Genomic DNA, 57,671 nt, shown 5'->3' on the forward strand with positions numbered 1-57,671 from the left:
GCTAAATTATGATAGCCATTTTTATTTTTTGCAATGATTACAATTTGATAACCATTATCTTTTCTAGACTTATCTAAATGATTTTCACACACAAAAAACTCGCAACCAATAATAGGTTTCATTTCTTTTGCTGTTACTGTTGCTCCAGTAACTTCGGCTTCTTTTATTTTATTTTTTACACCACTATTATGTTTATTTATAGCGTTTACAAAGTGAAAAGCTCCCATCATATTAGCATGATCGGTAAGAGCTACGGCACCCATATTATATTCCGCTGCAGCGGAAACAATATCGGCAACCCCCATAGTAGATTGCAATACCGAAAACTGGGAATGATTATGCAAATGAGCAAAATCGACATCGGCTAAGTCGGAAACATTTTGCTTGATATCTTCGGCAGATATACCGACATCTTCACTTTTCCTGATACGCTCAAGAATTTTTGCACTTTCGCGTTTTAAATTAATGTGTTTTAACCCAATAAGCTCAATGGTTCCTGGGTTAGCCTCATTAAAATTCTTAAAATATTCTGGGGCAACGTCTAATTGTTCTTTGGTATATTCCCCCAAACGCACCAACTCAAAAAAGCAACGTGTAGTAGCTTCAACATCAGCAGTCGCGTTGTGCGCTTCGGAGAAGCCTACTTGAAATAAATGCTCGTGTAATTCTGATAAAGTTGGCAGTTTAAACTTACCATAGCGTCCACCAGGAATTTGGCATAAACTGGCGGTATGCTCGGTACAAGTATCTAAAACCGGAAGTTCTTGTAAAGGGTTTTCAACAGCACCACGCACAAACTCGGCGCCCATAATATTTAAATCGAACTTTACATTTTGTCCGACAACAAATTTAGTTTTCCCTAAGGCTGCATTAAATTTTTCTAAAACTTCAGCTAATGGAATCCCTTGTTCCTCTGCCAATTCGGTAGAAATACCGTGAATTTTTTCGGCATCATAAGGAATATTAAATCCTTCAGGTTTTACCAAATAATCTTGATGCTCAATACAGTTCCCCATCTCATCGTGCAACTGCCATGCAATTTGAATACACCTTGGCCAATTGTCCGTATCGGTTATGGGCGCATCCCAACGCTTTGGTAATCCAGTAGTTTCAGTATCGAAAATTAAGTACATGCTGTATTTTAGTCTTTGAGGTTAAGCTAATTAACTTTTAAAATTCTCTTTATTTTTAAAAAGAAAATTTCAGTAGAAAAAGTTTATAAAAATACAGAGAATTTTTTCTTTTTTTAGCCGAAAGTAATATGAGTTTTCAACAATGTAAATAAAAAAGCAAGTGTGTTTTATTAAACTTCGTTTTAATTATTATATTTTTGAATACTACAACATTTACAACCTATGAAATTTAAAATAATAATTCCCACACTTATATTGTCTTTTTTTAATATTTACGCCCAAAACATTCCTCTATACGTTGGCACTTTTACCACTGAAGACAGTGAAGGTATTTACCAATATCAATTTAACACAAACACAGGAGAATTAACCAATAAAAAGTTATCTGTAAAAACAACAAGCCCTTCTTTTATCACGTATTCTTCAAACAAATCATATGTTTATGCAGTAAATAGAACTACGGACAACACAAAACCAGATTATGTAACGGCATTTAAAATAGAAGCTGATGGTTCGCTCTTCGCAATAAACAAAGTGAACAGCCAAGGAAAAGGATCTTGCCATATTTCGGTAAACCAAGCAGGGACTAAAGCTGTTGTTTCTAGTTATAATAGCGGTACAGTTTCTCTTTACGACATAAATAAAGATGGAAGTTTAAACGAGGCATCGCAAGTTTTTGATCATAATTCGGACACCGAAAAATCTCATGCGCATTCTGCTAAATTTAGTAAAAATAATTTATTTGTTTCAGATTTGGGACGAAACGGACTTTATCAATACCAACTAGATGGCGATACTTATAAATTAAAATCGACCGCTGTCGTTGAAATGAAAGGCAATCCTGGGCCTCGCCATTTTTCAATTAGTAAAAACAATAAATTTATTTATATAATAAGTGAGTATGGCAACTCCATAACTTCGGTTAAACATACCAAAAAAGGCTTTAAACAAATTGATTTCGATTCTACTTTAGATGAAAACTTTACTGGAAAAAGTTTCTGTGCCGATATTCATTTATCCAAAGACGAACGTTTTATTTACGGTTCCAATCGTGGCGAAAATTCTATTGCTGTTTTTAAAAGAAACAGAAGAAAAGGAACGATAGATAAAATTCAGAATATAAGCGTTCATGGCGATTGGCCAAGAAATTTCACCTTAGATCCAACAGGAAAATTTGTATTAGTAGCCAATAGACGAAGTAATAACATCGCTGTTTTTAGTAGAGACACAACCTCTGGAAAACTCGTGTTTTTAAAAGATTATGCCGTACCAACACCGGTTTGTCTATTATTTTAACAAACCTCTATCTTTTTAAATAATTTCAAAAAAATAATAAGCTGATAATTAAATTTTTATAGTATCTTTGCGCCCTCATTAATAACCGAGGTCGAGAACCTCAAATAATTAATTATTATGGCAGTAAAAATTAGATTACAAAGACACGGTAAAAAAGGAAAACCTTTTTACTGGATCGTTGCAGCCGATGCAAGATCAAAAAGAGATGGTAAATACTTAGAAAAATTAGGTATCTACAATCCAAACACAAACCCAGCAACTGTTGAATTAAACGTTGATGGTGCTGTAACATGGTTACAAAACGGTGCACAACCAACCGATACGGCTAAAACTTTATTGTCTTACAAAGGAGCTTTACTAAAAAATCACCTTGCAGGTGGTGTTAGAAAAGGCGCTTTAACTGAAGAGCAAGCAGAAGCAAAATTCAATGCTTGGTTAGAAGAAAAAACAGGAAAAGTTCAAGCTAAAGCAGATGGTTTATCTGAAGCTCAAGCAAAAGCTAAAGCTGAGGCATTAGCTGCAGAAAAAGCAGTTAACGAAGCAAGAATTGCTGCAGCAACTCCTGTTGTTGAAGAAGAAGCTGCTCCAGAAGTTGAAGCAGAAGCATCAAACGAAGAAGAATAAAAAACACAAATTTTTTATACTTTTAAACTCCGATAGCAATATCGGAGTTTTTTATGCAAAATATTTTTTGCATATTCCCTTGAAGCAGGGAATTTTTAAACTAAAACGATTATATTGTATAGAATTCCGCCTTCGCGGAAATAAAAAAACATAGCATTCAATGAAAAAAGAAGATTGTTTTTACTTAGGTAAAATTGTAAAAAAGTATAGTTTTAAAGGTGAAGTTTTAGCTAAATTAGATACCGACGAGCCGGATATTTACGAAAATTTAGATGCTATATTTTTAGAACTTCGAAATAATTTGGTGCCTTTTTTTATTGAAAGTTCGCAGTTACATAAATCGGAATTACTTCGAATTAAATTTGAAGATGTTGATGAAGAAGCCGATGCCGATGCTATTATGAAAAGCGGACTCTACCTCCCGTTAGATTTGTTACCAAAATTAGAAGGCAATAAATTCTATTTTCATGAAGTTATGGGCTTTACTGTGGAAGATGTTAACTTTGGAACGGTTGGTATTATTAAGGCTATTAACGATTCTACAGCACAATCTATTTTTGAAATCGATAGAGATGGTATTGAAATTTTAATACCCATGAACGATGAGTTTATCACTAAAGTAGATCGTGAAAACAAAACTATTATAGTAGAAACCCCAGAAGGATTAATCGATTTATATTTGGAATAAACCTATTTTAAAACCCTCATTACTTTCCAGAATGTCTTTTCTCTAATTTGAAATTTATACCTCTATTTTGAAACCATTTAAATTCAAACAATTTAGCGTTAATCAAGATCAATGTGCCATGAAAATTGGTACCGATGGCGTTTTACTTGGCGCATGGGCAAGCTTAGAACAAAATCCTTTTGCTATTTTAGATATTGGCGCTGGAACGGGTATTTTAGGCTTAATGTTAGCACAACGCAGCCACGCCAAAGTTATTGATGCTATTGAAATTGACGACAATGCTTACGAGCAGTGTGTGGATAATTTTGAACAATCGCCCTGGGCAGATCGTCTATTTTGTTACCATGCCACATTAGAAGAATTTGCGGAAGAAATAGATGATGAATACGATTTAATAATTTGTAATCCACCTTTTTATGCCGAAGATTATAAAACTGAAAATGAATCGCGCGATTTAGCGCGTTTTCAAGATGCGATGCCTTTTGAACATTTACTGCAAAGTGTTTCAGTTTTATTAGCTCCCGAAGGGACTTTCAATGTTATTATTCCTTTTAATGAAGAAGAAAAATTTATCGCATTAGCGAGCCACTTCCAATTGTTTCCTAATAAAATATGTCATGTAAAAGGGAATCCTGAAACCGACATAAAACGAAGTCTGTTAACGCTCTCCTTCAGCGAAAGCGACACCATAACCGAAACTCTTATTATTGAAACGGAAAGACATATTTACACCAAAGATTACAAAAACCTAACCAAAGATTTCTACCTAAAAATGTAATCTTTCTACTGATTATTCTTTAAAAACATATTATATAACTCGTTTTTTTTTGATAAAACAGAACTAATTATACGTCAAACTAAAAAATCTAAAAAACGCTATTTTCCACAAACGTACCTGTTAATCATCCCTTTAGATATCACAAGATTTATTCCTTTTTAATAAATGCCAAAATATGTATTTATTAAACCATTAGTTCGTCATTTTTTTATTTACTAACATTTGACAGTTTTTTTAAACTATTTCCTTTTTATCTTTACATAGAAAAGAATCCTTTACAAGGTTTAAAAGCTCAAAACAGTATTATGGAAGAATCAAGAAAAGACATCATTCAATTTATTAATCTTCAATTAGCCTCACTAGGGCAGCCTATTTACAGAGATCAGGAAGATAGTTTAGAAAAGTTTTGCGATCCAAAATTTGAAGAATTAACAAGTGGTTTAATAAAAAGTATTCGCGAAAAATCGAGACTTTTGGCTAACCATCACTCTCCTGTAGACACGAGAATTCAAAATTTTTTAAACGACTATTTAAAAGATGTTTCTATTGATAAACCGTACATATTACCAAACGACACCTTAATTTTATCGAAAAAAGGACATGCTCGAGAGGTGAGTTTACCGCCAAACGGCAATTCATTTAAAAGCGACAATGTCACCTCGCATAGAATAAAACAGGGGATTTTAAATAATCCTTTACATGATAAAAGAACAACAAAAGGCACCTTTCATATTGTTGAAGGTGATTTACCCGTTCCTTTAGATAAAAAAGAAGTACCAAAAATTGCTTTTGCTCACTTCTTACATGCTGCTTTTAATCCTTCCGACGAATTAAAAACATTACCCTTTACTTCCAATCAAAAAGACCAAGCCAAAACAATTGTTTCTATGTTACTTCGCCCCATGGTTTGCCCAGAAGTACCCAACGTGATTTCGAAAAAATCTTTAGAAGTTCGTTTCTTTGCGCCAGGAAGTTTAGTAAGTAATTTAGATTTTGTTGAATCTATTTTCGGAAATGCAGGAAACCCTAATTTAGCTCAAAATGATGCTGGACTAGACACCGAGCACTGGACAGGACATACGGGCTGTGTTATTTTGGCTCCTCAATTAAGAACGTTAAAAAAGAAAGATGTCGGATTACCACATTTTGATGATGCTACAGATCGTCAGAAAAGTGAAGGCATGTGCTGGAAAAACGAAGACGAACTCTATAACGATGGTAGTGCTTTTAAAATTACTTGCAGAGACGATAGAGGTGTTGTTGTAACTATTATAGCAGATAATTACTACGGTTATTCTAAAAAAGAAATTAAAACTCAAATAAGCTATTCTGCTAATCTGTTTGGCTTAGTAGAAGAAGAACACTCGGGCGGTGCAATTGCATACCCTAGAGGTGTTATGGGCGCTATTGTAGACGGCGTTGCCTTCTCGGGAAAACATGGTAATAAGTTTACATTTGAAGATGTTAAACATTTATTAGGAGACCGTATTGAGGTACAACCCGAAAACTACGCTATCGATAAAAAATACCCAGATATTATTTATATTCCGGAATCGGCATACATCAATACAAATACCAATAGTATCACTTGGACATATAATGGCGAACCGCAAAAACTCAAGTTATCTCCAAAAAAGAAATATGTACACCCTACTGGGAATAAATTCACTTTAGAAAAACACCCCGCTATTCCGCTATGGCGTATTGTTAATACTATGGCCGAAGGCATCTTTTGCCACAAACCCTGCACGGTTTCTGGAGGAGGAAAGTCTGAAATTTCAAAATCCATGCTAAATGCCATTACTTATAGCACGTTTAACATTATAGATATTGATGAAGATTTTAAGAAAGCCGACGAAATTATAGAATACGATTATTCAAAACGTTGGAAAGATTACGATCCTACTTTACCGCCTTCGAGAAGTTTTTTAAGTAAAGGACGAACCTTGGGATCTGCGGTAAAATTATTAACACCATCAGATAAATGTACCGATGAATATAACAAGTTTGTAGAGAATATCCCCGTACATATTCGTTCTTTAGTCTTGTTTGTTAAGCGATTGTATCGCCAAGATTTCGAAAATTTAAGTTGGAAGGATTGCATGTCTGTTGAATTTATCAACGGAAAAAAAGGCACGGGATTACTGTACAACAACACCCCTGTAGTTGGTAGTTATGTTCGCATTGGTTTCAATCAAAACAGTAATTGGCTTTTAAACAAATTACGTTCCGATTTTTCAGCAAGTATAAAAATTCAAACCGAAGATGATATTTCTGCGTCCATCACCATTCCTCGTGAACGCTTTAAGCATCTAAGTCCAAAGTTTCAAAATAAAAGTTTGAAGGTTGTAGCAAATTGCGAGTCGTATCTATTTCAAAGACCCGACGAAGCCATTGTTCGTGGTTATGATAAAAATGCGGAAAGAGATATTGTATCACCCAACACGTATTTAACCAATTACGAATTACTAAATAAAAAAGATGCTATTGAAATTTATGAGGATACCATTAATTTTGACAAGTACACCCAGCCTGTAAAAGACTTAATTACAAGTGTAATTAATAGTCCGAAAGAAGAAGAGTATTTTGCTTTACCATCGCATACAAGAATTGTAAATGGCGAGCCCACAAAAAACCCACGTTACCTAGAACGTAATGTAAATATAGAAGAGACAAAAGAGAGTTATTTAGGTGAAATAGGTATTCGTTTATTTAGAAAAATTCCTTCGGAAGACCCTGTAATTCAAGTTGTAAATGCCGTTTTACCAGGACGAAGAAACAACCCCGCAGACAGAGAGGCAGGCATACGCCCATTAGCGGTTTATAACCCGATACACTACCAAGAAACCCCAGAATTATTCATGGATTTTATTTGTAGCTTAACAGGTAAATCGCCATCAACAACGGGTGCAGGCTCAGAAGGTGCTTTAACCAAAGGCCCTTTCAATATGTTAACCCCAACAACCGATTTAAACAACGCCTTATTATCGCATATTTTAACAGAATCTGATGCATTTAGTACCGCTGCTGGATATGTTGGTGGCGACAATAAAGTAGATCACGATATTAGTTTATTAATTCCAGAAATCTGGGCACGTTTAACACCTGAAGATAGAGATCCAAAACAATTAATAAAACATGGTGCTTTAGAAAAACTTGAGGATTTTGAATACGAAGGAAAAACCGTTTTGGCTAGCCGATTAGGGTATAGAATAACCAAAACATTTTCTTTAAGATGTTTAAATCGTTTATTCGATGAACCAACCGCTGTTTTTAATGAAAAAATGTTAAAACCAGAATTACAAGGACTAGAAGATTATGTAGACGGTATTAATAATATTGTTGAAGCCCAAGAAAAAGTTGCTTTAAGATATTTTGAAGATGGCAGTATAACATCGGCTATTCCACCTTTAAAAATATTGTTACATATTATGGCTTATGGCCACTATGAAGGTAAAAACATTAGCCACCCTGAATTGCGCCAATATTTTAATAGAGACTATGTGCTAAATAGCGATTGGTACAAAGAACGCTTACTTTTAAAACAAGAGAAAGACCTTGGTTTTTATGCGGCGCAAATAGAATATTTAGAAGATTTTATAAAAAATCCTAACAATGATATTCTTGTACACGAAATGAATATTGAAGATCGCTTGCATGCGGCTAAAGAACACTATAGCCATGTAAAATCTGAAACCTATTTAAAAGAACTTGAAGGCACCATTGGTGCAGATCCTTTGTATAGAAAATAATTTTTTGTTTTTATTTATATACTAATTTTTAAATCATTAAAAAGCGTTTCAAATTGAAACGCTTTTTTGTTTACTTTTACTTTATGTTTTCAGCAAAAAAAAGATTAGATAACGCCTATAAAAATGCTAAAGTCCTAGATTTTGACGACGATAGCAAGTTTATACTTTTTAGTGATTGCCACCGCGGAGATAACAGCTTTGCAGACGATTTTGCGAATAACAGAAACATCTATTTCCACGCCTTAAAATATTATTACGACAATAATTTTCAGTATTGTGAAATTGGAGATGGCGACGAACTTTGGGAAAACCTATCTTTTGATTCCATTTTAAATGCGCATAAAAATGTATATATGCTTATGAAAGCATTTCATGAGGAACGTAGATTACACATGATTTGGGGAAATCACGATATGGTTTATAGAAATCCCGATTATGTTGAAAAACATTTATCGACTTATTTTGACCCCAAAACAGGTAAAGACGAAGAGTTATTTAAAGATATAACATACCACGAAGGCATTATTTTAAAACACTGCGCTACAAAACAAGAAGTATTTTTAACCCACGGACATCAAGCCGATTGGTGGAATTACGATTTTTGGAAATGGAGCCGATTTTTAGTCCGTATCCTTTGGAAACCATTAAACGTAATGGGTATTGCCGACCCAACCACACCTGCTAAAAACTATACTGAACTTATAAAAGTAGAACGACGTACAAAAACTTGGATTGCTGAAAACAACAATTTAATAACCGTTGTTGGACATACCCATAGACCCCGATTCCCAAAACCTGGAGATATTGCTTTTTTTAACGACGGAAGTTGCGTACACCCAAGAAGCATAACCGGTATTGAAATTGAACATGGAGAAATTTCACTTATAAAATGGAGCATCTCAACCAAAGACGATGGTACTTTACAAATTGTAAAAGACGTTTTAGAAGGACCAATTGCGTTACAACATTATAAAACAGAATAACATCAAAAACATATTTGATAACAGATTATTCTAAAGCTAATTTAAAAGCAGCCTGCGCATGAATTGTGGTTGTATCAAAAACAGGAACCTCAACATCGCTTTGTTCTATAAGTAAAGGAATTTCGGTACATCCTAAAATAATACCTTCTGCCCCATCTGCTATTAATTTGTTTATAATTTTAAGATAAATAACTTTAGACGCTGCTGTTAATAGGCCTTTAGACAATTCACTATAAATAATTCGGTGGATTTCATTTCTATCTTCAAATTCAGGAATAATAGTTTCAATACCAAAACCTTTTAAAACATCGGTATAAAATGTTTTTTCCATGGTATATTTTGTTCCTAAAAGAGCTACTTTTTTTAAGCCTTTGGCAAGAATTTCTTTCGAAGTCGCTTCAGCAATATGAATTACCGGAATATTTACACCCTTTTTAACGGCTTCAATGGTTAAATGCATGGTATTGGCACAAATTAGAATACAAGATGCACCAGCCTGTTCTAAACTTACTGCGGCCTGCTTCATGATATCATCTAATACATCCCAACGATTTTCTTTTTGAAGTTGAACAATTTGTCCAAAATCAACAGAATTAATAATCAGTTTTGCTGAATGCGGTTCGCCATAAGTAGATTGCGCTAAATGATTCAATATTCTATAATATAGCACTGTAGATTCTGGGGTAATCCCTCCTATTAAGCCAATGGTTTTCATAACATGTTTTATTTTAATTAAAAGTATTACAAATACATCTGCCTACAAAACAAAAAAGCCAGAACGTGAGTTCTGACTTTTAATATATTTATAAAGTTTAAAACTGAATTACTTCAATTTTTTCTTAACCTCTACTTCATGGAATGCTTCTATCACATCACCTTCCTTAATATCGTTGTAGTTTTTAATTTGCATACCACAATCGTAACCTTTTGTTACTTCTTTAGCATCATCTTTAAATCGTTTTAACGACGTTAATTCACCTGTGTAAACAACCACACCATCACGTATTAAACGAATACCTGCATTACGCGTTATTTTACCATTAGTTACCATACAACCTGCAATAGTACCAATTTTAGAAACTTTAAAGATTTCTCTAATTTCTGCTGTACCTAAAATTTCCTCTTTCAATTCTGGAGATAACATACCTTCCATAGCATCTTTAAGATCATTTATGGCATCATAGATAATTGAGTATGTACGGATATCGATTTCTTCTTTATCAGCAATAGATCTTGCATTTCCAACTGGACGTACGTTAAAACCAACAATAATAGCATCGGAAGCCGAAGCTAACAATACATCACTTTCGGTAATAGCACCAACGCCTTTATGAAGAATATTAACTTGAATTTCTTCAGTTGAAAGTTTTTGGAACGAATCTGTTAAAGCTTCCACAGAACCATCCACATCCCCTTTAAGGATAATGTTTAATTCTTGGAAATCACCAAGTGCAATACGACGACCAATTTCGTCTAACGTAATATGACGTTGTGTTCTAACCGATTGTTCACGCTGTAATTGAGCACGTTTAGAAGCAATTTGTTTGGCTTCACGTTCATCTTCAAATACATTAAATTTATCACCTGCTTGTGGCGCACCATCTAAACCTAATATAGAAACTGGTGTTGACGGCCCAGCCGCTGTAACATTATTTCCACGTTCATCCTGCATGGCTTTAACTTTACCACTATTTCTACCTGCTAAAACATAATCGCCAACGCGAAGAGTTCCGGCTTGTACTAAAATAGTTGATACATAACCACGACCTTTATCTAAAAAGGCTTCGACTACAGTACCTACAGCTGGTTTATCTGGATTTGCTTTAAGTTCTAACAACTCTGCTTCAAGCAATACTTTTTCTAATAATTCTTTAACACCTGTACCTACTTTTGCAGAGATATCATGCGATTGAATTTTACCACCCCAATCTTCAACTAAAAGATTCATTTGAGCTAAACCTTCTTTAATTCTTTCTGGGTTAGCATCGGGTTTATCTATTTTATTAATAGCAAAAACAATAGGAACTCCCGCCGCTTGCGCATGCGAAATAGCCTCCTTTGTTTGTGGCATAATAGCATCATCTGCAGCGGCTACAATAATAGCAATATCGGTAACTTGAGCACCACGTGCACGCATGGCGGTAAAGGCCTCGTGACCTGGTGTATCTAAGAAGGCTATTTTTTGTCCATTCTCCAATTCTACGCCGTAAGCTCCAATATGTTGTGTAATTCCACCAGATTCTCCTGCGATAACATTTTCTTTACGAATATAATCTAGAAGCGATGTTTTACCGTGATCAACGTGACCCATTACCGTTACTATTGGCGCACGTAATTTTAAATCTTCTGGTTTATCCTCTACTTCTTCAATAGATTCTTCAATATCTGCAGTTACAAATTCTACTTGGTAACCAAACTCATCTGCAACAATAGATAAGGTTTCAGCATCCAAACGTTGATTCATAGTAACCATCATTCCTAAGGACATACATGCCGAAATAATTTGAGTTACCCCAACATCCATCATAGTTGCCATTTCGCTTGCCGTAACAAACTCGGTAACTTTAAGAATTTTACTTTCTGCAGCTTCTATTTGTTGATCAATTTCAGTCTGCTCTCTATGCTTATCTCTTTTATCTCTTCTATTTTTAGCCCCTCTACCTTTGTTAGATTTCCCTTGAAGTTTTTCAAGTGTTTCGCGCACTTGTTTTTTAACATCTTCTTCACTAGGTTCTTCTTTTACAATGTTTCGGCGTCCTTGTCCTGGTTTGCCTCTAAAGCGATCGTTTCCACCTGTTCTTGGTGTACCTGGTCTAGCAGTACTTGGTCTATTATCTCCAGGACCTCCTGCTTTACTAATACGACGACGTTTTTTCTTATTTGCCGCTGCACCTGCTGCAGGTTTCTTTTCTACTGGTTTTTTCTTAGGTTTATTAAATTGAGATAAATCAATTTTTTCTCCTGCAATTTTAGGCCCAGAAAGTTTTTGATATTGCGTTTTTACACGCTCTTCAGGGATAACAACTTCGCCATCAACAATAATGCTTTCTTGCTTCGTTATTTTTTCAGTAGGTACTTGTTTTTCTTCCGCTTTTACAGGGGTTTCTTTTGCTTTTTCTACTGGTTTTTCCTGAACTTTAGGTTTCTTATCTTCAACTTTAGCAGGCTCCTTTTTAACCTCTTCAACAGGTTTTACTACTTCAGGAACTACTTCTTTTTCAACAACCTCCTCTTTTACAACTTCATTAGGAACTTCCTTAACCACAGGAGCCTTTTCAACCTTAGGTTCAACCACTACTGGTGGTTTATCCTCTACTACAGGTTTTGGGTCTGCTTTTTTAGGTTCTAAATCAATTTTACCAACTTTTTTAGGACCAGTAAGGGGCTTAGTTGCTTTTATAATTTCCTCTCTTTTGGCAGCTGCTTTTTGCTTTTCTTCAAGCTCACGCTCGCGTTGCTCACGCAACACTTCTTTTTCTTTAAGCTTTGCCTCACTAACTTCTAGGGATGCTACTTTTTTGTTCGCATCCGTTTGAAATTCACCAGAAAGAATTTTATAAGTTTCCTCTGAAATTTTCGTAGTCGGGCGCTTCTCTATTTCGACACCTTTAGAATCCAAAAATTCTACGGCACGATCTAGAGAGATATTAAGCTCGCGTAATACTTTATTTAATCTAATTGTTTCAGCCATAATTGCCTTTAAAATACTCAAATATATATATTATACCAATTCTATCATAAAATTAAGAAACATCTAACGATAATTACTTATAATTTTTATGAAATTGATATTATTCTTCGAATTCTTCTCTTAAAATCCTAAGAACATCGTTAATGGTTTCCTCCTCTAAGTCTGTTCTTTTCACTAAATCTTTCACTTCTTGCTCTAAAATACTCTTAGCAGTGTCTAATCCAGCTTTACTAAATTCTTCAATAATCCATGATTCGATTTCGTCAGAGAATTCACGTAATTCTACATCTTCCTCTGCGCCTTCTCTAAATACATCGATTTCAAAACCGGTAAGTTGCCCTGCTAAACGGATGTTATGACCGCCTCTACCAATAGCTTTACTTACTTCTTCTGGTTTTAATATCACCTCAGCACGTTTTGTTTCTTCGTTTAATTTAACCGAAGTTACACGAGCTGGGCTTAATGCTCTAGTAACAAACAATGGTAAGTTACTAGTATAATTTATTACATCGATATTTTCGTTTCCTAATTCACGAACAATACCGTGAATACGAGACCCTTTCATACCAACACAAGCACCAACGGGGTCTATTCTATCATCATAAGAATCTACAGCCACTTTTGCCTTTTCGCCTGGGATTCTTACGACTTTTTTAATGGTAATTAATCCATCAAAAACTTCTGGAATTTCTTGTTCGAATAATTTCTCCAAAAATACAGGGGAACTTCTCGACATGATAATCGTTGGTTTTGCACCTTTAAGCTCTACACTATCAATAACACCACGCACATTATCTCCTTTTCTAAAAAAGTCCGATGGAATTTGTTTGTCTTTTGGAAGCACGATTTCGTTTCCTTCATCGTCCAACAAAATAACGGCTCTATGACGGATATGGTGTACTTCTGCGGTATAAATTTCACCAACTAAATCTTTAAAATGTTTAAAGATGATTGTATTATCATGTTCATGAATTTTAGAAATCAAATTTTGACGTAATGCTAAAATAGCACGACGACCTAAATCGATAAGTTTCACTTCTTCCGATACATCTTCACCTACTTCAAAATCGGGTTCTATTTTACGTGCTTCAGTTATTGAGATTTCCTGATTAGGATCTTCCACTTCACCATCGGCAACAACAACTCTATTTCTCCAAATTTCTAAATCCCCTTTATCTGGATTTACAATAATATCAAAATTATCATCATCTCCAAATTTTCGTTTTAAGGCACTTCTAAAAACGTCTTCTAAAATGGCCATTAACGTAACTCTGTCAATAAGCTTATCGTCTTTGAATTCTGAAAAAGATTCAATTAACGCAATATTTTCCATAATTGGTTTTGATTTAAAATTTTATCACAACTTTTGCTTCGATAATATCTTCGTAAGCTATATTTGCTTGCTTTTTTACCGTAACTTTTCCTTTACCTAATGGTTTAGGCTCTCTCGTTTTCCATTCTAGGAAAATATCATTTTCGGTAGCGTTTGTTAAAACCCCTTCTATATCTTCGGTTTTTGTACGCACACTAAGCGTTCTACTTATATTTTTAACATATTGGCGTTGATGAACAAGAGGTGCGGTTGCTCCTGCCGACATCACTTCTATAGAATAATCGTGTTCTTCTCTATCTAAATTATTCTCAATTGTTCTACTTATATATATACAATCGTCAACCAAAACACCATTATCACCATCGATAACAATATTAATATGACTGTCCCCATTAATAGATAAACTAATAAGAAATAAATCTTGTCGCTCTATTAACGCTTCTTCGAGTAAATTTTTTACGGTAGTTTTAAACATTTTCTAGTATAAAAAGAGGGGACTTTCCGTCCCCTCATTTCCTTAATTCGCCTTTCAACGGTGCAAATATATAAAATATTATTGATTTTTAAAGTAATTTTCCATAAATTTAGATACCAGATTCCCTTTACAACAACTAAATAAACTCAATAAACAACCAACTATCCTATGAAAAAAATTCTTGTACCCACAGACTTTTCCGAACAAGCAGAAAACGCTTTAAAAGTTGCTGCCCAACTAGCACGTACTCATAACTGCGAAATTCATTTATTACACGTTATTGAACTTCCCTTGAATGAAGTTGACGCTTTAACATCGCATAGCGAATTTCCGGAAGCTATTTTTTTTATGAAATTAGCTCATAAAAAATTCAACAAACTAAAAAATGAAGATTACCTTGAAGGTATAAATATTTACGAAAGTGTTGGGTTTCAAGAAATTTTTAAAGGTGTATTTCACGCTAGCAAAAAACATGATATCGATTTAATTATTATGGGCTCTAATGGTGCAAGCGGACTTAAAGAAATGATTATTGGAAGTAATACTGAAAAAATTGTTAGAACATCCGAAACGCCTGTTTTAGTTATTAAAAATGAACACCAATCTTTTAAGGTTACCAACTTTGTTTTTGCATCGGATTTTAAAAAAGAAAACAAACCAAGCTACCAAAAAGCACTTCATTTTGCTAAAATTTTTAACGCCAACATGCATTTATTAATAGTTAACACGCCTAATAATTTTAAAACTTCAGGCGAATCTTTGTTAGCGATGCAAACTTTTGCTGATGATTTTGACTACCCTCATCAATCGATTAACATTTACAACGATATAAATATTGAAACTGGCATTATGAATTTTTCCGAATCCATTTCAGCAGAACTAATTGGCATGAGCACGCATGGCCGACAAGGTATTTCGCATTTTTTTAACGGTAGTATTAGTGAAGATCTCGTAAACCACGCCAAACGACCAGTGATTACTTTTAAAATTTAGACATGAAAAAACCCTAACTATTTTCATAATTAGGGTTGCTTTCAGAGTTGGCCCACTAGGGCTCGAACCTAGACTCTTTGGTACCAAAAACCAACGTGTTGCCAGTTACACCATGGGCCATTCTTTATTCGAGACGGCAAATTTAGAACTTTTTTTCCTTTGTGCAAACTTTTTTAATTTTTTTTTGAAATATTTTTTTTCATTACTTAACGTTTCCTTAAAAACAATCGGGATTAAGTATTTATTATTAAATTCGCCGAAGCAATTAATGTATAGATTTTTATGACAAATTTTAACTTTAAAAAATGGAATACCATTTTAGGTTGGTTCTCTTTTTTAATAGCTCTTATTACTTATAGCCTAACTGTTGAGCCTACAGTGAGTTTCTGGGATGCAGGGGAATATATTTTAACCTCTTCAAAACTGCAAGTTGGTCACCCACCTGGAGCACCATTATTTCAAATGCTCGGTGCCTTCTTCTCCATTTTTACCTTTGGAAATAATGCCTTAATAGGTTGGATGATGAATATGATGAGTGCCGTTTCTAGTGCTTTCACTATTCTTTTTATGTTTTGGACCATTACTATTTTATTAAAAAAATTAGTTGCTAATAATACTGAGATAAACAAAAACCAAGCATTTGCTATTTTAGGTAGTGGTTTAGTTGGAAGTTTAGCATTTTCTTTTACCGACTCGTTTTGGTTTAATGCTGTTGAAACTGAAGTGTATGCCATGGCCACATTAATTATGTCGGCGTTATTTTGGCTAGCACTGCGTTGGGAACAAGATATGGATACCCCAAGAGGAAACCGCTGGCTTGTTTTAATTGCGTTTGTTATCGGACTTTCTTTTGGAGTTCACTTTATGGGATTATTAACCATCCCAGCCATAGGGTTAATTTACTTTTTTAAGAATTACAAAACCGTTACAGTAAAAAACTTCATAATTGCTAACATCGTATCGGTCGGAATTCTATTATTCGTTTTTAAACTTTTAGCCCCTAATATTCTTAAAATATTTAGTGCCTTCGAAATATTTTTCGTCAACACTATTGGCTTACCCTTTAATTCAGGATCTATTATTGCAGGTTTATTACTTGTAGCGCTTATTTCTTATGGTTTAAAATACACGAGAAAGAAACATTTTGTGCATTTAAACACCGCTATTCTATGTTTAACCTTTGTTATTATCGGGTTTTCAACTTGGTTAATGCTACCTATTCGCGCTAATGCTAATGTGGTTATTAATGAAAATAATCCGTCGAGTGCTAGAGAATTATTAGCCTACTACAACTTAGAGCAATACCCTGAAACACACTTGTTTTACGGACCTCAATTTACCGATCAATATGCTTATTTAGATGAAAACAATCCGTATGTAGACGACAAACCTAAATATGAAAAAGACGAAGCTCTTGGCAAATATGTTATTGTAAACGATTGGAAAAAAGCAAAACAAAACTACAACTCTAAACACGCCTCTATTTTACCAAGAATGTGGAGCCCCGAGCATGCCGAAAACTATATGATGTTTTCCGGGTTTTTAGACTTTAAAGTAAAACCAGATGCTCAAAACACTTATTACAGAAGCGCCATTAACGCTGGAGCAACCGAGGAACAAGCAAAAACGTATGCTTTAAATCAAATCACAAAATACAAGGCTCAAATTAACGATTTTAGAAAGCAAGTTGCACAAGGCAAGGTTGATTATGCCGATTATAACAACTTTTTAAAAACAGAAAAAAGTCTAATTGATGTTGAAAAACCCTCGCTTATAAGCAACATTATTTACATGTTCGAATACCAATTAGGCTACATGTACTGGCGTTATTTTATGTGGAATTTCTCTGGAAGACAAGACGATATTCAAGGACGCTATGACAACCATGGTAACTGGATTACCGGCATAAAATTTATTGACGAATGGCATTTAGGCTACTCGCAAGATAATTTACCAAGCGATGTTATAAACAACAAAGCTAGAAATGCCTATTACATGCTTCCTCTTATTTTAGGTATAATTGGCTTATTTTTTCTTTATAACAAAGACAAAAAATTATTTTGGGTCATGCTTGTATTTTTCTTATTCACAGGAATTGCCATACAAGTTTACACCAATGTTCGCCCATTTGAACCTCGCGAACGCGATTACTCGGTGGTAGGTTCATACTATGTATTTGCCTTATGGATTGGTTTTGGCGTATATGCCTTGTTTGATTTTTTCAAAAAATATTTACCAAAACAACTTACTGCACCCATAGTTACAATAGCTTGTTTAATTTTAGTGCCTTGTATTATGGGAGCAAGCAATTGGGACGACCATGACCGTTCTCAAAAATACACTGCCAATGCTATGGCGAAAATGTATTTAGATTCTTGTGCAGAAAATGGTATTTTATTTACCATTGGAGATAACGATACCTTCGCCCTTTGGTACGCTCAAGAAATTGAAGGTTACAGAACCGATGTTCGTATAGTAAACACCAGTTTATTCCAAACCGACTGGTACATCGATCAAATGAAACGTAAAGCTTATGAGAGTGACCCAGTGCCCTCTCAACTAACACACGACTTATATCAATACGGCACCAACGATTATATTGTGATAGAGCCTGTTACTAAAGATACTATAGAAGTTAAGCAGTTTTTAGACTTTATTGCCAGCAACAATCCTAAAACCAAATATAAATATGTTTTAGAACAACAAGGTGTAGATATCTCTCAAGTTAGAAGTCAAGATTTAAAAGCAAGTTATTTACCTACAGAAACGTTGCGTTTACCTGTAAATAAGCAAAACGCATTAAACTCAGGAATTGTTAAACCAGAAGATGCGGATAAAATTGTTCCATACATCGATTTAACCATTAAAGGTGGGGCACTTTACAAAAACCGTTTGCTTATGCTAGATATTGTGGCTAACAACGAATGGAAACGTCCTATTTATTTCACCGGAGGAAGTTTTGGTGATGATGATTATATTTGGATGAAAGACTACCTGCAACTTGATGGGATGTGCTATAAATTAGTTCCTATTAAAACACATGTAGATCGATCTAACCCGTTTGATATGGGTCGTGTAGATAGCGATTTAATGTATGAAAAAGTAAAAAAATGGGATTGGGGAAATAGCGGAAGCCCAGATATTTATCACGACGTAGAAACTCGAAAAAACTCAATTACCTACCGTGGTAATTTAGCACGATTAGTAGAACAATTAATTAATGAAGATAAACTGGATAAAGCTGAAGAAATAGCCGACATAGCCATGGATAACATGCCTGTTGAATATTTTGGATATTACACCCTTTTAGAACCTTATATTAATGCTTACTATGAAATTGGAAATAAAGAAAAAGCACGACAATTATTTAAAGACGTTGCCAAAAAATATCAAGAAAACTTAGAATATTACAGCGGTTTAAAAACAAGTAATCAAGAGCGTTTGTTTGAAGATATTTATACCGATATACAACGCTATAAAGCTTTAGTTGATATTTTAATTAAATACGATGTCGATTTTGCTAAAACTGAAGGTAATATTTTTAACGACCATTTAAAATTATTTAAATACTTTTATGGTGAAGATTCTAGCGATGAATACGAACCAAAAACAGACAACGATATTCCGCCGGCAGTAAGCACAGATACTATTGAACCGATAGACTAAGGCATGACCTTAACACCAGTAAAAATACCACTTGTTGTTAAAAAGATGTTCCCAAATTATATTTGGGACATCGCAACAAATGAAAAAATTATTTATCTCACCTTTGATGATGGCCCAACTCCAGACATCACAAATTGGATTTTAGATACTTTAAAAACCTATAATGCTAAAGCCACATTTTTCTGCATAGGAAACAATGTTGAAAAGTACCCAGAACTTTTTCGTAATATTATAAAAAACGGTCATGCTATTGGGAACCACACCCAAAACCACGTAAAAGGCTGGAAAACTAAAACCGATGATTACCTCTCTGAAGTAGCACAAGCCGAAGAACATATTCAAAAAGAAAAACCACAACCACACAGCTCAACTTTTAAAGCTGCAAAATTATTTCGGCCACCTTACGGAAAAATAACAACTCAACAAGCGAATGCTTTAATGAAACTTGGTTATAAAATAATAATGTGGGATGTTTTGTCTATCGATTGGAACCGCAACATTAGCGAAGACACTTGCTTTAAAAATGCGATTTCAAAAACCAAAAACGGAAGTATTATTGTTTTTCACGACAGTGTAAAAGCCTCTAAAAATATGCAAGCGACACTGCCAAAAGTTTTAAAATATTTTACCGATCAAGGTTTTGTTTTTAAATCGATAGCTCTTTAAGACTTCGCTGGAACTTTAGCGTTTATTTTACGTTTCCAATACACAATATAAAGCGTTCCAATAATAGTTGGAAGTGTCCAAGAAATGATATTTCCAATTCCTAATCCAGCCACAATAAAAGCTGTAAACGACGCTATTAAAGCACCAATCATTTTTCCGATATGCAAACGCAACCAGATGTTTTTTGGCTTTTCGGGATTTCTGTAAAACCGAAAATCTTGAAGACTCATAAACAGTCCAAAACTTCCAAAGAACAAAAACAAAACACTCATATTTACCTCATTAAAAAGACCGTAAATACCATTTAAAATCATGATTACCGAAAAGAAAAGCATCGTACCAGAAATCATTTTATCTTTCCAATCGGCCTCCCTTTTCAATTTAAAAGTCAGCGCTCGATTTCCAGCCAAAACTAAGTAGATTGTAAACAAACCTATTAAAAATAAAAAGGTATTTTCATGCTGCGGCAAACAGGTAATTACTAAAGAAATAAGGGAACTAATTAGCATACCTACGGAAAACAACTTTCCCATTTTTTTATGGATCGCACTCCCCTTTTTAACAATAACACTTCCTATGCCTGTAATTAATCCAACAGCACCAAAAAAGGCGTGAATGTATATTAAAATTGTAATAGCGTCTTTCATTTGAAGTTCTTTAAGTGTAACACTTCAAATTTGAGATAATTACGTGGACTACAAAAACCGCTGTTTCCGAAGTGTCATTTTTAAGGTATGAATTGTCAATACATCTTAAAATGAATAAAACAGCCAATTAAAGATTTATAATAATAAGGATTTCATCCCTTACTTCAAACACAAAATTCCTAATATGAAAAAGTTGAATTCACTAAAGAATTAAAAAAGACAGAAATTAAATAAGAAGAAATTGCCCTTTTATAGAAATGCTTCTACCACGCGAATAAGCGTATTCGCATCTCGTTCTCCAGTATAGCGCCATTTCATTTCGCCATCTTTATAAACAATTAATGTTGGTAATCCTTTAACTTGAAGCGCTTCGGCTAATTGTTGGTTTTTTTCAACATCAATTTTTATCACTTTTATCTTATTTCCTAAAGTACCCGCTACTTCATGTAAAACAGCATGCATAGGATGAGAAGCCTCACTCTCCTCTGCAAAAAAGTCTAACAGTACTGGAATATCAACATCGATAAGTTCACCAAATTTTGACATATAATAAGGTTTTAGGTCTATTTAATAGTTTTCTATTGGATATAAAATCGTATTTATCGATTTTATTAGATTATTATAAATATAAACAATTTAGTATAAACAGCAATAATAAAGGCGGTTTATGCTGTTTTTACACCTTTTTTCAACTCAATTACGGTAATTTCTGGCCAAATACCAACGCGACCAGGAAAAGCAAGATAACCAAAACCACGGTTTACATTAATATATTGTCCTTTTTCTTTATAAATACCAGCCCAATATTTGTAACGCCATTTTACAGGACTCCATTTAAACCAGCCTGGAATTTCAATTCCAAATTGCATACCGTGCGTATGCCCGCTTAGTGTTAAATGATAATGATAATCATCGTCAATCACCTTTTTTTCCCAATGCGAAGGATCGTGACTCATTAAAATCTTAAAGTCGTTTTTATCAATTTTTTCTGCAGCTTTATGCAAATCGCCAGCCGTTTTAAATCCGCCCGTTCCCCAGTTTTCAACACCTACCAAAGCCATCCGTTCGCCCTTTTTTTCAAGATAAGCACTTTCATTTAAAAGTAAATTAAAACCTATGTCTTTTTGAAGCGCTTTCAGGTCTTCTAAATTCTGGCGCTTCGCTTCTTCAGAATCCCAGTTTATATAATCGCCATAATCGTGATTTCCGAGTATAGAATACAAGCCATCTTTTGCTTTCAATTTGTTAAAAACCTCTTTGTATGGCAACAATTCTTCTGCTTTATTATTTACCATATCTCCGGTAAAAAGAATCACATCGCTTTCTTGTTCATTAATTAAATCTACAGCATATTTCACTTTATCCATATTGTCGAAACTTCCGGAATGAATATCACTAATTTGCGTGAGTTTGTATCCATCAAAAGCCTCAGGCAAATCTTCAAAATGCAAGGTGTATTTTAAAACTTTATAATTGTATTTTCCTTTATAAATACCATAAATTATAGAAGCTAAAGGAATGGCCGCTAAGCCCAAAGCCACTTTACTTATAAACTGGCGGCGCGATGCAAAGTAGTTTCCTTTTGCGGCTTCACCAACCGTAAAATAACGGTACACAGCTTGAGGAACTCGAAAAACATCTTCAATAAACATCCCTAACAACAACATAATTTTAGGCACCAAAATAGCTATAAACAACCCAATGGCATAGGAATGTGCGTGCGAAAAACCATTCCGACGGCTAAATCCATAAAATTGAAACACAAAATTCCCTAAAATTAACAGGGTAATACCCCAATATAATATATGAATCCAGTTGTTTTTAACGACCGTTTTAAAGGCTTGAAAAGCGTAATAATCGGCAATTAGAAAAACAACTAAAAATATAATCCAACGTAGCATATACTCTTTTTTTAGTTCAAAGATAATGGTAATATATAGCAATGTTTAAGAAGGAAAATGTATTTAACGAATTGTTAAGAATTAACGACTAAAAACAAACCTTATCGACTCTTTAAGCGTTTAATTTTTTTTTATTTTACGCCAATAACTAATAAAAAACAGGTTTTTAATTTTTTTATATAGAATATTCAATTATTTCGAAGTCGGAAAATACAACTGGATTTTATTAACTATTTAAAAACTATTTCTTTTGAAACTTACGCCCCTTTTTGTGTTCCTTTTTCTCCTTCCTTTAGGCCTCTTTTCTCAAGAAGAAATAAACAAATTGCACCCTAAATGTGCTTCAAAAAATAGACCCTTCGGAATTTACCGAAGAAAAAAAGCGCTCGTACAAAGGTCAAGATTTGGTTTTAAACAACTCCTTGGCTAACTTTTATAATCAAATGGACGATTATGAAGAGGCCATCTTTTATTATGACGAAGCTTACAAGGTTGCATTAAACATGAGTGCAACTGTAAACGCCGGGGTTATTATCTCTAATAAAGGTGATTTGCTTTTAAACTTTAATAAAACCCCTGAAGCAATTAAAGCCTTAGAACTTTGTAAAAAACTAAAAACTGAAGAAAAGGGGCACCCACGCTCTATGGCGAGTTCCGACTTAAACCTAGCTAAAGCCTATTTAAAAAATGAAGCGTTAAAAAAAAGTGCCTTGTTTCTTGAAAAAGCACACGATTATTATACTGTCAATAATTTAAATAATATGCTAGCATTTACTTACGATCTTCGTGGCGCATTATTTTTAAAACAAGAAAAATATACCGAAGCAATTAAGGGAATAGCAGCTGTTATTCCCTTTTTTATGTAAAAGAAAAACAATCTCAAATAGTCAACACAACAATATATCGTAAAAAACCTACAAACTGAAATATAAAACACTTATATTTAAAGACTTAAAACACTAACTATGAAAAAAAACTACTTTTTATTTATCGCGCTTTTAATAACAGCCGTCACATTTGCACAACCAACCAACGACAATTGTGCCAACGCCGAGCTTATAGCTGTTTCTAGCACAAACACAAATATTGTTTTCGATATTAACACGACTACAATACAAAATGAAACTATTTGCACTACAACTGCCGACTTTGCCGATGTTTGGTACCAATTCTCTATGCCTTATAATGGCAATATTTATATTAACGGTACGATCAATTGGAATAATTTCGCACTATACAGTAGTTGCGGTGGTACCGAAATACAATGCAGTACAACTAACGGTTTGTTTACAAATCTAACCTCTGGAACCACATACTTCTTAAGAGTATACAGAAACACATCTACAGCATCAAACACAAGCTATCAAAGCTTTAAAATCCAAGCTTTTGAAGAAACCTCTAATGATGATTGCGCTTCCGCGGAAAATATAACCGTGACCACCGCAGAATCTACGGTAAACTTTAACATTGGCGGAGCCACAGTTAATAACGAAGAGGGCTGTGCTGGTACCACGGCCGAAGAATACGTAGATGTTTGGTATAATATCAACATGCCTGTAAACGGGAATTTATACATCAATGGCACCTATAATTGGAACAAATTTGCACTCTACGATAGTTGCGGAGGCACAGAAATACAATGCATATCTGCTAACGGCCTTTTTACAGGACTAACTTCTGGAACCAACTACAAATTACGTTTATTTAGAACCAGAGCTAACGCTGAAAACACACAATTAAGTTTTAAAATTCAAGCTTTTGAAGCACCCGCGAATGATGATTGCGCTTCCGCGGAAAATATAACCGTAACCACTACAGAATCTACAGTAAACTTTAACATTGGCGGAGCAACAGTTAATAACGAAGAGGGATGTACTGGCACAACTGCCGAAGAATACGTCGATATTTGGTATAATATCAACATGCCTGTAAACGGAAATTTATACATCAACGGTACCTATAATTGGAATAAATTTGCACTCTACAATAGTTGCGGAGGAACAGAAATACAATGTGTATCTGCCAACGGACTTTTTACAGGATTAACCGCCGCGACCAACTACAAATTACGCCTGTTTAGAACCAGAGCGAACGCTGAAAACACACCATTAAGTTTTAAAATTCAAGCTTTTGAAGCACCCACTAATGATGATTGCGCTTCCGCGGAAAATATAACCGTAACCACTGCAGAATCTACAGTAAACTTTAACATTGGCGGAGCAACAGTCAATAACGAAGAGGGCTGTGCTGGCACAACTGCCGAAGAATACGTCGATATTTGGTATAATATCAACATGCCTGTAAACGGGAATTTATACATCAACGGCACCTATAACTGGAATAAATTTGCACTCTATGATAGTTGCGGAGGAACAGAAATACAATGTGTATCTGCCAACGGACTTTTTACAGGGTTAACCGCAGGAACCAACTACAAATTACGCCTGTTTAGAACCAGAGCTGATGCCGAAAACTCGCATCTAAATTTTAAAATTCAAGCTTTTGAAATCATAACTAACGACGATTGCGCTTCCGCGGAAAACATAACCATAACAAACACGCCTACAACCATAAACTTTGGAATTGGCGGAGCTGCTATAAATAACGAAGTGGGTTGCGCTGGAACAACAGCAGAAGATTATGCCGATATTTGGTACAATTTCACCATGCCTATTGATGGATATATAATTATTGACGGCACCATTGCTTGGAACAAATTTGCTATTTATGATGCCTGTAGTGGAAATCAAATAAACTGTTTTGAAAATGAAGGTTCCACCCCCAACTTAACGAGTGGAACCACCTATAAACTGAGAGTCTTTAGAACACTAGCACAAGCCGATAATAATTCATATAAAAGTTTTTCTATCCATAGCACCTCCACGTTAAGTACTCAAAATGTTAGTGTGGAAAATAGCACCAGTATTTACCCTAATCCAGCAGATACCGAATTAAATATTTCCATGTCGGATAACCAATCTATAACATCGGTGGAGTTGTATACTATATTAGGGAAAAAAATAATGTCAACAAACAATAAAAAAATAGACATCAGCAACCTAAACCCTGGATTGTATTTAGTAAGAATTAAAACGAGCCAAGGCCAAACCTCTAAAAAAATAGTGATTCAATAAAACATTAAAAGCCTTATTAATCCATTTTTTAAAGGGAAGCAAGACCACATTTTTGGTTGTGCTTCCCTTTTTTATAAAGTATCAATTCTAGAAACCTCCATAATTTCTTCGAATAAAAAAACCAAACACTTATATTATTCAAATAATAACCATAACTTTTTGTAGTTTTGAATTCTATCAAAAATTACAACATGTCCGATAACAAACGCGTATTTCTAGTTGATGCTTTTGCATTAATTTTCCGTGGCTACTATGCCTTTATAAAAAACCCAAGAATAAATTCTAAAGGTGTAGATACCTCAGCTATTTTAGGATTTATGAACTCCCTTTTAGACGTTATAAAACGGGAAAGACCAGACCATTTAGCCGTTTGTTTCGATAAAGGTGGCAGTGCCGATCGTGTTGAAATGTTCGAAGCCTATAAAGCCAATAGAGACGAAACACCCGAAGCCATAAAAATTGCCGTACCAATTATTCAGGATATTTTGAGAGCCATGCACATCCCTATTATGGTAAAAGCAGGTTTCGAGGCCGATGATGTTATTGGAACACTTGCCAAACAAGCCGAAAAAGAAGGTTACCAAACCTTTATGGTAACACCAGATAAAGATTTTGCACAATTAGTAAGCGAAAATATATTTATGTATCGCCCCGTTTTTGGTGGGGGTTACGAAACTTGGGGTATTCCCGAAGTTCAGAAAAAGTTTGAAGTTACCGATCCATTGCAAGTAATTGATTTCTTAGGCATGATGGGTGATGCCAGTGATAATATCCCTGGATTACCTGGCGTTGGCGAAAAAACAGCCAAGAAATTCCTTGCCGCTTATGGCTCTATGGAAAACCTTTTTGCAAACTCGCACGAGCTTAAAGGAAAGATGAAAGAAAAGGTAGAAGCCAACCAAGAACTCGGTTTACTATCTAAAAAATTGGCCACGATTATGTTGGATGTTCCGGTGGAATTTAATGCGAAAGATTTCGAATTAGATCAACCAGATATTCCGAAAGTAACCGAAATTTTTGAAGAATTAGAATTTAGACGTTTAATCGATAATTTCACAAAAACTTTTGCGGTTCAAGCAGCAGCCACTTCAACAGAAACCACTGAAAAAAACACCAGTGAAAAACCGACCCCAAAAGAAGAAGCTTCGGCTGGCGCAGGGCAATTTTCATTGTTTGGTGGAGATCCATCAACCACCACCGAAGTGGTTACCGAGCACAGCCGAAAAACAGCCGAAAACACCTCGCATTTTTATCAAAGTGTAGCCGCAGGAATGGGGACAAAGTTATTTCTTAAAAATTTAATGAGTCAAACCTCGGTGTGTTTTGATACCGAAACTACAGGCTTAAACCCACTAACCGCAGAACTGGTTGGTATTTCATTTTCATGGGAAATTGGAAAAGGCTTTTACATCCCATTTCCGGAGGATAAAACCGAAGCCCAAGACCTCATCGAGCAATTACGACCGTTCTTTGAAAGTGAAAGTATTGAAAAAGTGGGTCAGAATTTAAAATACGACATTAAAGTATTAGCAAAATACAATGTCGATGTTAAAGGTAAACTGTTCGATACCATGCTCGCCCATTATCTTATTAATCCAGATATGCGCCACAATATGGATATCTTGGCCGAAACCTATCTAAACTACACGCCTATTGCTATCACCGAATTAATTGGTAAAAAGGGAAAAAACCAATTATCCATGCGCGATGTGCCCTTGGAAAAACAAACCGAATACGCTGTTGAAGATGCCGATATTACCCTGCAATTAAAAGCACATTTCACCAATGAACTCGGCCAAGCCAATACTCAAAAATTATTTGATGATATTGAAATTCCGTTACTTCGTGTACTAGCTGCCATGGAATTGGAAGGGATTAATTTGGATAAAGAGTTTCTAAATTCTTTAGCTGAAGCTCTAAATAACGATATTGAAACCTTAGAAAAAAGCATTTACGACGCCGCAGGCGAGGAATTTAATATCGGGTCTCCAAAACAATTAGGGATTATCTTGTTTGAAAAATTAAAACTGGTAGATAAGCCTAAAAAAACCAAAACAGGACAGTACGCCACAGGGGAAGAAATTTTATCTTACCTCGCTAAAGATCACGAAATAATTCAGCATATTTTAGAATATCGTGGACTAGCAAAACTGAAAAGCACTTATGTTGATGCCTTACCAACACAGGTTGAACCTGCAACAGGTCGTGTACATACCGATTATATGCAAACCGTTGCTGCCACAGGCCGTTTAAGTAGTAACAACCCCAACTTACAGAATATCCCTATCCGTACCGAGCGTGGTCGCCAAGTACGTAAAGCCTTTGTGCCTCGCAATGACGATTATATTTTATTAGCGGCCGATTATAGCCAAATAGAACTGCGTATTATTGCCGCCTTAAGTAAGGAGGAAACCATGATTGAAGCCTTTAAAAATGGCGAAGATATTCATGCTTCTACCGCATCTAAAGTATTTAATGTGCCTTTAGATGAAGTGACTCGCGAGCAACGTAGCAACGCCAAAACCGTAAACTTCGGAATTATTTATGGCGTGTCTGCCTTTGGGTTAAGTAACCAAACCGATTTATCGCGTGGTGAAGCCAAAGAACTTATTGACACCTATTACGAGACCTACCCAAAGCTAAAAAAATACATGAGCGAGCAGGTCGATTTTGCACGCGATAACGGCTATGTGCAAACCGTTTTAGGGCGTCGTCGCTATTTAAAAGATATTAATTCTAGAAATGGTATGGTGCGCAGTGGCGCAGAACGTAATGCTGTAAACGCCCCTATACAAGGATCTGCTGCCGATATTATTAAAATTGCCATGATTAATATTTTTAATAAATTAGAGGCTGGCAACTATAAAACCAAAATGCTTCTGCAAGTGCATGATGAATTAGTATTCGATGTTTTTAAACCTGAATTAGAGGATATGAAAACCTTAATTAAAACCGAAATGGAACAGGCCTTTAAAATGGATGTGCCGCTTGATGTGGAATTGGATACGGGGCTGAATTGGTTGGAAGCGCATTAAAATAATATAATTTATTTATGAATGAATACAAAACTATACAAACAGAATATTTAAGACCGTCCAGAACTATTGAAACGGTACTAGTGTCTTATAAAAACTTAAGTGAAGTATTCTTTGTTTACAACTATGAAGGCATTTCTTTTCGATTATTTAAAACACATTTAGAATTAATTACTTTCTTCCAAAATAAATCTGAGTGCAATTTTCACTTTAATACAGAAAATGAGCTAGATATTTTTTTGAATGAAGTTAAATTGTCAGCATAAAGTATATAAGAACCACCTACTAATATCCTTTTTTAAAATAAGATGAAAACAATTTCAGTCACTTGCGCCATCATTCATTTTAAGGATAAAGTTTTGGCTGTTCAAAGAAGCAAAACAATGAAACTTCCTTTGAAATGGGAATTTGCAGGTGGAAAAATTGAAGCAGGAGAATCTGAAATTGATTGCATTAAAAGAGAAATTTTTGAAGAATTAAATATTCAAATTGAAGTCAAAGAAAGGTTAACTCCTGTAACTCATCAATACCCGGATTTTAAAATAAAGCTGATTCCTTTTATAGCTGAATATACTTCCGGAGATCTAGAATTAAAGGAACATGCTGATTATGTTTTAGTTCATAAAGAAGAATTAACTAAATTAGGCTGGGCTGAAGCAGATTTGCCTATTTTGAAAGAATTTTTAGGGCATTAGAATAATTCTTCAAGACCAATTTCTTTTAAATAACTATAAGTTCCATCATAAAAACTATTTGGTCGAGTTTGGTCAATATCTGAACCTTTAGGGATAAAAATTATCATTCCTTGTCTAGCTCTAGTTAGCAGAACACGATAAGTATTTTTGAGGTAGTCTTTACTTATCTCTTGATTTATATTCATCCATTTTGTACCCTTAAAACTTTGGTACTTCCATTCATGATTATCAATATGAAAATTTGCACCCCAGGTTAAGCAAGTTCTATCAATTTCTAAACCTTGAATATCAAATTCTGTAGCTATATCCTCAAGAAAATAAGAAGACCTAATATCATCACTATCATTTAGAAACCAATTGGGTGCTGAAATTTCATTTTTCACATCTAGACCTAAAGCTTTTAAACGTCTTGCTCCAGAAGAAGCAACTAATCCAATTCTTTCAGTTCCTTTGCTTTTACTTCTCAGCCATTCTTTAGCTTTTCCTAAATTTCTAGTTAAAACAATAGGAAATGTTTTATTAACCTCTAAAAATAGCTCTCTTGCTTTTTCTAAATTTAGTTCTAACAGTTCATGAACAAATTCGGAAACTAATTCTGACCGAAAAGACCTTACCGATGCAGATAAGTGTAACTCTTGTTCTGAATGAGCATTGTTTTTTAACCAATTTTTATGCTTATCCGTTTTGATATAATTGGGACTATCTACAATTAAATTAGAAAAATGAATATTCCAATCCTTGTAATTATTTTCAAACGCATTAACCCATTCTTCAAGACCAGCTTCTCCAGTGTTAATTTCTTGTCCTCCCCCAATAAGACAAACAATTGTACACCAATCCTGATGACGATTCATAACATCAATTAAAAATTCTGGTTCTGACATCCCAAAATTTTCAATTCCTTTTTTACGCTTCATAAAAGAATTTGCTTGTTGTTTAGTCCAAGCGCGTTGGGCCTCATCAAAAACAACTACCTTTTCTGTTGGTTCAATTGTGTTTTTTAAATACTCATCTCTAAAATGATGTATATTTTGAATAAATGCGCTTGTTCTTCTTCTAGCGTCTCCTTTTGTTATTTTTTCTCCATTTTCTTTAATAGTTTTAAATAAATCCATTGCTAAAGCTTCTCTAAGAACATCCACTAAAGGTCCATTTCCTGATAAAAATACTGCATGTTCATCTTCATCTGCTTTCATTCTTTCATTAGCGATATTCAATCCTGCCAAAGTTTTCCCTGCACCAGGAACACCAGTTATAAAACAAATTGATTTTTTATTATTATTTTTTGAATATTCAATAACCCTATTTATACAATCAGAAGTTTTTGTTAAATTGATTTTATCAGAATCATGTCTTGAAATTTCTTCAACATTATGTCCTTTATATAATGCTTGAGCAAATTCTATAATTGTGGGTGTTGGTTTGTATTTTGAATTTTCCCAAATTATTGTATCAAGTTTATTATAAGGGTTTATAAGAAATTCACTCAAAGTTTCTTTAATAGTAAACTTATTACATTTGGCTACCTTATTTAATTCTAAAACTTCATCAACATTAAAGGGTAAAGCTTTTGCATTTGTTGAAACCAATACAGGAATAAGTTTAGCATGATGACTCCCTTCATGAAAATTCTGTAAATCTAAACTATAATCTATTACTTGTAATTCTGCATGTTTTTCATATTTTTCATCACCAACTTTAAATTCAACAACAAAAATACAATCGTTAATAATTATGATGTTATCTACACGTTTTCCCATTCGTGGAATTTGAAACTCGAAATAGATTTCACCTTCAAATTCTTGCAACTCTCTTTTTAAAATTTCTATTTGTTCAACCCAAGCATTTTTTTGTAAATCTTCTAAATGACGATTAGTATGATTTAAACTAAGTTTACCTAAAATGTAATTAGAATCATCTTTTAAAAACCCTAAAATAGAATTATTATAATAAGCTCTATTCATTGCTATCCGTTTTTAATTTATAATCGTGATAGCTTAGTTTAGAGTTCTGATTTTTAAAATTCAATAAATCAGAAATATCCATTTCAAAAGCTTTTGAAAAGACAGCAATGTTAGTAAGAGATATATTTCTCTCCCCTCTTTCAATCATGCCAATATAAGTCCTATGAAATCCTGTTTTAAAAGAAAGTTTTTCTTGACTTAATTTATTTTCGAGTCTTAACTCTCGAATTCTTTGTCCAAATTCTTTCAGAATAAATTTATTTACCATTAATCGAAACTATACTTATTGTATGCCAAAATCAACATACAATAAGTATCATTTAATTATCTTTGGTATTATTAAATGGTAATCTTCAAAAAAACAAATCCAATGAAAAAATCAAAAAAAATTCTTTATGCTATATTTAAAAACCAAAAGCACTTAGGAAACGAACTAGGAACTTCTAAAAAAGATGCAATAAAATTCTATTTGATTGCTTCAGGATATGGTGATCTAACTGCAAAAAAAGAATTAAGTAAAAACTATTCAGCAGAAATAGCTATAAATGGAGTTCATCATTACTTGAAAAAAACTAAAAAAATGTAATTCTATAAATATCACTACCAATCCCTCATAAACCCTAAAATTAAGCCAAAACCTTGGTTTATATTAGGAGTATTTACTATGTTGCCTTGTTTCAAATTAAACCATAAAAACAAAACACATCATGTTTAAAAAACTAGTTGGTATAGAGCCCTTAGCATTAATTCCTTCAGCAAATAAAACATTAGAATCTTTCGCAGAAACGGTGGTATTACATAGCGATATGCCCACCACTGCTAATGAGATTGTAGAGCGTATTGGGGATGCCGATGCCGTTCTATTAAGTTACACCACCACATTAACCAAGGCTATTTTAGAACGTTGCCCTAATGTGAAATACATAGGCATGTGCTGTTCCTTGTATACCCCAGAAAGTGCAAATGTAGATATTAACTATGCTAATTCTAAAGGGATTACCGTAACAGGGGTTCGCGATTATGGCGACGAAGGTGTAGTAGAATATGTAATTAGCGAATTAGTAAGGTGTTTGCATGGCTTTGGAACCACAGCCGACGGAAAACCAAGAACCCCATGGACAGGTATACCACGTGAAATTACCGGACTAAAAGTGGGTATTGTAGGCCTTGGAACATCGGGTGGTATGATAGCCGATGCGCTTAAATTTCTAGGTGCCGAAATCAGCTATTTTGCACGAAGCGAAAAACAAGCCGCTAAAACCAAAGGTTACACTTTTTTACCATTAGACCAACTTATGGAAACAAATGAAGTGATTATAACCTGCCTAAATAAAAATACAATTTTATTACACGAACAAGAATTTACCAAACTCGGGCAGCATAAAATTCTATTTAACACAGGATTATCTCCAGCATGGGATGCCGAACCGTTTAAAGCCTGGATAGAAACAGGTAGAAACGAAGTATATTGCGATACCATTGGCGCTTTAGGCGACACGCAGCTTTTAAAAAATCCCAATGTAAATTGTGTAGAAGTTGCCACTGGGCGAACACAACAAGCCTTTGTAAGGTTAAGTGAAAAGGTTTTAGATAATATTGTTGCTTATTTAAAATAATTTGAATTAGCTAATCTCTCCTCCAAAGGGCATTATTACTGTTTGATAAATACTTTAGGATAAAACCTGGTAGTTTAGAAAGTTTAAATCCGCCTTAAAACGCTTAAATTAAAAACAAGAAGACCAAGTCAATATCCCCTCGAGGGGATTATAGGGGTACAAAAAACTACAACTATAACTAAAAACACCCCTACGGTCCCCTCAAGGGGACAACACTACCCATGATATATTTAGATGTAATTTGTAAATTAAAAGTCCAAAATATTGTAGTAAAAACCTAAAAAACAAAACAATAAGACTGAGTCAATATCCCCTTGAGGGGATTATAGGGGTGTCCGCAATTTAATCAACCAATTCCTTAACCTTATCCTCAATAACCAACAAAACGCTAAACATATTCTTTTTAACCTCTTCATTTGAAAACCTCAAAAAGGTAACCCCATAAGCTTCCAATTCACCTTGCCGTTTTGCATCATATAAAAAACTGTGGTCGTGGCTAGAACCATCAATTTCAATCGCTAAACCTATTTCGTGACAATAAAAATCTGTAATATAATTTAGCATAGGAACTTGCCTATGAAACTGAACACCATAAGCACGTTGCTTTATCTTCTGCCAAAGTAAAACTTCGGGTAGTGTACTATTTTTTCTTAATTGTCTAGCGAGTAGTTTTAGTTTGGGATTGTATGGAATTATTTTATTTCTCATAATTATTACCCTGCTGTATCTAATAAGTTTCTCTAAGGATACAATGATTAAAATATACCTATAATAATTCGAAAAATAAAATTTCACTGATTTTTCCTTAAAAAAGGATTATAGCAGTGGAGGTTTTTGGTAAAGCTTCTCATGTAAAAAACACCCCTATGGTCCCCTCAAGGGGACAACACTACCCATGACATATTTAGATGTAATTTATAAATTAAGAGTCCAAAATATTGTAGTAAAAACCCAAAAAACAAAACAATGAGACCGAGTCAATATCCCTCGAGGGGATTATTGGAGGTTTTTAAAAAAAGATCTAAAATTATAAACTTACTCATCTCTAGAAAACACCCCTACAGTCCCCTCAAGGGGACAACACTACCCATGACATATTTAGATGTAATTTGTAAATTAAGAGTCCAGAATATTGTAGTAAAAACCTAAAAAACAAAACAATAAGACCGAGCTAATATCCCCTCGAGGGGATTATAGGGGTGTCCACAAAGCTTCTCATGTAAAACAATAAGACTGAGTCAATATCCCCTTGAGGGGATTATAGGGGTGTCCACAAAGCTTCTCATGTAAAATACCCGCCGTAGTCACCTCTAGAAGACATTACTGTTTGATGAATATCAAAAACTAAAATTGTAATTCAGAAAGTTAAACACACACCAATACGCCAAAAAACAAAACAATAAGACCAAGCCAATATCCCCTCGAGGGGATTATTGGAGGTTTTTAAAAAAAGATCTAAAATTATAAACTTACTCATCTCTAGAAAACACCCCTACAGTCCCCTCAAGGGGACAATCCTACCCATGACATATTTAGATGTAATTTGTAAATTAAGAGTCCAAAATATTGTAGTAAAAACCTAAAAAACAAAACAATAAGACCGAGCTAATATCCCCTCGAGGGGATTATAGGGGTGTCCACAAAGCTTCTCATGTAAAACAAGCCCCCTATTCTAGGCCTCCACGAAGTTATATAAGATACACTATCTACGTTTCTTCTTAGACCTAAACTTAGCCTTATTCTTCCTTTTATTAAAAGGCACCGCATCATCAAACGTATGTTTTGCTTCTCCTTTAGGCTTATTTTTACGCCATTTCTCTGTTTTTTCCGGAAGTAGCACTTTAAGTAAATCTGGGCGCCCCACTTTATTTAAGGTCTTTTTTATCCAGGCTTTATTTTCGTCTTTATACCAAAAAAAGAATCGATGCTGTTCATCTTTCTCCTTTCTTGTTTTAGGCGTGTTTACTTTTTTAAGCGTGTATGGGTGGTAACCCGAGTAATAAATTACCGTAGCCACCGTCATAGGTGTTGGGGTAAACCCCTGTACTTGCTCCAGTTGGAAACCCATATCTTTAGTTTCGGCAGCAAGATTCGCCATATCTTCCACTTCACAAGCCGGATGATTGGATATAAAATATGGAATTAACTGAAGTTTTAATCCTTTCTTAATATTGATTTTATCGAAACGCTCCTTAAACTTATGAAAATAACTAAACGATGGTTTACGCATCAGTTTCAATACAGGATCACTAGTATGTTCTGGCGCTACTTTTAATCGTCCAGAAACATGCTTAGTCATCACCTCTTCCGTGTAAGCGTCTAACTCTTTAGGATCGGCATTTTTATTAAATTCTGGAACCAACATATCATGTCGGATTCCCGAACCAATAAAGGATTTTTTCACTTTTGGATGATTATCAACCGCCTGATACAATTCCGTTAAAGGCTTATGAGACGTGTCTAAATTACTACAAATAACCGGCGAAATACAAGAAGGCGCCACACATTTATCGCAAATAGATTGCACTTTCCCTTTCATCTGGTACATGTTGGCACTAGGCCCACCAATATCAGACAAATACCCTTTAAAATCTGGCATATTAGCAACCGTATCCACTTCTTTTAAAATAGATTCCTGACTACGAGACGCAATAAATTTGCCTTGGTGTGCCGATATGGTACAAAAACTACAGCCTCCAAAACATCCACGGTGAATGTTAATAGAAAACTTTATCATTTCGAAAGCTGGAATGGGCCCACGCTTATTATATTTTGGGTGTGGTAATCGTGTGTACGGATAATCGAAAGAAGCATCAATTTCAGCTTCCGTCATGGTTGGATAAGGCGGATTAATCATCAACGTTTTATCCCCAATTTTCTGAAAAATACGTCGCGCAGCCAATTTGTTAGATTCCTGCTCAATCACTTTAAAGTTAGAAGCGTATTTTTTCTTATCCTTTAAACAAACTTCATGTGATGCTATTTCAACATCTTCCCAATTGCTATTTTTTGGTATTTTTTCATCTTCATTTAAAAGTACTGCTGTTTGATTAACGGTATTTATACTTCTAAAAGGCACGCCCTTTTCTAGTAAACGCACCACTTCGCGCAACGGCTGCTCGCCCATTCCATAAACCAACATATCGGCCTTAGACGTTTCTAAAATAGAAGGTAACAATTTATCGCTCCAATAATCGTAATGCGTAACACGGCGCAACGATGCCTCAATACCACCAATTAAAACCGGAGTATCTGGCCATTTTTCTTTTAAAATTTTAGAATAAACGGTTGTGGCGTAATCCGGACGAAACCCAATATCTCCATTTGGAGTATAGGCATCCTTATCCCGGCGTTTTTTGTTCGCATTATAATTGCTAATCATTGGGTCCATACAACCTCCCGTAACACCAAAAAATAATTTTGGCGCCCCAAGCTTTACAAAATCCTGAAGATTATCATTCACATTAGGCTGCGGTACAATAGCCACACGCAAACCAAAACTTTCTAGCATCCGCCCAATAACCGCAGGCCCAAAAGTAGGGTGATCCACATAAGCGTCGCCACTAAATAGGATAACATCTAGCGCTTCCCATCCGCGTATTTTCACCTCTTTATTTGTGGTAGGTAACCAATCTGATAGTTGTAGTTCTTGCATAGCGTTGCAAAAATAGTCAAAAATTAATGGTTCAACATAATAATAAAATCAATCCATTATTAATGCGATAAATATTTGGGCGTTACCACAAGGGTCGGGCTTTCCGTTACAAGTCCTCGCGCCCTAAAAACTTCGTGGGCGCTGTGGGCTTTCCACTACTATCCCTAACGCGGGCATACTTGCAAAGACCTGTTTTCAACCTGTACGTCATAGCCTTTCCCGCATACACATGGTTTCTAAAATACGCATTAGAAATTTGAAATCAAGTATTTAGCACTCACTGTTATGAGACTTCTAAATACTTCGAAGTTGTAGAAGTTACCTAATTCGTGGACAAAGCGATACGGAATGCTTTTATTCATTATGTATTCCCTCATTTTTTTGTCATTTCGAACGTAGAGAGAAATCACATAACCTTGCTCAACTTTTTCTTAGCACCTTCATGAGACTTCTCCTAGCCTCGAAGTGACAAAATCAAGTTGTTTTTACACCATACTTGTCATTTCACCAATAAAATATCACATACATTTACAAGAACATTGTAATTCCTCCAATTATTAAGCAAATTCTGTTCATAATATAAACACTTTCCTATTTTTGCAACATGATAATTACAGATACCCACACCCATTTATATAGCGAAGCCTTCGACGAGGATAGAAACGACATGATTTCTCGCGCCATAGCACAAGGCGTTACTCGTTTTTTTATTCCGGCCATAGATTCTACTTACACCGAAGCCATGCTTCAACTTGAAAAAGAATATCCAGAAAACATCTTTTTAATGTCTGGTTTGCATCCCACCCATGTAAAAGATAATTATAAGGACGAACTCCTTCATATAGAACAGATGCTTGCCTCTCATAAATATTATGCTATTGGAGAAATTGGTATCGATTTATATTGGGATAAATCCACTTTAGATATTCAAAAAGCAGCTTTTCAACATCAAATAAAATTAGCCAAACAGTATAAACTTCCTATAGCCATTCATTGCCGCGACGCTTTCGATGAAGTTTTCGAAGTTTTAGAAAGTGAAAAAGGCGACGATCTATTTGGAGTTTTCCACTGTTTTACTGGAACTTTAGAACAAGCACATCAAGCCATTTCTTACAATATGACTTTAGGTATTGGTGGTGTATCAACCTTTAAAAACGGTAAAATAGATCGGTTCTTAAATGAAATTGATTTAAAACATATTGTTTTAGAAACCGATGCGCCTTATTTGGCACCAACACCATATAGAGGAAAACGAAACGAAAGTGCTTATATATTAAAGGTATTAGAAAAAATGTCTACCATATATAATGTACCCGAAAAAACCATAGCCGATATTACAACAGCAAACTCCAAAGCCATCTTTAAAATATAACCTATGCAAGCAAATATACTCCTTATATATACTGGTGGTACTATTGGTATGGTAAAAGACTTTAAATCTGGTGTACTAAAAGCTTTCAATTTTAAAAACCTATTACAACAAATTCCAGAAATACAACTGCTGGATTGTAATATTGAAACCTTTTCATTTGAAAATCCTATAGATTCGAGTAATATGAATCCTAAACATTGGGTACAAATAGCCGAGGTTATCGAAGAAAAATATAATGATTTCGATGGTTTTGTGGTACTCCATGGCAGTGACACCATGAGTTACACGGCATCGGCATTAAGTTTTATGCTAGAAAACTTGGCAAAACCAGTCATATTCACAGGCTCTCAATTACCCATAGGTGATTTACGAACCGATGCGAAAGAAAACCTTATTACATCCATACAAGTGGCGTCGTTACAAAAAAACAAAACACCTGTAATAAAGGAAGTATGCCTCTATTTTGAATACAAACTGTACCGTGCTAATAGAACTACAAAAATTAATGCCGAGCATTTTCAAGCTTTTGCATCACTTAATTATCCCGACCTAGCCGAATCTGGCGTACATTTAAAAATTAATCATAAATATTTGTTTCAGCCCAACACCAACAAAAAATTCCAAGTTCACAAAAATTTAGATCAAAATATTGCGCTTATAAAACTGTACCCAGGTATTTCAAAAATAGTTTTAAAGAATATTTTCAATACACCAGACTTAAAAGCAGTCATTTTGGAAACCTATGGTTCTGGAAATTGTACTACAGAAACCTGGTTCATTAATATGCTAAAAGAAACCATTAAAAAAGGCATCCATATTGTGAATATTACGCAATGTTCGGGCGGAAGTGTTATGATGGGGCACTATGAAACCAGTGATATGTTAAAAAAAGAGGGGATTATCTCTGGAAAAGACATAACCACAGAGGCTGCACTTGCTAAATTAATGTATCTACTAGGAAAAAATATTCCCCCTAAAAGCTTCAAAACCACCTATGAAACATCTTTAATTGGAGAATTGACTTAAAATTAACTGTGAAAATTTTAGCGTTCAAAGATTTTTTTGTTATTTCATACCCAGAATAAAAGCTCTTAAAAAAGGAGAATAGAGAGGTGGCCGAGTGGTCGAAGGCGCACGCCTGGAAAGTGTGTATACCTCAAAAGGGTATCGAGGGTTCGAATCCCTTCCTCTCTGCTTAAATTTTTTATTTTTTAATTGCTTTTTTTTTATATCTTTAACACTTTAACTAATAAAATTAAGATTCTAGAACATGAAAAGATTATTTTCTATCCTTGCCGTTACAGTAATGATGGCATTTGGAACTGCTAATGCAACAACCATTGCAAACACAAGTACAGCTGTAACAACTGTAACCACAACAACTCAAGATGACGCCGCACCTGCTGCTGATGTCGGATTTCACCAAGATTTGAAAAAACGTTTTATTGAAGGTGGTCCAGGATTCATGGGTATTGTACTATTATGTTTAATTCTTGGATTAGCAATTGCTATAGAAAGAATTATCTTTTTAAACTTATCAACCACAAACACTAAGAAATTAACACAATCTGTTGAAGACGCACTTGCTTCTGGAGGTGTTGATGCTGCAAAAGAAGTTTGTAGAAATACTAAAGGACCTATCGCGTCTATTTACTATCAAGGTTTAGATAGAAATGACGAAGGTATTGAAGCTGTTGAAAAAGCTGTTGTAGCTTACGGTGGTGTTCAAATGGGTCAATTAGAGAAAAACGTATCATGGATTTCATTATTTATCGCACTTGCACCAATGCTTGGTTTCATGGGTACGGTAATTGGTATGATTCAGGCGTTTGATAAAATTGAAGCTGCTGGTGATATGCAACCTTCACTTGTTGCGGGTGGTATTAAAGTAGCTCTTTTAACAACTGTATTTGGTCTTGTAGTAGCAATTATTCTTCAAATTTTTTACAATTATATTATTGCTAAAATTGATAGTATTGTTAACGATATGGAAGATGCTTCTATCACGTTAATGGATCTATTAATTAGACACAAAAAGTAATAATATAAAATTTTAAAATTATGAAAATTCACAAAATACTTAAAATCGTGGCTTTTGCTCTGGCAATTCTCGGCTCAATATTTGCGCTGATGATTATGACTGGTTCCGAAGCGATGATTGAAAACATACTTTATATTACTTATGCCGTATTAGGCATAGTAATAGCCTTAGTCCTAATCTTTGTTTTAAAAGGATTAGTTACAGGAGATATCAAAAAAACTTTGATGACTGTAGGCGCATTTTTAGCAATTGTATTTATATCCTATACCTTATCATCTGGTTCAGATTTAGACCTAAAACCATTTAATGATAAAGGTTTAGGTATTACTGAAGGTATTTCTAAAAATGTAGGAGCGGGTTTATATACGTTTTATGCTCTAGCTATTTTAGCAATTGGATCAATGCTATTTGGTGGAGTGAAAAAAATATTTAACAAATAAATTATGGCAAAAAGAGCAGCACCAGAAGTTAATGCAGGCTCAATGGCCGACATTGCTTTCTTATTATTAATATTTTTCTTAGTAACAACAACTATTGAAACAGATTCTGGTATTAACAGAAAGCTGCCTCCAATGGAAGAACAAACAGATCCGCCTGTTATTAAAATGAAAAATATTTTTACAGTAATTGTAAATAAGAATGATGATTTATTGGTTGAAGATGAACCAATGGAACTTAAAGATTTGCGTCAAGCAGCCATTGCTTTTCTAGATAATGGTGGCGATGGAAAATGTGACTATTGTAATGGAGCAAGAGATGAAAAATCATCCGATAATCCAGACAAAGCCATTATTTCATTAGCAAATGATAGAGAGACCACTTACAAAACGTATATCGCAGTACAAAACGAATTAGTTGCAGCATATAACGATTTAAGAAACAAGAGATCCGAGGCCTTATTTGGCATGTCTTTCCAAGAAATGGAAGCCTACCAAAAAGATGTAAACTGGCCTGGAAATAAAGCAGAGTTAAAAAAGAAGATTGAACAGATAAAAACTGAATATCCTCAAAAACTCTCAGAAGTACAGAAATAATTTAACATTCATTAAATATGTCTAAATTTAAAAAGAAAAAAAGTGGCGAAATGCCAGCGGTTAATACGGCTTCTTTACCAGATATTGTATTTATGTTATTATTCTTTTTCATGGTAGCTACAGTAATGCGGCAAAATACCTTAATGATAGAAAATAACTTACCATTTGCAGATCAAGTTGAAAAACTTGATAAAAAAGATTTGGTAATGTACATCTACGCTGGTAAACCAAGTGCTAACTATAAACAATACGGAAACGAATCTAGAATTCAATTGAATGACAAGTTTGCGGATGTTAGGGAAATCGCTTCTTTTATTAATGCAGAGCGCGCCTCTAAAAGAGAGGAATTAGTTCCATTTTTAACTACAGCTTTAAAAGTTGATAGTAATGCTAATATGGGATTAATTGGCGATATTAAACAAGAACTACGTAAAGTAAATGCTCTTAAAATAAACTACACAACTAAGAAAGGTAGTGTTATTGAGAACAATTAATTTATCCTCTTAATTTTATAATAAAAGGCGTTTTGAAATATTCAAAACGCCTTTTATTTTTGCTATTGGAACCTTCAACTCTAGACTATCTTTACAAATGAGTAGCATAAAATATATAATAGCCTTACTAGTTTTATTTCAAACCCCAATATGCTTTTCGCAAGAAGGACAAACACCAATAATTGATAAGCATTATAAAGAAGATCAATTTTATATAGGTGTTACATATAATTTACTAAACCGAACCCCATCACATCTCAATCAAACTGGTTTTTCCCCTGGAATCCACTTTGGTTTTATAAAAGATATGCCCGTTAACAAAGCTCGAAATGTAGCCATAGGATTAGGGCTAGGACTTTCGAGTAATACATATAACCAAAATGTATTTATTGATGTTAACAATACAAACTCCTTTAATTACAGCTTAATAACCGATTCGAACACATTCTCTAAAAACAAATTTTCAACCCATTTTGTAGAAATCCCTTTAGAATTTAGATGGCGAACTTCAACAGCCACTTCATACGAATTTTGGCGCATTTACGCGGGGTTTAAATTTAGCTACCTCTTAGCTCATAACACGAAATATAAAGGTGACTTAGGAAGCTTTAAACACTCTAATATTTCAGATTTTAACAATTTCCAATATGGATTATCCCTTAGTGCAGGATATAACACTTGGAACATACACTTTTACTACGCTTTAAATCCTATTTTTTCGAAAGCCGCCAAACTTGACGGCAAAACCATAAATTTTAATGCTATAAAAATAGGACTCATGTTCTACATTCTGTAACATACCTGTATTGACTTCTGAAAAAATCAAATACATAATAACTCTTTTATCCATAGTATTATTTACTGGTTGTAAAGACAAAACAACGAATACCATTAAAATTATTAAAAATAGTGATCGTTTAAAATTCGCAGAACATTTAGCAAAGGAAATTCCTAAAAATAGAACAATGACGATTATTACAAATTATCAAAAGAAGAAGCCTGAAAGACTATGAAAACGAGCATTACCGAACAAGCTTAAAACAAATTACCCTAAAATAATTAAAAGCTTATTGGTAACAATGAATCATTAAATTTCATTCGTTAAAAGCTCTCAATACTACTAACAAAATTATTGCTTTACCTGTTTTAAAGAAGCCTTTTTACACAATAAAGATTTAAAACTAAGAATGGTTTTAAAAACCATGGACATCTAGATTGTAATAAAACTTACAACCAAAAATTCACCAATAAAACTTGTGGCATAACACCAATAAAAAAACCGAAAACTAATTCCTTAATGGTGTGTGCTTTTACATGCAACCTCGAAGTTGCTACACCTCCTATAGACACAACTAAAAAAGCTAGTATCCCAGTAATATTAATAGAAAAATGCACTCCTAAGGCCAAAATAAACATAAACACACCTGATATACCTATCATGTGAATACTGGCCTTAAATTTAAAGACAGCAAGCGTTAAACATATCATATTAGATATTAATATACCTACAAAAAAATAATACAACTCTAACCACTCTGATATTGTAATGACACGTTTAAGTACCAATATAAGCAGAAAACAATATAAAGCCAGTGGGTAAATACGTTCGCGAGTAGTTACCAAATGAATAGTTAGCGCTTTGCCTATAGTTTTTAATAAAAAAAACATTAAAATAGGCAATAAAACCATGAGTATAAATAACGAAAACAGCTTGGCTTCTACAATTTCTTGTGCTACAAATCGTGGTGAAATATAATAATAGAACAGCACACCAACTAATGGCATAAATAACGGATGAAAAATATATGAAATACTTTTAAGGACTTTATTCATTATATTTTTTTACGTAAACGAGCCACAGGAATATCAAGTTGCTCTCTGTACTTAGCAACCGTTCTACGAGCAATAGGGTATCCTTTTTCCTTTAAAATTGAAGCCAATGTTTCATCTGTTAATGGCTTCTTCTTATTTTCTTCGTCAATAACCGTTTCCAAAATTTTCTTTATTTCCCGAGTGGAAACATCTTCACCTTGATCATTTTTCATCGACTCAGAAAAGAACTCTTTTATCAATTTGGTGCCATAAGGTGTGTCTACATATTTACTATTTGCCACACGAGATACGGTAGAAACATCCATTGAAATTTCGTCGGCAATATCTTTAAGAATCATAGGTTTTAAGTTACGCTCATCACCAGTTAAAAAGTATTCCCTCTGGTAATGCATGATAGCACTCATAGTAACAAATAACGTTTGCTGACGTTGTTTTATAGCCTCAATAAACCATTTTGCCGCGTCTAGTTTTTGCTTTATAAAAACAACTGCATCTTTTTGCGATTTAGATTTATCTTTAGATTCCTTATAACCTTTAAGCATATTATTGTACTCTCGAGACACATGAAGTTCTGGAGCATTACGACCATTTAAACTTAACTCTAATTCACCATCCACAATTTTTATTGCAAAATCTGGAACCACATGCTCTACAATACGATTGTTTCCTGCATAAGACCCTCCTGGTTTTGGATTTAAGTGTTCTATTTCCTTTATAGCATCTTTTAACTGCGCTTCGGTAATATTAAACTTTTGGAGCAATTTTTTATAATGCTTTTTCGTGAATTGATCGAAAGCTGTATCTATAATATCAATGGCTAAAGCTGTATCGGCTGTTTTATTTTTTCTATGCAACTGAATGCTTAAACACTCTTGAAGGTTACGTGCACCCACCCCTGCCGGATCTAATTGATGAACAATTTTAAGTACTTTTTCTATACGAGGTTCCTCGGTATATACATTTTGAGTAAACGCTAAATCGTCGGCAATATCGCTTAACTCCCGACGGATATATCCACTTTCATCCACACTTCCTACTAAAAATTCGGCAATATCTCGCTCTTCGTCGTTTAATCTATACGTGTTTAATTGATTAATTAAATGCTGGGTAAATGATGTTCCTGCAGCGTAAGGCATAGTTTTTTCTTCATCATCGGCACTATAATTATTAGCTTGTGTACGGTACTCCGGAATTTCATCATCACTTAAATACTCATCAACATTAATATCCTCTGCACTTATAATTTCATTATCTCCAAAATCGTCAGAATTATCTAAATCCGAATCATAGTCGCTATCGACTTCTTCTTTCCCTCCTTCTAGCGCAGGATTTTCCTCTAATTCTTGTTTTAAACGTTGTTCAAAAGCTTGTGTAGGTAGCTGAATCAGTTTCATTAACTGAATTTGCTGTGGCGACAGTTTTTGCGAGAGTTTAAATTGTAGATATTGCTTAAGCATGATTTGAATTAAGGTTGAATGACTAATCTAAATAAACGATTAGAAACAAATAAATTAATCAATAGTATGATTTAAATCACACCCTTCAAAGATAAATAAAAGCACAGCTAATAGCCAAGTATAAACTTAATAAACAGATTGATTTTTACTAAAACTCTGCATTTTGAGGCGTTCTAGGAAATGGAATAACATCTCTAATATTACACATGCCTGTAGCAAACATTACTAAACGTTCGAAACCTAAACCAAAACCAGAATGTACTGCTGTTCCATATTTACGTAAATCTAGATACCACCAAAGATCATCTTCTGGAATATCTATAGCGACCATTTTTTGTTTTAGCACATCCAAACGTTCTTCACGTTGCGCTCCTCCAACAATTTCCCCAATACCAGGAAATAAAATATCCATAGCACGAACGGTTTTTCCATCGTCATTCAAACGCATATAAAACGCCTTAATATCCGCTGGATAATCGAACAAAATTACTGGACATTTAAAATGTTTTTCAACTAAAAAGCGTTCATGTTCACTTTGTAAATCCATGCCCCACTCCCCTACTAAATACTTGAATTTCTTCTTTTTATTAGGTTTAGATTGGCGCAAAATATCAATAGCTTCGGTATAACTTACACGTTTAAAGTTATTTTCAGTAACAAAATTTAATTTTTCAATTAAACTCATATCACTACGTTCGGCCTGTGGTTTTGTTTTTTCTTCGTTTAATAATCGATTTTCTAAAAACTCTAGATCTTCTCGGTTATGCTCTAACACATGTGTAATTACCGATTTCAAAAAATCTTCTGCAAGATCCATATTCCCGGCTAAATCCATAAAAGCGACTTCCGGTTCTATCATCCAGAATTCGGCTAAATGTCTTGATGTATTTGAATTTTCAGCTCTAAATGTAGGTCCAAAGGTATATACTTTCCCCAGAGACATGGCATAAGTTTCTGCTTCTAATTGCCCCGACACGGTTAAATTTGTTTCCTTTCCGAAGAAATCTTTGGTATAATCTACTTTTCCGTCTTCATTTAAAGGTAAATTTTTATTATCTAAACTAGACACTCTAAACATTTCTCCAGCGCCTTCTGCATCACTACCCGTTATAATTGGCGAGTGCATATAATAGAAACTATTTTCATTAAAATATTTATGAACGGCAAAAGAAAGGGCCGATCTTAATCGCATAACCGCACTAAATGTATTAGTTCTTGTGCGTAAATGTGCATTTTCTCTTAAAAATTCAAACGAATGTTTTTTTGGTTGAATAGGATAGGTTTCAGGGTCTGAATCTCCAAGAACTTCCAAATGACTCACTTGAATTTCTACTTTTTGACCTTTACCTTGGCTCTCTACCAATTCTCCTTTTATATGTATTGCGGCACCTGTGGTTACGCGTTTTAAAAGCGCTTCATCAAAGTTTTCAAAATCTACAACACACTGAATATTATTTATGGTTGAACCATCATTTAAGGCAATAAATCGGTTAGCTCTAAACGTCCTAACCCAACCTTTTATATCAACTTCAAGTAATGTGGTGTTTTGTTTTAATAATTCTGAAACAGTACGTGATTGCATATAAACTAATTTTGAAATGTAAATATAATGGTTTCAACAGTAAAAATTAAAATAATAAATTCGAAAATTATGAAAATTTTTATTTATTAGGTGTTAAGATGTTTTAAAGTGTAATTAAAATGACTAATTTTCACTAGAACTTCCATCTTCTTCTGGTATAATATTTATAGAGGGTTTACGTAGTACTTCCTTATTAGCAATGCTACGCTCTAAAGAAAGCAATAAGGACGGTAGTAATAATAAGTTAGATAACATAGCAAATAATAAGGTTGCAGAAACTAATGCGCCAAGTGCTACTGTTCCGCCAAAACTTGAAATGGTAAATACAGAGAACCCAAAAAACAATACAATGGATGTATAAAACATACTAACACCTGTTTCTCTCAATGCCCCATAAACTGACACCTTAATTTTCCAATTATTGGCTTGCAGTTCTTGACGATATTTTGCCAAAAAATGAATAGTATCATCCACAGAAATACCAAAAGCGATACTAAATACTAGTATTGTAGATGGTTTTATAGGCACCCCTAAGTACCCCATTAAACCTGCTGTTATAATTAAAGGCAATAAATTCGGGATTAGCGAAATAACAATCATTCGGAAGGAACGGAACATATAAGCCATAAAAAGTGCTATTAAAAATATGGCTAACGATAATGAAATGGCTAAATTTTTGACTAAATATTTTGTTCCTTTTTGAAAAACCAATGCTTTACCCGTCATGGTTACCTCATATCTTTCTTTAGGAAAAACTTTATCTATTTTATCTTGAAGATTTTCCTGAATACGCTCCATTCTATCTGTACCAACATCTTTTATAAACGTGGTAATTCTGGCATACTGACCAGTTTTATCAACAAAATCACTAAGTAAATTACTGTTGGATGTTGAGTTTTTAGCATAGGATAAAATAAAACTATTTTCTTGCGACGTTGGCAACTGATAAAACTTAGTATTCCCATTATAATAAGCTTGTTTAGAATACTTAACCAAACCAACCACCGAAATAGGTTTTGAAAGTTCTGGCGTTTCTACAATAAGCTCTTCCAACTCGTCCATGCGCTTTAAAGTAGATAGTTTCATAACGCCTTTTTTACGTTTAGTATCTATCATTATTTCTAAAGGCATAATACCATTAAACTCTTGTTCAAAAAACCGAATATCGTTTACAAAATCCGATTCTTGAGGCATATCTTCTATTAAACTTCCAGAAATTTTTATTTGATAAACACCAATAATACTTAGAGCTAAAAGCACAACAGATGTAATATAAATAGTAATACGCTTATGTTTTACCATGTGCTCCATCCAGTTAACAAAACCACCAATCCAACGTTTATTAAGATGCTCTAAATGGCGATCCTTTGGATAAGGTAAAAAGGAATATACAATAGGAATTATAAGAATACATAATATAAAAATTGAAAAAATACTTAGCGAAGCCACTAAACCAAACTCTTTTAAAAGTTTACTTTCTGTAAGTATAAAAGTTGCAAAACCACAAGCCGTAGTTACATTTGTCATTAACGTTGCATTACCAATTTTGGTAATAACCCGTTGTAATGATTTGGCTTTATTACCATGCAATTTTACTTCGTGCTGATATTTATTAATCAGGAAAATACAATTAGGAATCCCTATTACAATAATTAAAGGCGGAATTAAAGCGGTTAAAACCGTGATTTCATAATTTAACAAGCCAATAATACCAAGTGTCCACATAACACCAATACAAACCACTACAATTGAAATTAAAGTAGCACGAAACGATCTAAAAAAGAAAAAGAAAATAAGAGAAGTTACTAATAATGCGGCTCCAACAAAAAGACCTATTTCCGAAACGATATTAGTAGAATTTAAAGTTCGAATATAAGGCATACCCGATATACGAACATCTAAATTGTATTTAGCCTCAAAGGCTTCAACTCTAGGAATTAAAACATCTATTACAAAATCTTTCCTAGCCGATGTATTTACAATGGCCTTATTCATGTAAATAGCCGATCGAATTGTTTTTGTATCTTTATTGAATAAGAAATTATCGTAAAATGGATATTTTTTGAAAAGATCATTTTCCAAAGTTTCAATTTCCGCTATCGAGCTAATAGAATCCTTAATAAAAGGTTCTAATACAAAACGCTCATTTTTGGTGTCTTTTACCAGTTTTTGAAGTTCTTTAATTGAAATAACAGATTCTACAGCATCGGATGAATTTGCAAAACTTTCCGACAAGTTATTCCAAGCATTTAGTTTCTCAACCGTAAAAAGTGTAGAGTCATTTACACCAAGTACAATTAAGTTCCCTTCTTCGCCAAATATTTTTAAAAAATTGTTATAAACAATATTAACCTCATGATCGTCCGGCAATAAATTAGCTTCGGTATAAGTAAACCGCATGTTATCCCACTGCCTACTAAAGAAAATAGTAGTCGCAAGAATGCAAATAAGTATAATAATTTTATTGCGTAAAATTAATCCCGCAATTATGTTCCAAAAGTTCTTAGTAAATAGTTTAAACATGCTTTATTTAAAAGATGCGCAAAGGTAGAAAAAAGGAATAGATTACCTCATAAAGAGACGTTAAATGTAAACTTAAAAGCAACATTGTCACCAATTTCAGGTAAGTGATAAGCACCATAACGGTAGGTAAAGCTTAAACCAAAACCAAAAAACAATTTATTAAGTTCGAAACCAGATTCGGTGTACCCCTTCTCTAAGGATCCAAAAGTAATATTTTCATGACGCTGCGAATGTGCCATATCGCCAATAGCATAGCGTGATATTAAAACCATTTGAGGTTTGTAACGTTCGGTAATTTTAAAAGGCGCTAAATAATGTTTAAACTGAAAAGTGGCAAACTTATCGGAAAAAAACTCATTAAAAAACATCGTTTCAAAACTATTCAATCCAGCTACCGAAAAGCGTTGCAAAATAGTAGCTTTGTTAATATTGTTTGGATAAGCGTGGTATAAATGGGTTAAAGGGGTATCGCCACTAGCTATTCCCGACACGATTGTTATTCTGGAATGTGCACTTTTAGAATCTCCAATTTGGTAAATTGTTCTAAAATCGAATTTAGAAAAATTAAAATTACTTTTTAAAACATTTTTAAAACTTTTGGTGTATTGTAAGGTAAACTTAGGAAAACCATCTTTGGTTTCTTTTATGCCTTCTTTTGTAGATTCAAACTTACTAAACGGGCTCCATTGCAACGTTGTTTTAGCCGAACTAATAGTAAAATTATTAAACACATTGCCACCAAGGTTAAACCCATACTCATAAGTTGGATCTATTTTACTCGTAGAAAATTGCGTTTCACTTAAAATTTTAGATGAAAACTCATGCTCTATAGAAATCGATTTGGTTATATGTTTATGAAACAAATCGATGTTAAGTAATCGAGGTTCGAAAAACTGAAAAAAACGTTTATCGGTTAAAAAATTAGTACTTCCTGTTTCTTGTAAATCATCGGTGTACGATAAATTTAACCAGGTATTTGAAACTTCGGATACTCTAAAACCGCCACCCAAGCTATATTTAAATCTAGCATCTCTAAAGCCATAAACTAAATAAGAGTTTACACGATATTTTTCTGAAAACGCTCGATTTGTCTCTGCACCAATACCGGTTCTAACCCCTTCGTATTGGTTGTATTTTATTAAATATCGTAAATCGAAATTAAAATAATTTGTTGGAAAAAAGCCATTGCCAAGCTGTTTTAAAAAAGCCTTCCTTTTAATAGAATCTTGCGCTGGTTCCGTTGGAACTTCATTTTGCGCGTTTAAAACGACAGCGCATAAAATAAATAAAAACAGAATTCTATGTTTCATTTAAAGCAAGAGGAATAAAAATGATAAAAAAAGCGACAAATTTGTCGCTTTTTATTTTTTCTCTGAAATAAACTTTCGTTTACACAGTCATGATTTCTTTTTCTTTTAATTCAAAAAGTTCATCTACTTTTTTAACGTGCCTATCTGTCATTTGTTGCACATCAATTTCTGTATTCTTTTTTATATCTTCCGATATATCGTCATTTTTCTTAATCTCGTTATTAGCATCTTTACGTGCCGTACGGATACTCACTTTAGCATCTTCTGCTTCAGCTTTAGCTTGTTTTGCTAAATCTCTACGTCGTTCTTCGGTTAATGGTGGCACACTAATTATTAGTATATCACCATTGTTCATTGGGTTAAAACCTAAATTTGCATAAGCAATTCCTCGTTCAATTTCCTGTAGCATATTTTTCTCCCATGGCTGTACAGTAATGGTTCTACCATCTGGCGTGTTAATATTAGCCACTTGCCCAATTGGAGTTTGAGAGCCATAGTAATTTACCATAACACTACCAAGCATGGCTGGAGTAGCTTTACCTGCTCTAATATTTATAAATTGTTTTTCAAGATGCTTAATGGCGTTATCCATTGCCTCTTTTGTACTATCTAATATAAATTCAATATCCTCGTTCATTGTTTTAACTTTAATAAGGTTTTGCTATATCCAAAATTTCCGCCAAGTTTTAAACGTTCACTTTTGTACCTATTTTTTCACCAGAAACCACTTTAAGTAAATTACCATTGGTATTCATATCGAAAACAATAATAGGTAATTCATTTTCTTGACTTAATGTAAATGCCGTGGTATCCATTACTTTAAGACCTTTGCGTAAAACGTCATCAAAAGAAATATTATCAAATTTTATTGCTTTCGAGTCTTTTTCGGGATCTGCAGTGTAAATACCGTCTACACGAGTTCCTTTTAAAATAACATCGGCTTCTATTTCAATAGCTCTTAATACTGCAGCAGAATCTGTGGTAAAATAAGGGTTTCCTGTTCCTCCTCCAAAAATAACGACACGTCCTTTTTCTAAATGACGCATGGCTTTTCTTCTTATAAAAGGCTCTGCAACTTCATTTATTTTAATGGCGGTTTGCAAACGTGTTGGAATATCGGCATCTTCTAAAGCACCTTGTAATGCTAAACCGTTAATTACGGTTGCTAACATTCCCATATAATCACCTTGAACTCGGTCCATACCTTTACTAGCTCCGGCAACACCTCTAAAAATGTTTCCGCCTCCAATAACTATCGCAACTTCAACGCCTTGATCGGTAATGGTTTTAATGTCTTGTGCATATTCAGATAAACGATCTGGATCTATACCGTATTGACGTTCACCCATTAAGGCTTCGCCTGATAATTTTAGAAGTATTCTTTTATATTTCATTTTATAAATTATGAGATGTTCGTTTTCCTGCAAACAAAAGTTTCGCAAAGCTACATAAAATTTTTATTTTTTTGAATTTATATGAAATGAGATTTTCACCTATAAATAGCAAAATAACTACTTACCCATATTTAATAATTGGTAATTTAATTAATGCAACCCAACATTTTATGTGTTTCACCCAACAGAACTTAAAATAATTATCGATTTAAAATGTAATTTTATTTCACTAAAAACGATAAAAAATTGTATTTTTCTTGAATTAAAATTTGGGAATTCCTTCTTTAATCAAAATATATGCTAACACAACAAGATTTAGAAAAAAGTAAAAATCAAGAAGAATTTATAGAATTACTCCGCAATAAATTATCCGAAGAAGACTTCCAAGGCTTAATGCATTCTATTAATTATGAAAAACAACTTATAAAATTACAAGCAGAACTTGTAGACTTACAACAATGGGTTGCAAAATATAACAAACGAGTTTGTGTTATTTTTGAAGGCCGAGATGCTGCAGGAAAAGGTGGTGCCATTAGGCGTTTTACAGAACATTTAAACCCAAGATCTATGCGCGTTGTTGCCCTTACAAAACCAACCAACGTAGAACGTGGCCAATGGTATTTTAGACGATATATTAAAGAATTACCCAACCCTGGAGAATTGGTTTTTTTTGATAGAAGTTGGTATAACCGGGCCGTAGTGGAGCCTGTAATGGGCTTTTGTACCGAACAAGAATATAATAAGTTTATGGTTCAAGTTACAGAATTTGAACATATGCTTTACGAAGATGGGGTGGAATTAATAAAATTCTGGTTTTCTATTTCCAAAGATGAACAAGTAAGACGATTTGATTCACGGCTAAAAAACCCTTTAAAACAATGGAAATTTAGCGAGGTGGATAAAGAAGGGCAAAAACTTTGGAATAAATATACCCATTACAAGGAACAAATGTTTAGTAAAACACATACCACTTTTAGCCCTTGGATAATTATAAAAACCAATGAAAAAAAAGCCGCTCGCTTAGAAAGTATTCGTTATGTACTATCGAAATTTAATTATGATGGAAAAGGAAACTCCGGAACACCCATTTTACCAGATCCAAATATAGTGCAACGCTACCATAGAATGGTTAAACAAATTGATTAAAAGATGGCAAAAATATCAGATAAAAGCATAACCAAATTAAACAGCAAAAAGGGTTTAAAATATTTTTTGTTAGACGAGACGATGACTCCTTTAAAAGCAGTGAAATTATTGAATTATGAAACAAAGCTTAAAAAATTACAAGTAGAGTTAAGAAAACTTCAAGAATGGGTAGAAAACAACGACGAAAAGGTGGTAATTCTATTTGAAGGACGAGATGCTGCAGGAAAAGGCGGAGCTATTAGGCGTATAACACAGCATTTAAACCCACGAGAATTTAGAGTAGTTGCTTTACCTAAACCAACCGAGGAAGAGCAAGGAGAATGGTATTTTCAACGCTATATAAACAACCTTCCAAGAAAAGGAAAAATAGTTTTTTTTGATAGAAGTTGGTATAATCGTGCGGTTGTAGAACCTGTTAATGGTTTTTGTACTCAAGAAGAATATAACATTTTTATGAATCAAGTTAACGATTTTGAACGTATGCTTATTGAATCGGGAACCCGATTGATAAAATTTTATTTTTCTATTTCGAAGAACGAACAACTTAAACGATTTGAAGATATAAAATCGAGTCCTTTAAAAAAATGGAAATTTAGCAAAGTAGATCAAAATGCCATAAAACTTTGGGATTCCTACACCGATTATAAAAACAAAATGTTTGAAAAAACAAATACTGAAATTTCGCCTTGGATTATTATAAAAGCAAATAGAAAAAGTCAAGCCAGAATTGAAGCTATGCAACAAGTCTTAAACTTATTACCTTATAATGAATAAGCTACATTAAACAAAAGGTAAACAGATTATTTCTGAGATTAAAAGTTTGCATTATAAAATGCAAAAATAAAACATAAAAAAACCACTACAGCTAATAAGCGTAGTGGTTTTTATTATGTTTTAGTTTCGTTTAAGCGAAAATTAAATCACTATTAATTATCCAACAGATACACGTTTGAAACCTGTAATTTCAACTTCACCGTAAGATGCAACATATTTTGCTACAGTAGATTTTTCGTCTTTAATGAAATTTTGGTCTAATAAACATTTTTCTTTGTCTAATGTGGTGTTATCAGAAATGAAACGCTCCATTTTACCAGGTAAAATTCTGTCCCAAATTTGTTCTGGTTTACCTTCAGCTTTTAATTCTGCTTTCGCAGCTTCCTCAGCTTGAGCTAAAACCTCATCAGATAATTGAGACATAGAAATGTATTGAGGTACGTTTTTAAGAGTTTTTCCTAAACGCCCTAACTCGATATTATCTTTTTCAATAACCGCTATTCTAGCTTCTGTTTCCGATGCAACAAAAGCAGGATCAAAATCTTTATAAGATAATGTAGTTGCTCCCATTGATGCTACTTGCATAGCCACATCTTTAACTAAAACCTCAGCGTTATCAACTTTTGCAGATAAACCAACTAAAGCAGCAATTTTATTAATGTGCACATAAGTTCCAACAAATGCTGCTTGTAATTTTTCAAAACCAGTAATATCTAGTTTTTCACCAATAACACCTGTTTGCTCTGTTAATTTTTCAGCAACCGTCATTCCATCAAAATCAGCAGCTAAAAAAGCGTCTTTAGAATCGCAATTTAATGCAATGTCAGCCAATTGATTTGCTAAAGCTAAAAAGTTTTCATTTTTACCAACAAAATCAGTTTCACAACCTAAAACAATAGCAACACCTTCAGTTTGATCTGCATTAATTTTAGAAACAGCAGCACCTTCAGAAGAGTCTCTATCGGCTCTTTTTTCAGCTACTTTTTGTCCTTTTTTACGTAAAACCTCAATAGCTTTATCGAAATCGCCTTCCGCTTCAACTAAAGCTTTTTTGCAGTCCATCATTCCTGCGCCAGTAGCTTGTCTTAATTTGTTTACTTCAGCGGCTGTAATTTTTACTGTAGTACTCATAGTTATTATAATTTAAAAAAGTCGTTCAATATATTTTCTACAAAGAAAAGAACTAAACGACTTATTTGTGTTTTGTTAATGTTATTTTTATTCTTCTTCTTCAGCAGTAGCTTTTGGTGCTGGTGCAGCTTTTGCTTTAGGCGCTTCTGCTTTCGCAGAGGCAGCAGCATCTTTATCTGCTTTACGTTCAGCCAATCCTTGAGATATTGCAGAAGTTACGTGAGATAAAATTTTATCGATAGATTTAGAAGCATCGTCATTTGCAGGGATTACATAATCCACTTGGCGTGGATCAGAGTTTGTATCAACCATTGCAAAAATTGGAATGTTTAATTTTTGTGCTTCTTTAATCGCGATATGCTCACGCTTAATATCTACAACAAATAAAGCTCCAGGTAAACGTGTCATATCAGTTATAGAACCTAAGTTTTTTTCTAACTTCGATCTTAAACGGTCAACTTGTAAACGCTCTTTTTTAGATAAGGTTAAAAACGTACCATCTTTCTTCATTCTATCAATAGTAGCCATTTTTTTAACCGCTTTTCTAATAGTAACAAAGTTAGTTAACATACCACCTGGCCAACGCTCAGTAATGTAAGGCATGTTTATAGATCCCGCTTTTTCAGCAACGATATCTTTAGCTTGTTTTTTTGTTGCAACAAATAAAATTTTACGACCAGAGTTAGCTATTTTAGCTAATGCATCTCCAGCTTCTTCAATTTTAGCTGCTGTTTTGTATAAATTAATTATATGAATACCGTTACGCTCCATATATACGTAAGGCGCCATGTTTGGATCCCACTTACGTGTAAGGTGTCCGAAATGTACACCTGCTTCAAGTAATTCTTTTACTTCTACTGCCATTTTGTAATAATAGTTTACGTTCTGTTGAATTAGCAATGTTCCATTTAAGCATTTTAGGCTTTTGGCTTCATTTAGATGCTAAACTAAATCCTATTAATTTTATTAATAATAGGGCAACAATAACTTGTTTTTTTATTTTGTTTGAAATGATACCAGGCATCTGAAAAACAGATCCTGAACCATGTCCAGGATATTAACGTTTCGAGAATTGGAATTTCTTACGCGCTTTTTTCTGACCGAATTTCTTACGTTCAACCATTCTAGGGTCTCTAGTTAATAAACCTTCTGGTTTCAAGATTAGTCTGTTCTCTGCATCAAGCTCACACATTGCGCGAGAAATTGCTAAACGAACAGCCTCAGCTTGTCCAGTAATACCACCTCCATATACATTTACTGTAATATCAAAGTTGCTGTCATTGTTAGTCAAAACTAATGGTTGTTTTACCTTGTACTGTAAAGTAGCTGTAGGAAAATAATTAGTTAAGTCTTTTTTATTAATCGTAATGTTTCCTGTTCCTGTAGAAACATAAGCACGAGCAACAGCCGTCTTTCTACGGCCAATTTTGTGAATTACTTCCATGTTATTTAAATTCTTCTAGATTAATTACAGCTGGTTTTTGAGCTTCATGTTTATGAGCTGTTCCAACAACAACGGTAAGATTACGGAATAACTCGGCACCTAATTTGTTTTTAGGTAGCATTCCTTTAACTGATTTTTCTACTACTCTTGAAGGATCTTTTCCAAACAATTCTGTAGCAGTTAAACTTCTTTGACCTCCTGGATATCCAGTGTGACGAATGTACGTTTTATCGTTCCATTTGTTACCAGATAAACTGATTTTTTCTGCGTTGATAACAATTACGTTATCACCACAATCAACGTGAGGTGTGAAGTTTGGCTTGTGTTTACCTCTTAAAAGTTTTGCAACTTTAGAAGCTAAACGACCAAGTGCTTGTCCTTCAGCATCAACTAAAACCCACTGCTTATTTACAGTTGCTTTGTTGGCTGAAATCGTTTTGTAGCTTAATGTGTCCACGTTTTTAATTATTTTTTATTAAACATTCCTCTCTTAAAAAGAGTTTGCAAATTTACGATTATATATTTGATTACCAAATAGTGTGGTATATTCTTTTAATAAATTTAAAAGTATTGATATATAAGACTTTAAGATAATTAGATGTAGGGTTATAAAAAAAGCTAGATAAATCAAATTTATCTAGCTTTTTTACTTTACAATAATTATCGCTTATTTACCCAATCCTATGGTAACACCTCCAGAATAGTATGTTCCTTTACCTATGTTTCTACCACTTACTACAGTACCAGACCCAACACTTACACCTATAGTTTTTGATATAGGAGCATAAAGGTTTAATCCTATTCTAGAAAAATTCACTTTAGTTTCCGGAAAATTACCTGCAAAGTTAGGTGAGTTAATATCTAAACCACCATTAGTTTTTTGTGCGTCAAACCAAGCATCTGCATAGAATGATTTTCCTGCATATCCTAATTTTATTTGAGCATTTACACTATTAGGAACATCAAATTTAGCCCCCGTACCTAAGCCTAAAGTATTATCTGCTTCTCCTCGAATAGAGTATCCTACAAAAGCATTACCGAAAAATCCAGAATTATTATTGTATTGAAAGCCTAATTTACCATCAATAGATGACGCACCATTTCCTAGAGAAAGAATCCCGTTAGATTCATAATCAAAAGCATAGGATCCTCCTACAGCTATAACCCCAGTCATACTACCATGTTCATACTTTGTTACAAAAGGCGCCCACTTAATTAATAAACTAATATCTTGCAGATCGGATTGCTCTGTAGAGCCATTTACAGGATCGGCAGCACCATCACCTTCAGCTTGAATATAAGGTAAATTTATAATAGCCGTAATATTATCTGCTAAACCATAATTTGCATAGACATTATATATGTTTTGGTCAATTTGGTTGTGCGCTGGCACGGCATCTTGCTTATCTGT

At 34.0% G+C, this 57,671-nt stretch carries 48 protein-coding genes and 2 tRNA genes (2 of these 50 cut by a window edge); 25 read left to right on the top strand and 25 right to left on the bottom strand.

The features are described 5' to 3' along the window. Nucleotides 1–1,133, bottom strand: the 5' portion of a protein-coding gene (dnaE, locus tag FQU21_RS13115) for a DNA polymerase III subunit alpha (protein ID WP_147678460.1). 3,256 nt of this gene lie to the left of the window's left edge; 1,133 of the gene's 4,389 nt are visible here — the first part of the coding sequence; the start codon lies at nucleotides 1,131–1,133; the stop codon falls past the left edge of the window. 222 nt (nucleotides 1,134–1,355) lie between these two features. On the opposite strand from dnaE, the gene FQU21_RS13120 reads away from it, so the two are divergent. From FQU21_RS13120 to FQU21_RS13145, 6 genes are all read left to right on the top strand, one after another. Beyond that, on the top strand, nucleotides 1,356–2,429 hold the full coding sequence (locus FQU21_RS13120) for a lactonase family protein (protein WP_147678461.1): 1,074 nt from the start codon (nucleotides 1,356–1,358) through the stop codon (nucleotides 2,427–2,429). A 117-nt stretch (nucleotides 2,430–2,546) separates the two neighbouring features. Further along, a complete protein-coding gene (locus FQU21_RS13125) occupies nucleotides 2,547–3,053 on the top strand; it encodes a 30S ribosomal protein S16 (RefSeq protein WP_147678462.1) in 507 nt (168 codons plus the stop codon). Nucleotides 3,054–3,213: 160 nt separating this feature from the next. Beyond that, nucleotides 3,214–3,741, top strand: a complete 528-nt coding sequence (gene rimM, locus FQU21_RS13130) for a ribosome maturation factor RimM (protein ID WP_147678463.1) — start codon at nucleotides 3,214–3,216, stop codon at nucleotides 3,739–3,741. 64 nt (nucleotides 3,742–3,805) lie between these two features. Further along, entirely contained in the window at nucleotides 3,806–4,519 is a 714-nt protein-coding gene (locus FQU21_RS13135; protein ID WP_246124837.1) for a tRNA1(Val) (adenine(37)-N6)-methyltransferase, read from the top strand. Nucleotides 4,520–4,824: 305 nt separating this feature from the next. After that, the gene (locus tag FQU21_RS13140; RefSeq protein ID WP_147678464.1) at nucleotides 4,825–8,271 is read left to right on the top strand and encodes a PPi-type phosphoenolpyruvate carboxykinase family protein; all 3,447 of its coding nucleotides are present in this window, start codon (nucleotides 4,825–4,827) and stop codon (nucleotides 8,269–8,271) included. Between the two features lie 83 nt (nucleotides 8,272–8,354). Beyond that, nucleotides 8,355–9,254 carry a metallophosphoesterase family protein gene (locus tag FQU21_RS13145; protein WP_147678465.1) on the top strand — a complete coding sequence of 300 codons (900 nt, stop codon included), beginning with the start codon at nucleotides 8,355–8,357 and terminating at the stop codon, nucleotides 9,252–9,254. Nucleotides 9,255–9,279: 25 nt separating this feature from the next. On the opposite strand, the gene FQU21_RS13150 is transcribed toward FQU21_RS13145, so the two are convergent. From FQU21_RS13150 to rimP, 4 genes are all read right to left on the bottom strand, one after another. Next, a complete protein-coding gene (locus FQU21_RS13150) occupies nucleotides 9,280–9,969 on the bottom strand; it encodes an aspartate/glutamate racemase family protein (protein ID WP_147678466.1) in 690 nt (229 codons plus the stop codon). A 108-nt stretch (nucleotides 9,970–10,077) separates the two neighbouring features. Then, complete coding sequence (gene infB, locus FQU21_RS13155; RefSeq protein WP_147678467.1) at nucleotides 10,078–12,945, bottom strand: translation initiation factor IF-2; 2,868 nt, start codon at nucleotides 12,943–12,945, stop codon at nucleotides 10,078–10,080. 100 nt (nucleotides 12,946–13,045) lie between these two features. Further along, a complete protein-coding gene (nusA, locus tag FQU21_RS13160; protein WP_147678468.1) occupies nucleotides 13,046–14,278 on the bottom strand; it encodes a transcription termination factor NusA in 1,233 nt (410 codons plus the stop codon). Between the two features lie 13 nt (nucleotides 14,279–14,291). Then, on the bottom strand, nucleotides 14,292–14,753 hold the full coding sequence (gene rimP, locus FQU21_RS13165; protein WP_147678469.1) for a ribosome assembly cofactor RimP: 462 nt from the start codon (nucleotides 14,751–14,753) through the stop codon (nucleotides 14,292–14,294). Between the two features lie 168 nt (nucleotides 14,754–14,921). On the opposite strand from rimP, the gene FQU21_RS13170 reads away from it, so the two are divergent. Beyond that, nucleotides 14,922–15,746 (top strand): universal stress protein, encoded by an 825-nt coding sequence (locus FQU21_RS13170; protein WP_147678470.1) that lies wholly within the window; start codon nucleotides 14,922–14,924, stop codon nucleotides 15,744–15,746. Nucleotides 15,747–15,793: 47 nt separating this feature from the next. Here the strand turns inward: FQU21_RS13170 and FQU21_RS13175 are convergent. Continuing rightward, a tRNA-Gln gene (locus FQU21_RS13175) sits at nucleotides 15,794–15,866 on the bottom strand. 162 nt (nucleotides 15,867–16,028) lie between these two features. On the opposite strand from FQU21_RS13175, the gene FQU21_RS13180 reads away from it, so the two are divergent. After that, a complete protein-coding gene (locus FQU21_RS13180; protein WP_147678471.1) occupies nucleotides 16,029–19,412 on the top strand; it encodes a glycosyltransferase family 117 protein in 3,384 nt (1,127 codons plus the stop codon). Nucleotides 19,413–19,415: 3 nt separating this feature from the next. Next, entirely contained in the window at nucleotides 19,416–20,078 is a 663-nt protein-coding gene (locus FQU21_RS13185) for a polysaccharide deacetylase family protein (protein WP_147678472.1), read from the top strand. On the opposite strand, the gene FQU21_RS13190 is transcribed toward FQU21_RS13185, so the two are convergent. The 3 genes from FQU21_RS13190 to FQU21_RS13200 form a co-directional block, all read right to left on the bottom strand. Then, on the bottom strand, nucleotides 20,075–20,725 hold the full coding sequence (locus FQU21_RS13190) for a DUF2306 domain-containing protein (RefSeq protein ID WP_147678473.1): 651 nt from the start codon (nucleotides 20,723–20,725) through the stop codon (nucleotides 20,075–20,077). The genes FQU21_RS13185 and FQU21_RS13190 overlap by 4 nt on opposite strands. 249 nt (nucleotides 20,726–20,974) lie before the next feature. Beyond that, a complete protein-coding gene (locus FQU21_RS13195) occupies nucleotides 20,975–21,271 on the bottom strand; it encodes a thioredoxin family protein (protein ID WP_147678474.1) in 297 nt (98 codons plus the stop codon). A 119-nt stretch (nucleotides 21,272–21,390) separates the two neighbouring features. After that, entirely contained in the window at nucleotides 21,391–22,626 is a 1,236-nt protein-coding gene (locus tag FQU21_RS13200) for a metallophosphoesterase (protein WP_147678475.1), read from the bottom strand. A gap of 338 nt (nucleotides 22,627–22,964) precedes the next feature. Between FQU21_RS13200 and FQU21_RS13205 the strand changes: the two genes are divergently transcribed. The 4 genes from FQU21_RS13205 (at nucleotide 22,965) to FQU21_RS13220 (ending at nucleotide 29,490) form a co-directional block, all read left to right on the top strand. Then, nucleotides 22,965–23,492, top strand: a complete 528-nt coding sequence (locus FQU21_RS13205; RefSeq protein WP_147678476.1) for a tetratricopeptide repeat protein — start codon at nucleotides 22,965–22,967, stop codon at nucleotides 23,490–23,492. 99 nt (nucleotides 23,493–23,591) lie between these two features. Continuing rightward, entirely contained in the window at nucleotides 23,592–25,760 is a 2,169-nt protein-coding gene (locus FQU21_RS13210) for a T9SS type A sorting domain-containing protein (protein WP_147678477.1), read from the top strand. A gap of 191 nt (nucleotides 25,761–25,951) precedes the next feature. Continuing rightward, the gene (gene polA, locus FQU21_RS13215) at nucleotides 25,952–28,795 is read left to right on the top strand and encodes a DNA polymerase I (protein WP_147678478.1); all 2,844 of its coding nucleotides are present in this window, start codon (nucleotides 25,952–25,954) and stop codon (nucleotides 28,793–28,795) included. Between the two features lie 308 nt (nucleotides 28,796–29,103). Further along, complete coding sequence (locus FQU21_RS13220) at nucleotides 29,104–29,490, top strand: (deoxy)nucleoside triphosphate pyrophosphohydrolase (protein ID WP_147678479.1); 387 nt, start codon at nucleotides 29,104–29,106, stop codon at nucleotides 29,488–29,490. Here FQU21_RS13220 and FQU21_RS13225 read toward each other — a convergent pair. Further along, nucleotides 29,487–31,454: a DUF2075 domain-containing protein gene (locus tag FQU21_RS13225; RefSeq protein ID WP_147678480.1), complete on the bottom strand. Its 1,968-nt coding sequence runs from the start codon at nucleotides 31,452–31,454 to the stop codon at nucleotides 29,487–29,489. The genes FQU21_RS13220 and FQU21_RS13225 overlap by 4 nt on opposite strands. Further along, on the bottom strand, nucleotides 31,447–31,722 hold the full coding sequence (locus tag FQU21_RS13230; RefSeq protein ID WP_147678481.1) for a helix-turn-helix domain-containing protein: 276 nt from the start codon (nucleotides 31,720–31,722) through the stop codon (nucleotides 31,447–31,449). The genes FQU21_RS13225 and FQU21_RS13230 overlap by 8 nt, the downstream gene beginning before the upstream one ends. A 102-nt stretch (nucleotides 31,723–31,824) precedes the next feature. Between FQU21_RS13230 and FQU21_RS13235 the strand changes: the two genes are divergently transcribed. After that, entirely contained in the window at nucleotides 31,825–32,040 is a 216-nt protein-coding gene (locus tag FQU21_RS13235; protein ID WP_147678482.1) for a hypothetical protein, read from the top strand. A gap of 121 nt (nucleotides 32,041–32,161) precedes the next feature. Beyond that, a complete protein-coding gene (locus tag FQU21_RS13240) occupies nucleotides 32,162–33,070 on the top strand; it encodes an NAD(P)-dependent oxidoreductase (RefSeq protein WP_147678483.1) in 909 nt (302 codons plus the stop codon). A 342-nt stretch (nucleotides 33,071–33,412) separates the two neighbouring features. Here FQU21_RS13240 and FQU21_RS13245 read toward each other — a convergent pair whose 3' ends face one another. Together FQU21_RS13245 and FQU21_RS13250 are read right to left on the bottom strand one after the other, a co-directional pair. Then, on the bottom strand, nucleotides 33,413–33,778 hold the full coding sequence (locus tag FQU21_RS13245; RefSeq protein ID WP_147678484.1) for an endonuclease domain-containing protein: 366 nt from the start codon (nucleotides 33,776–33,778) through the stop codon (nucleotides 33,413–33,415). A 994-nt stretch (nucleotides 33,779–34,772) separates the two neighbouring features. Then, nucleotides 34,773–36,725 carry a YgiQ family radical SAM protein gene (locus FQU21_RS13250; protein WP_147678485.1) on the bottom strand — a complete coding sequence of 651 codons (1,953 nt, stop codon included), beginning with the start codon at nucleotides 36,723–36,725 and terminating at the stop codon, nucleotides 34,773–34,775. 604 nt (nucleotides 36,726–37,329) lie between these two features. Here FQU21_RS13250 and FQU21_RS13255 point away from each other — a divergent pair. The 8 genes from FQU21_RS13255 to FQU21_RS13290 all read left to right on the top strand — a co-directional run bounded on the left by FQU21_RS13255 (nucleotide 37,330) and on the right by FQU21_RS13290 (nucleotide 42,462). Continuing rightward, nucleotides 37,330–38,097 (top strand): TatD family hydrolase, encoded by a 768-nt coding sequence (locus FQU21_RS13255; RefSeq protein ID WP_147678486.1) that lies wholly within the window; start codon nucleotides 37,330–37,332, stop codon nucleotides 38,095–38,097. Nucleotides 38,098–38,100: 3 nt separating this feature from the next. Beyond that, nucleotides 38,101–39,123 carry an asparaginase gene (locus FQU21_RS13260; RefSeq protein ID WP_147678487.1) on the top strand — a complete coding sequence of 341 codons (1,023 nt, stop codon included), beginning with the start codon at nucleotides 38,101–38,103 and terminating at the stop codon, nucleotides 39,121–39,123. An 80-nt stretch (nucleotides 39,124–39,203) separates the two neighbouring features. Next, a tRNA-Ser gene (locus FQU21_RS13265) sits at nucleotides 39,204–39,291 on the top strand. A 76-nt stretch (nucleotides 39,292–39,367) separates the two neighbouring features. Then, nucleotides 39,368–40,138, top strand: coding sequence for a MotA/TolQ/ExbB proton channel family protein (locus FQU21_RS13270; RefSeq protein ID WP_147678488.1), 771 nt, complete (start codon nucleotides 39,368–39,370; stop codon nucleotides 40,136–40,138). A 20-nt stretch (nucleotides 40,139–40,158) separates the two neighbouring features. Continuing rightward, on the top strand, nucleotides 40,159–40,578 hold the full coding sequence (locus tag FQU21_RS13275) for a hypothetical protein (protein ID WP_147678489.1): 420 nt from the start codon (nucleotides 40,159–40,161) through the stop codon (nucleotides 40,576–40,578). A gap of 3 nt (nucleotides 40,579–40,581) precedes the next feature. Further along, nucleotides 40,582–41,172 carry an ExbD/TolR family protein gene (locus tag FQU21_RS13280; RefSeq protein WP_147678490.1) on the top strand — a complete coding sequence of 197 codons (591 nt, stop codon included), beginning with the start codon at nucleotides 40,582–40,584 and terminating at the stop codon, nucleotides 41,170–41,172. A 17-nt stretch (nucleotides 41,173–41,189) separates the two neighbouring features. Next, entirely contained in the window at nucleotides 41,190–41,666 is a 477-nt protein-coding gene (locus FQU21_RS13285) for an ExbD/TolR family protein (protein ID WP_147678491.1), read from the top strand. Between the two features lie 97 nt (nucleotides 41,667–41,763). Further along, on the top strand, nucleotides 41,764–42,462 hold the full coding sequence (locus FQU21_RS13290) for a porin family protein (protein ID WP_147678492.1): 699 nt from the start codon (nucleotides 41,764–41,766) through the stop codon (nucleotides 42,460–42,462). A 431-nt stretch (nucleotides 42,463–42,893) separates the two neighbouring features. On the opposite strand, the gene FQU21_RS13295 is transcribed toward FQU21_RS13290, so the two are convergent. From FQU21_RS13295 to pyrH, 7 genes are all read right to left on the bottom strand, one after another. Then, nucleotides 42,894–43,499 carry a hypothetical protein gene (locus FQU21_RS13295; protein ID WP_147678493.1) on the bottom strand — a complete coding sequence of 202 codons (606 nt, stop codon included), beginning with the start codon at nucleotides 43,497–43,499 and terminating at the stop codon, nucleotides 42,894–42,896. Continuing rightward, nucleotides 43,499–44,956: an RNA polymerase factor sigma-54 gene (gene rpoN / locus FQU21_RS13300; protein WP_147678494.1), complete on the bottom strand. Its 1,458-nt coding sequence runs from the start codon at nucleotides 44,954–44,956 to the stop codon at nucleotides 43,499–43,501. The genes FQU21_RS13295 and rpoN overlap by 1 nt, the downstream gene beginning before the upstream one ends. Nucleotides 44,957–45,104: 148 nt before the next feature. Then, nucleotides 45,105–46,538 carry an asparagine--tRNA ligase gene (asnS, locus tag FQU21_RS13305; protein ID WP_147678495.1) on the bottom strand — a complete coding sequence of 478 codons (1,434 nt, stop codon included), beginning with the start codon at nucleotides 46,536–46,538 and terminating at the stop codon, nucleotides 45,105–45,107. A 123-nt stretch (nucleotides 46,539–46,661) separates the two neighbouring features. Continuing rightward, the gene (locus FQU21_RS13310) at nucleotides 46,662–49,061 is read right to left on the bottom strand and encodes an efflux RND transporter permease subunit (RefSeq protein ID WP_147678496.1); all 2,400 of its coding nucleotides are present in this window, start codon (nucleotides 49,059–49,061) and stop codon (nucleotides 46,662–46,664) included. 47 nt (nucleotides 49,062–49,108) lie between these two features. Further along, nucleotides 49,109–50,371, bottom strand: a complete 1,263-nt coding sequence (locus FQU21_RS13315; RefSeq protein ID WP_147678497.1) for a DUF5686 family protein — start codon at nucleotides 50,369–50,371, stop codon at nucleotides 49,109–49,111. A 79-nt stretch (nucleotides 50,372–50,450) separates the two neighbouring features. Then, nucleotides 50,451–51,008, bottom strand: coding sequence for a ribosome recycling factor (gene frr, locus FQU21_RS13320; RefSeq protein ID WP_147678498.1), 558 nt, complete (start codon nucleotides 51,006–51,008; stop codon nucleotides 50,451–50,453). Between the two features lie 49 nt (nucleotides 51,009–51,057). Then, the gene (gene pyrH, locus FQU21_RS13325) at nucleotides 51,058–51,765 is read right to left on the bottom strand and encodes a UMP kinase (protein WP_147678499.1); all 708 of its coding nucleotides are present in this window, start codon (nucleotides 51,763–51,765) and stop codon (nucleotides 51,058–51,060) included. 297 nt (nucleotides 51,766–52,062) lie between these two features. Between pyrH and ppk2 (FQU21_RS13330) the strand changes: the two genes are divergently transcribed. Together ppk2 (FQU21_RS13330) and ppk2 (FQU21_RS13335) are read left to right on the top strand one after the other, a co-directional pair. Beyond that, nucleotides 52,063–52,911, top strand: coding sequence for a polyphosphate kinase 2 (gene ppk2 / locus FQU21_RS13330; protein WP_147678500.1), 849 nt, complete (start codon nucleotides 52,063–52,065; stop codon nucleotides 52,909–52,911). 3 nt (nucleotides 52,912–52,914) lie between these two features. Further along, the gene (gene ppk2 / locus FQU21_RS13335; protein ID WP_147678501.1) at nucleotides 52,915–53,685 is read left to right on the top strand and encodes a polyphosphate kinase 2; all 771 of its coding nucleotides are present in this window, start codon (nucleotides 52,915–52,917) and stop codon (nucleotides 53,683–53,685) included. A 156-nt stretch (nucleotides 53,686–53,841) separates the two neighbouring features. Here the strand turns inward: ppk2 (FQU21_RS13335) and tsf are convergent, their stop codons facing one another. The 5 genes from tsf to FQU21_RS13360 all read right to left on the bottom strand — a co-directional run. Continuing rightward, entirely contained in the window at nucleotides 53,842–54,816 is a 975-nt protein-coding gene (gene tsf / locus FQU21_RS13340) for a translation elongation factor Ts (RefSeq protein WP_147678502.1), read from the bottom strand. A gap of 87 nt (nucleotides 54,817–54,903) precedes the next feature. Then, entirely contained in the window at nucleotides 54,904–55,680 is a 777-nt protein-coding gene (rpsB, locus tag FQU21_RS13345) for a 30S ribosomal protein S2 (RefSeq protein WP_147678503.1), read from the bottom strand. 193 nt (nucleotides 55,681–55,873) lie between these two features. Beyond that, a complete protein-coding gene (gene rpsI / locus FQU21_RS13350; RefSeq protein ID WP_147678504.1) occupies nucleotides 55,874–56,260 on the bottom strand; it encodes a 30S ribosomal protein S9 in 387 nt (128 codons plus the stop codon). 1 nt (nucleotide 56,261) lies between these two features. Then, the gene (gene rplM / locus FQU21_RS13355; protein WP_147678505.1) at nucleotides 56,262–56,717 is read right to left on the bottom strand and encodes a 50S ribosomal protein L13; all 456 of its coding nucleotides are present in this window, start codon (nucleotides 56,715–56,717) and stop codon (nucleotides 56,262–56,264) included. Between the two features lie 210 nt (nucleotides 56,718–56,927). Further along, on the bottom strand, nucleotides 56,928–57,671 hold the 3' portion of the coding sequence (locus tag FQU21_RS13360) for a hypothetical protein (RefSeq protein WP_147678506.1). The gene runs 159 nt beyond the window's last position; the window shows 744 of its 903 coding nt (coding positions 160–903); its start codon lies beyond the right edge, outside the window; its stop codon occupies nucleotides 56,928–56,930.

It is taken from the genome of Algibacter pacificus (assembly GCF_008033385.1).
Classification (GTDB): domain Bacteria; phylum Bacteroidota; class Bacteroidia; order Flavobacteriales; family Flavobacteriaceae; genus Algibacter; species Algibacter pacificus.

Bases quoted from the DNA above. Each gene is read 5' to 3' on its own strand.
- FQU21_RS13120 (WP_147678461.1), top strand. From the start codon at position 1,356: ATGAAATTTAAAATAATAATTCCCACACTTATATTGTCTTTTTTTAAT.
- FQU21_RS13125 (WP_147678462.1), top strand. From the start codon at position 2,547: ATGGCAGTAAAAATTAGATTACAAAGACACGGTAAAAAAGGAAAACCT.
- rimM (WP_147678463.1), top strand. From the start codon at position 3,214: ATGAAAAAAGAAGATTGTTTTTACTTAGGTAAAATTGTAAAAAAGTAT.
- FQU21_RS13140 (WP_147678464.1), top strand. From the start codon at position 4,825: ATGGAAGAATCAAGAAAAGACATCATTCAATTTATTAATCTTCAATTA.
- FQU21_RS13145 (WP_147678465.1), top strand. From the start codon at position 8,355: ATGTTTTCAGCAAAAAAAAGATTAGATAACGCCTATAAAAATGCTAAA.
- FQU21_RS13150 (WP_147678466.1), bottom strand. From the start codon at position 9,969: ATGAAAACCATTGGCTTAATAGGAGGGATTACCCCAGAATCTACAGTG.
- infB (WP_147678467.1), bottom strand. From the start codon at position 12,945: ATGGCTGAAACAATTAGATTAAATAAAGTATTACGCGAGCTTAATATC.
- nusA (WP_147678468.1), bottom strand. From the start codon at position 14,278: ATGGAAAATATTGCGTTAATTGAATCTTTTTCAGAATTCAAAGACGAT.
- rimP (WP_147678469.1), bottom strand. From the start codon at position 14,753: ATGTTTAAAACTACCGTAAAAAATTTACTCGAAGAAGCGTTAATAGAG.
- FQU21_RS13170 (WP_147678470.1), top strand. From the start codon at position 14,922: ATGAAAAAAATTCTTGTACCCACAGACTTTTCCGAACAAGCAGAAAAC.
- FQU21_RS13180 (WP_147678471.1), top strand. From the start codon at position 16,029: ATGACAAATTTTAACTTTAAAAAATGGAATACCATTTTAGGTTGGTTC.
- FQU21_RS13185 (WP_147678472.1), top strand. From the start codon at position 19,416: ATGACCTTAACACCAGTAAAAATACCACTTGTTGTTAAAAAGATGTTC.
- FQU21_RS13190 (WP_147678473.1), bottom strand. From the start codon at position 20,725: ATGAAAGACGCTATTACAATTTTAATATACATTCACGCCTTTTTTGGT.
- FQU21_RS13195 (WP_147678474.1), bottom strand. From the start codon at position 21,271: ATGTCAAAATTTGGTGAACTTATCGATGTTGATATTCCAGTACTGTTA.
- FQU21_RS13200 (WP_147678475.1), bottom strand. From the start codon at position 22,626: ATGCTACGTTGGATTATATTTTTAGTTGTTTTTCTAATTGCCGATTAT.
- FQU21_RS13210 (WP_147678477.1), top strand. From the start codon at position 23,592: ATGAAAAAAAACTACTTTTTATTTATCGCGCTTTTAATAACAGCCGTC.
- polA (WP_147678478.1), top strand. From the start codon at position 25,952: ATGTCCGATAACAAACGCGTATTTCTAGTTGATGCTTTTGCATTAATT.
- FQU21_RS13220 (WP_147678479.1), top strand. From the start codon at position 29,104: ATGAAAACAATTTCAGTCACTTGCGCCATCATTCATTTTAAGGATAAA.
- FQU21_RS13225 (WP_147678480.1), bottom strand. From the start codon at position 31,454: ATGAATAGAGCTTATTATAATAATTCTATTTTAGGGTTTTTAAAAGAT.
- FQU21_RS13230 (WP_147678481.1), bottom strand. From the start codon at position 31,722: ATGGTAAATAAATTTATTCTGAAAGAATTTGGACAAAGAATTCGAGAG.
- FQU21_RS13235 (WP_147678482.1), top strand. From the start codon at position 31,825: ATGAAAAAATCAAAAAAAATTCTTTATGCTATATTTAAAAACCAAAAG.
- FQU21_RS13240 (WP_147678483.1), top strand. From the start codon at position 32,162: ATGTTTAAAAAACTAGTTGGTATAGAGCCCTTAGCATTAATTCCTTCA.
- FQU21_RS13245 (WP_147678484.1), bottom strand. From the start codon at position 33,778: ATGAGAAATAAAATAATTCCATACAATCCCAAACTAAAACTACTCGCT.
- FQU21_RS13250 (WP_147678485.1), bottom strand. From the start codon at position 36,725: ATGCAAGAACTACAACTATCAGATTGGTTACCTACCACAAATAAAGAG.
- FQU21_RS13255 (WP_147678486.1), top strand. From the start codon at position 37,330: ATGATAATTACAGATACCCACACCCATTTATATAGCGAAGCCTTCGAC.
- FQU21_RS13260 (WP_147678487.1), top strand. From the start codon at position 38,101: ATGCAAGCAAATATACTCCTTATATATACTGGTGGTACTATTGGTATG.
- FQU21_RS13270 (WP_147678488.1), top strand. From the start codon at position 39,368: ATGAAAAGATTATTTTCTATCCTTGCCGTTACAGTAATGATGGCATTT.
- FQU21_RS13275 (WP_147678489.1), top strand. From the start codon at position 40,159: ATGAAAATTCACAAAATACTTAAAATCGTGGCTTTTGCTCTGGCAATT.
- FQU21_RS13280 (WP_147678490.1), top strand. From the start codon at position 40,582: ATGGCAAAAAGAGCAGCACCAGAAGTTAATGCAGGCTCAATGGCCGAC.
- FQU21_RS13285 (WP_147678491.1), top strand. From the start codon at position 41,190: ATGTCTAAATTTAAAAAGAAAAAAAGTGGCGAAATGCCAGCGGTTAAT.
- FQU21_RS13290 (WP_147678492.1), top strand. From the start codon at position 41,764: ATGAGTAGCATAAAATATATAATAGCCTTACTAGTTTTATTTCAAACC.
- FQU21_RS13295 (WP_147678493.1), bottom strand. From the start codon at position 43,499: ATGAATAAAGTCCTTAAAAGTATTTCATATATTTTTCATCCGTTATTT.
- rpoN (WP_147678494.1), bottom strand. From the start codon at position 44,956: ATGCTTAAGCAATATCTACAATTTAAACTCTCGCAAAAACTGTCGCCA.
- asnS (WP_147678495.1), bottom strand. From the start codon at position 46,538: ATGCAATCACGTACTGTTTCAGAATTATTAAAACAAAACACCACATTA.
- FQU21_RS13310 (WP_147678496.1), bottom strand. From the start codon at position 49,061: ATGTTTAAACTATTTACTAAGAACTTTTGGAACATAATTGCGGGATTA.
- FQU21_RS13315 (WP_147678497.1), bottom strand. From the start codon at position 50,371: ATGAAACATAGAATTCTGTTTTTATTTATTTTATGCGCTGTCGTTTTA.
- frr (WP_147678498.1), bottom strand. From the start codon at position 51,008: ATGAACGAGGATATTGAATTTATATTAGATAGTACAAAAGAGGCAATG.
- pyrH (WP_147678499.1), bottom strand. From the start codon at position 51,765: ATGAAATATAAAAGAATACTTCTAAAATTATCAGGCGAAGCCTTAATG.
- ppk2 (WP_147678500.1), top strand. From the start codon at position 52,063: ATGCTAACACAACAAGATTTAGAAAAAAGTAAAAATCAAGAAGAATTT.
- ppk2 (WP_147678501.1), top strand. From the start codon at position 52,915: ATGGCAAAAATATCAGATAAAAGCATAACCAAATTAAACAGCAAAAAG.
- tsf (WP_147678502.1), bottom strand. From the start codon at position 54,816: ATGAGTACTACAGTAAAAATTACAGCCGCTGAAGTAAACAAATTAAGA.
- rpsB (WP_147678503.1), bottom strand. From the start codon at position 55,680: ATGGCAGTAGAAGTAAAAGAATTACTTGAAGCAGGTGTACATTTCGGA.
- rpsI (WP_147678504.1), bottom strand. From the start codon at position 56,260: ATGGAAGTAATTCACAAAATTGGCCGTAGAAAGACGGCTGTTGCTCGT.